The organism is Limosilactobacillus avium, assembly GCF_947381485.1.
In the GTDB taxonomy this organism is placed as follows: domain Bacteria; phylum Bacillota; class Bacilli; order Lactobacillales; family Lactobacillaceae; genus Limosilactobacillus; species Limosilactobacillus avium.
In genome coordinates, this window is sequence record NZ_CANCWN010000008.1 from 1 (window position 1) to 57671 (window position 57671).

Annotated in this window: 49 protein-coding genes, 4 tRNA genes and 2 pseudogenes; 47 read left to right on the forward strand and 8 right to left on the reverse strand. The window is 49.7% G+C overall.

The genetic code is table 11. The features are described 5' to 3' along the window. Nucleotides 1–112: 112 nt before the first annotated feature. Complete coding sequence (locus QOS01_RS10790) at nucleotides 113–874, forward strand: hypothetical protein (protein WP_408612456.1); 762 nt, start codon at nucleotides 113–115, stop codon at nucleotides 872–874. A 99-nt stretch (nucleotides 875–973) separates the two neighbouring features. On the opposite strand, the gene QOS01_RS04050 is transcribed toward QOS01_RS10790, so the two are convergent. Beyond that, nucleotides 974–1906 (reverse strand): LysR family transcriptional regulator, encoded by a 933-nt coding sequence (locus QOS01_RS04050; RefSeq protein ID WP_283621214.1) that lies wholly within the window; start codon nucleotides 1904–1906, stop codon nucleotides 974–976. A 123-nt stretch (nucleotides 1907–2029) separates the two neighbouring features. Here QOS01_RS04050 and metE point away from each other — a divergent pair, with 123 nt between their 5' ends. The 25 genes from metE (at nucleotide 2030) to QOS01_RS04175 (ending at nucleotide 30423) form a co-directional block, all read left to right on the forward strand. After that, nucleotides 2030–4297: a 5-methyltetrahydropteroyltriglutamate--homocysteine S-methyltransferase gene (metE, locus tag QOS01_RS04055; protein ID WP_283621215.1), complete on the forward strand. Its 2268-nt coding sequence runs from the start codon at nucleotides 2030–2032 to the stop codon at nucleotides 4295–4297. Then, nucleotides 4298–5155 (forward strand): methylenetetrahydrofolate reductase [NAD(P)H], encoded by an 858-nt coding sequence (gene metF, locus QOS01_RS04060; RefSeq protein ID WP_047766912.1) that lies wholly within the window; start codon nucleotides 4298–4300, stop codon nucleotides 5153–5155. Beyond that, on the forward strand, nucleotides 5155–6024 hold the full coding sequence (locus QOS01_RS04065) for a bifunctional 5,10-methylenetetrahydrofolate dehydrogenase/5,10-methenyltetrahydrofolate cyclohydrolase (RefSeq protein WP_047766914.1): 870 nt from the start codon (nucleotides 5155–5157) through the stop codon (nucleotides 6022–6024). The genes metF and QOS01_RS04065 overlap by 1 nt, the downstream gene beginning before the upstream one ends. A gap of 95 nt (nucleotides 6025–6119) precedes the next feature. Beyond that, nucleotides 6120–6872 (forward strand): sulfite exporter TauE/SafE family protein, encoded by a 753-nt coding sequence (locus QOS01_RS04070; protein ID WP_056962164.1) that lies wholly within the window; start codon nucleotides 6120–6122, stop codon nucleotides 6870–6872. Between the two features lie 86 nt (nucleotides 6873–6958). Next, nucleotides 6959–7031: transfer RNA gene (locus tag QOS01_RS04075), tRNA-Asn, on the forward strand. A gap of 319 nt (nucleotides 7032–7350) precedes the next feature. Continuing rightward, nucleotides 7351–8850, forward strand: a complete 1500-nt coding sequence (locus QOS01_RS04080; protein ID WP_047766918.1) for a peptide MFS transporter — start codon at nucleotides 7351–7353, stop codon at nucleotides 8848–8850. Between the two features lie 149 nt (nucleotides 8851–8999). Further along, nucleotides 9000–9082, forward strand: a tRNA-Tyr gene (locus tag QOS01_RS04085). 11 nt (nucleotides 9083–9093) lie between these two features. Further along, nucleotides 9094–9165: transfer RNA gene (locus QOS01_RS04090), tRNA-Gln, on the forward strand. A 72-nt stretch (nucleotides 9166–9237) separates the two neighbouring features. Continuing rightward, entirely contained in the window at nucleotides 9238–9885 is a 648-nt protein-coding gene (locus QOS01_RS04095; RefSeq protein WP_283621216.1) for a hypothetical protein, read from the forward strand. 100 nt (nucleotides 9886–9985) lie between these two features. Beyond that, complete coding sequence (locus QOS01_RS04100) at nucleotides 9986–11386, forward strand: MFS transporter (protein WP_283621217.1); 1401 nt, start codon at nucleotides 9986–9988, stop codon at nucleotides 11384–11386. Nucleotides 11387–11431: 45 nt separating this feature from the next. After that, nucleotides 11432–12676, forward strand: coding sequence for a carboxylate--amine ligase (locus QOS01_RS04105; protein ID WP_047766924.1), 1245 nt, complete (start codon nucleotides 11432–11434; stop codon nucleotides 12674–12676). Nucleotides 12677–12884: 208 nt separating this feature from the next. Continuing rightward, the gene (locus QOS01_RS04110; RefSeq protein WP_047766942.1) at nucleotides 12885–14048 is read left to right on the forward strand and encodes an RNA-guided endonuclease TnpB family protein; all 1164 of its coding nucleotides are present in this window, start codon (nucleotides 12885–12887) and stop codon (nucleotides 14046–14048) included. A 236-nt stretch (nucleotides 14049–14284) separates the two neighbouring features. Continuing rightward, nucleotides 14285–15934, forward strand: coding sequence for an aspartate-alanine antiporter-like transporter (locus tag QOS01_RS04115; protein ID WP_283621218.1), 1650 nt, complete (start codon nucleotides 14285–14287; stop codon nucleotides 15932–15934). A gap of 26 nt (nucleotides 15935–15960) precedes the next feature. After that, nucleotides 15961–16674 carry an aspartate/glutamate racemase family protein gene (locus QOS01_RS04120; RefSeq protein WP_283621219.1) on the forward strand — a complete coding sequence of 238 codons (714 nt, stop codon included), beginning with the start codon at nucleotides 15961–15963 and terminating at the stop codon, nucleotides 16672–16674. A gap of 146 nt (nucleotides 16675–16820) precedes the next feature. Beyond that, complete coding sequence (locus QOS01_RS04125) at nucleotides 16821–17522, forward strand: GntR family transcriptional regulator (RefSeq protein ID WP_283621220.1); 702 nt, start codon at nucleotides 16821–16823, stop codon at nucleotides 17520–17522. Between the two features lie 96 nt (nucleotides 17523–17618). Further along, nucleotides 17619–19091, forward strand: coding sequence for a nicotinate phosphoribosyltransferase (locus tag QOS01_RS04130; RefSeq protein ID WP_283621221.1), 1473 nt, complete (start codon nucleotides 17619–17621; stop codon nucleotides 19089–19091). Between the two features lie 5 nt (nucleotides 19092–19096). Beyond that, a complete protein-coding gene (nadE, locus tag QOS01_RS04135; protein ID WP_283621222.1) occupies nucleotides 19097–19924 on the forward strand; it encodes an ammonia-dependent NAD(+) synthetase in 828 nt (275 codons plus the stop codon). Between the two features lie 18 nt (nucleotides 19925–19942). Continuing rightward, complete coding sequence (locus QOS01_RS04140; RefSeq protein ID WP_283621223.1) at nucleotides 19943–22120, forward strand: Tex family protein; 2178 nt, start codon at nucleotides 19943–19945, stop codon at nucleotides 22118–22120. Beyond that, nucleotides 22113–22571, forward strand: a complete 459-nt coding sequence (locus QOS01_RS04145; RefSeq protein ID WP_047766936.1) for a SprT family protein — start codon at nucleotides 22113–22115, stop codon at nucleotides 22569–22571. The genes QOS01_RS04140 and QOS01_RS04145 overlap by 8 nt, the downstream gene beginning before the upstream one ends. 22 nt (nucleotides 22572–22593) lie before the next feature. Further along, entirely contained in the window at nucleotides 22594–23934 is a 1341-nt protein-coding gene (locus QOS01_RS04150; RefSeq protein WP_283621224.1) for a TrkH family potassium uptake protein, read from the forward strand. Between the two features lie 13 nt (nucleotides 23935–23947). Continuing rightward, nucleotides 23948–24610: a potassium channel family protein gene (locus QOS01_RS04155; protein ID WP_283621225.1), complete on the forward strand. Its 663-nt coding sequence runs from the start codon at nucleotides 23948–23950 to the stop codon at nucleotides 24608–24610. 57 nt (nucleotides 24611–24667) lie between these two features. Then, nucleotides 24668–24753, forward strand: a tRNA-Leu gene (locus tag QOS01_RS04160). Nucleotides 24754–24884: 131 nt separating this feature from the next. Next, on the forward strand, nucleotides 24885–26834 hold the full coding sequence (locus QOS01_RS04165) for a glycoside hydrolase family 2 TIM barrel-domain containing protein (protein WP_283621226.1): 1950 nt from the start codon (nucleotides 24885–24887) through the stop codon (nucleotides 26832–26834). Further along, nucleotides 26818–27771 carry a beta-galactosidase small subunit gene (locus QOS01_RS04170; protein ID WP_283621227.1) on the forward strand — a complete coding sequence of 318 codons (954 nt, stop codon included), beginning with the start codon at nucleotides 26818–26820 and terminating at the stop codon, nucleotides 27769–27771. The genes QOS01_RS04165 and QOS01_RS04170 overlap by 17 nt, the downstream gene beginning before the upstream one ends. Before the next feature lie 201 nt (nucleotides 27772–27972). After that, nucleotides 27973–30423: an MMPL family transporter gene (locus tag QOS01_RS04175; protein ID WP_283621228.1), complete on the forward strand. Its 2451-nt coding sequence runs from the start codon at nucleotides 27973–27975 to the stop codon at nucleotides 30421–30423. A gap of 116 nt (nucleotides 30424–30539) precedes the next feature. Here the strand turns inward: QOS01_RS04175 and QOS01_RS04180 are convergent, their stop codons facing one another. Continuing rightward, the gene (locus QOS01_RS04180) at nucleotides 30540–32300 is read right to left on the reverse strand and encodes a glycosyltransferase family protein (protein WP_283621229.1); all 1761 of its coding nucleotides are present in this window, start codon (nucleotides 32298–32300) and stop codon (nucleotides 30540–30542) included. Between the two features lie 166 nt (nucleotides 32301–32466). Between QOS01_RS04180 and QOS01_RS04185 the strand changes: the two genes are divergently transcribed. The 3 genes from QOS01_RS04185 (at nucleotide 32467) to QOS01_RS04195 (ending at nucleotide 35040) form a co-directional block, all read left to right on the forward strand. After that, a complete protein-coding gene (locus QOS01_RS04185; RefSeq protein WP_283621230.1) occupies nucleotides 32467–33417 on the forward strand; it encodes an AEC family transporter in 951 nt (316 codons plus the stop codon). A 68-nt stretch (nucleotides 33418–33485) separates the two neighbouring features. Continuing rightward, nucleotides 33486–34169, forward strand: coding sequence for a 2,3-bisphosphoglycerate-dependent phosphoglycerate mutase (locus QOS01_RS04190; protein ID WP_283621231.1), 684 nt, complete (start codon nucleotides 33486–33488; stop codon nucleotides 34167–34169). A 1-nt stretch (nucleotide 34170) separates the two neighbouring features. Next, nucleotides 34171–35040 (forward strand): alpha/beta hydrolase, encoded by an 870-nt coding sequence (locus QOS01_RS04195; RefSeq protein ID WP_283621232.1) that lies wholly within the window; start codon nucleotides 34171–34173, stop codon nucleotides 35038–35040. Between the two features lie 53 nt (nucleotides 35041–35093). On the opposite strand, the gene QOS01_RS04200 is transcribed toward QOS01_RS04195, so the two are convergent. The 5 genes from QOS01_RS04200 to QOS01_RS04220 all read right to left on the reverse strand — a co-directional run bounded on the left by QOS01_RS04200 (nucleotide 35094) and on the right by QOS01_RS04220 (nucleotide 38428). After that, nucleotides 35094–35300, reverse strand: a complete 207-nt coding sequence (locus tag QOS01_RS04200; protein ID WP_283621233.1) for a helix-turn-helix domain-containing protein — start codon at nucleotides 35298–35300, stop codon at nucleotides 35094–35096. Nucleotides 35301–35311: 11 nt separating this feature from the next. Further along, nucleotides 35312–35818 (reverse strand): DUF2975 domain-containing protein, encoded by a 507-nt coding sequence (locus tag QOS01_RS04205; protein ID WP_283621234.1) that lies wholly within the window; start codon nucleotides 35816–35818, stop codon nucleotides 35312–35314. A gap of 140 nt (nucleotides 35819–35958) precedes the next feature. Further along, nucleotides 35959–37299, reverse strand: coding sequence for a C1 family peptidase (locus QOS01_RS04210; RefSeq protein ID WP_283621235.1), 1341 nt, complete (start codon nucleotides 37297–37299; stop codon nucleotides 35959–35961). A 140-nt stretch (nucleotides 37300–37439) separates the two neighbouring features. After that, on the reverse strand, nucleotides 37440–38123 hold the full coding sequence (gene rpiA, locus QOS01_RS04215; protein ID WP_283621236.1) for a ribose-5-phosphate isomerase RpiA: 684 nt from the start codon (nucleotides 38121–38123) through the stop codon (nucleotides 37440–37442). Nucleotides 38124–38137: 14 nt separating this feature from the next. Next, complete coding sequence (locus QOS01_RS04220; protein ID WP_222258961.1) at nucleotides 38138–38428, reverse strand: GNAT family N-acetyltransferase; 291 nt, start codon at nucleotides 38426–38428, stop codon at nucleotides 38138–38140. A gap of 127 nt (nucleotides 38429–38555) precedes the next feature. On the opposite strand from QOS01_RS04220, the gene QOS01_RS04225 reads away from it, so the two are divergent. From QOS01_RS04225 to wecB, 16 genes and pseudogenes are all read left to right on the forward strand, one after another. Further along, the gene (locus QOS01_RS04225; protein ID WP_283621237.1) at nucleotides 38556–39092 is read left to right on the forward strand and encodes a dCTP deaminase/dUTPase family protein; all 537 of its coding nucleotides are present in this window, start codon (nucleotides 38556–38558) and stop codon (nucleotides 39090–39092) included. A gap of 12 nt (nucleotides 39093–39104) precedes the next feature. Further along, a complete protein-coding gene (gene radA / locus QOS01_RS04230) occupies nucleotides 39105–40481 on the forward strand; it encodes a DNA repair protein RadA (protein WP_283621238.1) in 1377 nt (458 codons plus the stop codon). A gap of 22 nt (nucleotides 40482–40503) precedes the next feature. Continuing rightward, the gene (locus QOS01_RS04235) at nucleotides 40504–41673 is read left to right on the forward strand and encodes a PIN/TRAM domain-containing protein (protein ID WP_283621239.1); all 1170 of its coding nucleotides are present in this window, start codon (nucleotides 40504–40506) and stop codon (nucleotides 41671–41673) included. A gap of 391 nt (nucleotides 41674–42064) precedes the next feature. Beyond that, nucleotides 42065–43477 carry a cysteine--tRNA ligase gene (cysS, locus tag QOS01_RS04240; protein WP_283621240.1) on the forward strand — a complete coding sequence of 471 codons (1413 nt, stop codon included), beginning with the start codon at nucleotides 42065–42067 and terminating at the stop codon, nucleotides 43475–43477. 11 nt (nucleotides 43478–43488) lie between these two features. Beyond that, entirely contained in the window at nucleotides 43489–43902 is a 414-nt protein-coding gene (locus QOS01_RS04245; protein WP_283621241.1) for a Mini-ribonuclease 3, read from the forward strand. Then, nucleotides 43892–44641: a 23S rRNA (guanosine(2251)-2'-O)-methyltransferase RlmB gene (gene rlmB, locus QOS01_RS04250; RefSeq protein ID WP_283621242.1), complete on the forward strand. Its 750-nt coding sequence runs from the start codon at nucleotides 43892–43894 to the stop codon at nucleotides 44639–44641. Before QOS01_RS04245 ends, rlmB begins: the two co-directional genes overlap by 11 nt. A 375-nt stretch (nucleotides 44642–45016) precedes the next feature. Beyond that, a complete protein-coding gene (locus QOS01_RS04255) occupies nucleotides 45017–45580 on the forward strand; it encodes an RNA polymerase sigma factor (RefSeq protein ID WP_283621243.1) in 564 nt (187 codons plus the stop codon). Between the two features lie 68 nt (nucleotides 45581–45648). Beyond that, nucleotides 45649–45798 (forward strand): annotated as a pseudogene (rpmG, locus tag QOS01_RS04260) (50S ribosomal protein L33). Nucleotides 45799–45810: 12 nt separating this feature from the next. After that, nucleotides 45811–45987, forward strand: coding sequence for a preprotein translocase subunit SecE (gene secE, locus QOS01_RS04265; protein ID WP_283621244.1), 177 nt, complete (start codon nucleotides 45811–45813; stop codon nucleotides 45985–45987). Nucleotides 45988–46097: 110 nt separating this feature from the next. Continuing rightward, nucleotides 46098–46643 carry a transcription termination/antitermination protein NusG gene (gene nusG, locus QOS01_RS04270; protein ID WP_283621245.1) on the forward strand — a complete coding sequence of 182 codons (546 nt, stop codon included), beginning with the start codon at nucleotides 46098–46100 and terminating at the stop codon, nucleotides 46641–46643. Between the two features lie 123 nt (nucleotides 46644–46766). Beyond that, the gene (rplK, locus tag QOS01_RS04275) at nucleotides 46767–47192 is read left to right on the forward strand and encodes a 50S ribosomal protein L11 (protein ID WP_047769192.1); all 426 of its coding nucleotides are present in this window, start codon (nucleotides 46767–46769) and stop codon (nucleotides 47190–47192) included. Between the two features lie 94 nt (nucleotides 47193–47286). After that, complete coding sequence (gene rplA / locus QOS01_RS04280) at nucleotides 47287–47979, forward strand: 50S ribosomal protein L1 (protein ID WP_283621246.1); 693 nt, start codon at nucleotides 47287–47289, stop codon at nucleotides 47977–47979. A 275-nt stretch (nucleotides 47980–48254) separates the two neighbouring features. After that, nucleotides 48255–49448 (forward strand): aminotransferase-like domain-containing protein, encoded by a 1194-nt coding sequence (locus QOS01_RS04285; protein ID WP_283621247.1) that lies wholly within the window; start codon nucleotides 48255–48257, stop codon nucleotides 49446–49448. Between the two features lie 266 nt (nucleotides 49449–49714). Next, the gene (locus QOS01_RS04290; RefSeq protein ID WP_156410631.1) at nucleotides 49715–49852 is read left to right on the forward strand and encodes a hypothetical protein; all 138 of its coding nucleotides are present in this window, start codon (nucleotides 49715–49717) and stop codon (nucleotides 49850–49852) included. Between the two features lie 3 nt (nucleotides 49853–49855). After that, complete coding sequence (locus QOS01_RS04295; RefSeq protein ID WP_283621248.1) at nucleotides 49856–51151, forward strand: glycosyltransferase family 2 protein; 1296 nt, start codon at nucleotides 49856–49858, stop codon at nucleotides 51149–51151. A gap of 24 nt (nucleotides 51152–51175) precedes the next feature. Further along, complete coding sequence (gene wecB, locus QOS01_RS04300) at nucleotides 51176–52282, forward strand: non-hydrolyzing UDP-N-acetylglucosamine 2-epimerase (RefSeq protein ID WP_283621249.1); 1107 nt, start codon at nucleotides 51176–51178, stop codon at nucleotides 52280–52282. Between the two features lie 240 nt (nucleotides 52283–52522). On the opposite strand, the pseudogene QOS01_RS04305 reads toward wecB, so the two are convergent. Then, nucleotides 52523–53967: pseudogene (locus tag QOS01_RS04305) on the reverse strand (amino acid permease). A gap of 198 nt (nucleotides 53968–54165) precedes the next feature. Here QOS01_RS04305 and QOS01_RS04310 point away from each other — a divergent pair. Together QOS01_RS04310 and QOS01_RS04315 are read left to right on the forward strand one after the other, a co-directional pair. Next, nucleotides 54166–55914 carry an ABC transporter ATP-binding protein gene (locus tag QOS01_RS04310; protein ID WP_283621250.1) on the forward strand — a complete coding sequence of 583 codons (1749 nt, stop codon included), beginning with the start codon at nucleotides 54166–54168 and terminating at the stop codon, nucleotides 55912–55914. Then, the gene (locus QOS01_RS04315) at nucleotides 55907–57670 is read left to right on the forward strand and encodes an ABC transporter ATP-binding protein (RefSeq protein WP_283621251.1); all 1764 of its coding nucleotides are present in this window, start codon (nucleotides 55907–55909) and stop codon (nucleotides 57668–57670) included. Before QOS01_RS04310 ends, QOS01_RS04315 begins: the two co-directional genes overlap by 8 nt. Nucleotide 57671: the final 1 nt, after the last annotated feature.

The window sequence follows — 57671 nt, forward strand, 5'->3', positions numbered from 1 at the left end:
TTGAAAATTTTGAAGCTACAATGTCATGCTTTTCTTCCATAAAGAAGACCTCCTTACTGATGATTTCAGTATAGGAGCTCCTGCTGACAATTTATAGACGTGTCGTTATGGTGTGCTTACCAAGGACTTTGCTTCTGGAGAAGGTAATTATGCTACCTGGGCACCAAGTTTCTTGGTTCAAATTAATCCAGATGACACAACAACGGTTCTGGCACGGGCTACTAATCAAGGTGATTGGATCTGGGATGATTCCAGTCGTAATGACAGCATGTTAGGTGTCCTTGACCAGAATGCTGCAAATAGCGCTGCGCTACCTGGTGAATGGGGTAAGCCGGTCGACTGGACAAATATTAACCGGAGTAGTGGCTTAAACCTGAAGCCACACCAGGCAGCTGATGAACCGGGTACTAATAACCCAACGGATAACCCGAGTGATAAGCCAGGCACCAACAACCCAACGGATAACCCGAGCGACAAGCCAGGTACTAATAACCCAACGGATAACCCAAGTGATAAGCCAGGTACTAATAACCCAACGGATAACCCAAGTGATAAGCCAGGTACCAACAATCCAACGGATAACCCAAGTGATAAGCCAGGTACCAACAATCCAACGGATAATCCGAGTGACAAGCCAGGTACCAACAATCCAACGGATAATCCGAGTGATAAGCCGGGTACCAACAATCCAACAGATAACCCAAGTGATAAGCCAGGTAATGTTACCCCAACAGCAGATCAAAATCATCGTGCAGACAATAATGATGGCCATTTACCGCAAACTGGTAATAAGAATGCTGTTGTTGGTTTATACCTTGGTTCATTATTGACAATGTTCGGGCTTGCTGCTTTAGATAAGCGTTACAACAAGTAAATTCAAAGTGACCCCAATTAATAAATAAATTAGTATTAAATATAGCCTTAGAACTAAGAGGCGCGGACCACCAGGATACAGTGGTCCGCGCCTTTTGTATTATTCATCTTCACCAATAATTTTAAAGCCATAGTCGCGAATGTGGTTTTTCAGCAGTTGGATATATTCTTGCCCAAGCTGGCTGATAACGGTGTGCTGGTGGTGGACAATTCCGATGGTAATGGGATCGTCAAGCTTCAAGGGGATGGCAACAATTTTATCGTCATTGAGCTTGCTGCTGATGATTCCGGAACTGATGGTGTAGCCGTTCAGGCCGACCATCAGGTTGAAAATAGTGGCCCGGTCACTAACCTTGATTTCCTTCTTGTGACTCAGGGTTGATTGGATCTCTTCTGAAAAGTAAAAGGAGTTATTATCGCCCTGTTCAAAGGAGAGGTAGGGGAGGTCCGTCAAATCATCAAGCTTAATTGAATGACGCTTGGCGAGGGGGGTATAGCGGCTCAAAAAGACGTGCGGTTGGGCCACAAAGAGCGGGGTGAATATCAAGCCATTTTCCGTGAGTAGTTTATCAATGATGCGGCGGTTGAAATTATTAATATAAAGTACCCCCAGTTCGCTCTTAAAGGTGCGGAGGTCATTAAAAATGTTTTCCGTTTCGGTCTCACGCAGGGTGAACTTGTAGGTTGGTGCGTTGATTTTCTTGAGCAACTCTACGAAGGCATTAACGACAAATGCGTAGTGCTGTGCCGAAACGGCAAAAGACTGGTGAAGGGGTTGCTGCTTTTTAAAGCGGTCATCGAGCAAGTGGACCTGGTCCAGAATCTGCTTGGCATAGTTCATGAATTCGCGCCCGTCAGCAGTCAGCCGGACACCAGCGTTACTCCTTTGCAGAATCGTGATTCCCATCTCTTTTTCAAGATCCTTGATGGCACTGGAGAGGCTCGGCTGGGTAAGGTAAAGCCGTTTGGCGGCCTCATTAATGGACCCCGTCTCAATTACCGCTTCTAAGTATTCTAGTTGCTTAATTCGCATCGGCTCATCTCCTTTTCTAGCATTATAAGTATTTCCTATATCCAGTTCAAATATTTAACAGTTATTCAATAACGATGATCCATGTTAGATTATTAGACAAATAAAAACGAAAGAGATGGATGAATGATGACAGCAACCACAATTATTGGCTTCCCCCGGATTGGCGAGAAGCGCGAACTGAAATTTGCCACTGAAAAGTACTTCAAAAATAAAATCAGCCAAGCCGAACTGCAAGAAACGTCCCGAAAGCTTCGTAAGCACAACTGGGAGCTTCTCGTTCGGGCGGGAATTGACGAAATCCCGAGCAACGACTTTTCTTACTATGACCAGACGCTCGATGCCGCCTTCTTGTTCAATTTGGTTCCCCAAAATGTTCAGGCCCTGCCTTTCTCCCCGTTAGATAAGTACTTCGCCCTCGCCCGGGGTTACCAGGGCAAGGAGGGGAACGTGCTGGCCTGGCCGATGAAGAAGTGGTTCAACACGAACTACCACTACTTGGTTCCACAACTTAACCAGGATACTCAATTTAAGCTAAGCGGTGACAAGATTTTCAAGGAATTTGCAGAGGCTAAAGACCTTGGTATCATTACCCGCCCAGTGCTGGTGGGGCCCTTCACCCTACTAAAATTGAGTGAGTACCAGAACGTTACCGCCGCGGACTTTGTTAACGATGCGGTGGCGGCCTACCAGGCAGTCTTTGAAAGGCTTGCCGCCGCTGGGGCCCAGTGGATTCAACTTGATGAACCATCCCTGGTTAAGGACCTCACCGCGGCAGACCAACAATTATTCAACGACATTTACCGGCCACTGCTGGCTGCTAAGGGTAAATTAAAGGTCCTTTGCCAAACCTACTTTGGAGACGTCCGTGACGTTTATAACGACCTAATAAGCTTACCGTTTGATGGGCTTGGCCTTGATTTCGTAGAGGGAAAGCAAACACGCCAGCTTGTCAGTGGCAACTTCCCAGATGACAAGGTTTTGTTTGCTGGAGTTGTAAACGGGAAAAACATTTGGCGGAATAACTACGCTAAGAGCCTGGCCCGGCTGCAAGAGACCCAGGCCAAGAATATTGTGGTCAACACGTCCTGCTCCCTTCTTCACGTGCCAATCACCGTTGCAAACGAAAACTTTGCACCAGCGGTTAAGGAGCACTTTGCATTTGCCGTGGAGAAACTGGGTGAGCTCAAGGACATTGCCGCAATTTATGGGGGCCAGGCCAAGGAGCAACTCACCGCTAACCAAGCGTTGTTTGCTAAACCGCGGGTTCAAGAAGATGCTGAGCTACACGCTAAAATTGCCAGCTTAAAGGAAGAAGATTTTATTCGCCAGCCTGCCCGTAAGGTTCGGGAGAAAATCCAGAAGAAGGAATTCAACTTGCCACTTTTGCCGACCACCACGATTGGTTCCTTCCCCCAGACCAAGGAAGTCCGGAGTGTTCGACGTCAGTTCCGCCGTCACGAAATCGACCAGGAACAATATGATGACTTTATCAAGGGCAAGATTGATGACTGGTTGAAATGGCAGGAAGAGGTTGGCCTGGACGTCCTGGTTCACGGGGAATTCGAACGTAACGACATGGTGGAGTACTTTGGCCAGCACCTTTCGGGATACCTCTTCTCGAAAAACGCTTGGGTTCAGTCATACGGAACCCGCTGCGTAAAGCCGCCAATTATTTGGGGAGACGTTAAACGTCGTCACCCAATCACCATCAAGTGGTCCAAGTACGCCCAAAGTCAAACCAAGAAACTGGTGAAGGGGATGCTGACGGGACCAGTTACCATTCTTAACTGGTCATTCCCTCGGGAGGATATTAGTCTAAAAGAATCTACCCTTCAGCTGGCATTGGCCATCCAGGGGGAGGTTCTCCACCTCGAAGCCAACGGTATCAAGATTATCCAGATTGACGAGGCGGCCCTCCGTGAGAAGCTACCGTTGCGGAAGTCCGACTGGTATTCAGAATACCTGAATTGGGCAATCCCCGCTTTCCGCCTAGTTCACAGCAAGGTGAAGCCGGAGACCCAGATTCACACCCACATGTGTTACAGCGAGTTTTCCGATATTATCCCGGCAATTGATGCTATGGATGCCGACGTGATTTCTTTTGAGGCTTCGCGCTCAAACTTGGAGATCCTCGACGCACTCAAGAAGCAACACTTTGAAACCGAAGTGGGGCCGGGAGTCTATGATATTCACTCTCCGCGGATTCCGTCCGTTGACGAAGTGGAAGCAACCATCAACCGCATTCTGGCTAAGATTGCCGCGCCCAAAGTATGGATTAACCCCGACTGTGGCCTTAAAACCAGGGGCGTAAAAGAAACTAAGGCCAGCCTGACCAATGTAATTGCGGCCACGCGCGCAGTCCGTCGGCACTTGAAAGAGGAGGGGGATTAGATGACAACTTTATCGTATGAAGTCTTTCCACCGAACTCACAGGTGGGAATTGACCACCTTAGCCAGGTCCTGGCGGAACTGCAGGACCTCGACCCCGCCTTCATTAGCGTCACTTGCAGCAGTAAAACAAGCCAGCTTGCCAAGGAGACGGTCAAGGTCGCGGACTATGTGCAAAATCAGTGCCAGGTGCCCGCAATGGCCCACCTACCGGCCTGGTACCTTAGCAAAGCGGATGTGGACCGGATCCTGGAGCAACTGCGGGCTTACCACGTTAACCGGGTGCTGGTTTTACGGGGGGATGAACGTCCTAACCTACAGAAAAAGAACGATTTTACCCATGCCAGTGACCTAATTGCCTATATCCGCCAAAATTACCCGGACTTTCAAATTACGGGAGCCTGCTACCCTGAAAAACACCCCGAATCGTTAAACATGGTTGATGAAATTCAGCATTTGCGATTAAAGGTGGCCGCAGGGTGTGACCAGATAATTACCCAACTTTTTCTGGATAATCAGTGCTTTTATCGCTTTCGTGAACTATGTGCTGTCGCAGGGATTGAGGTGCCCATCATTGCTGGAGTTATGCCGATTGTAAACGAGCGGCAAGCCAACCGCATCTTACGAACCAGCGCGGTGGCGGTACCGGAAAAGTTTAAAAACATTCTGGCAAAATACCGGGACCACCCTCAGGCCTTAAAGCAAGCGGGAATTACTTACGCAATTGATCAGATTGTCGACCTGGTGACCAATGACGTTGCCGGGGTTCACCTCTACACGATGAATCAGGCGGACACCGCCCGGCAGATTAAGCAAAATATTGGTTCCCTTTTCCAAGTACAGTGTGAGGGGGCGAAGTGATGATCATTGATGGTCGAAAAATTGCCCGGGAAATAAATGCAAAGAGCAAGCAACGGGTAGCGACGTTAAAAGCACGCCAGGTCACACCGGGAATTGCGGTTATCCTTGTTGGCAATGACCCCGCCAGCAGGATTTACACTCGCACCAAGCACCGTCTTGCCCAAAAGCTCGGCATTGCCTCAACCCTGTACCATTTCCCAGCGGACGTTGACCAGGCAACGGTTCTCCGGCAGGTCCGTCGGTTAAACCAGGATGACCAGGTTGATGCAATCCTGGTCCAGGAACCCTTACCAGGGCAGTTAAATAATGAAGAGATTGTCAACGCAATTGACCCCGCCAAGGACGTGGATGGATTGCACCCACTTAATCTGGGACGCCTGTTCGCTAAGCAAGGGGGACATTACCCGGTGGCCTGCACCCCACGAGGAATCATGGACTTGCTTGACCGCTACCAGGTTCCTTTAGAAGGCGCGAACGTGGTGATCGTGGGGAGGAGCCTCCTGGTGGGAAAACCCATGCTGGCACTGTTAAATAACCGGAATGCCACCGTCACTTTTGTTGGCCGCCACACTAAGAACCGGTCAGAACTGACGAGACAAGCCGATATACTGATTGTCGCAGCTGGTGTGCCCAGTTTGATTAAAGCTTCTGATATCAAGGTGGGGTCGACGGTGATTGACGTGGGCATCAATCGCTTGTCATCCGGAAAGTTGGTGGGGGATGTTGATTATATTAGTGTCCTTCCTAAGGCCCGGCTTATTACGCCCGTACCTGGTGGCGTGGGCCCGATGACGGTGGCCGCTTTGATGAGCCAGGCGATTGACCTTGCCGAGTGGCGGCGAGCAGCAGGGCAGTATTTAGTGGGATAAAATTGTAATAAGTAGAGACTGGGAGAAAGTGCTTTCTCGCCAGCCTCTTTTTTGATAGGGGAGTATAATCAAGTGGGAAGGGGGAAGTCGCAACAATGACGGGACTGGCATTCATAATCGTATTAATTGTAATTGGCTTCTTTTCCGGGGTCGTAGCGTCTGCGGCTGGACTAGCCTCATTGGTCTGCTATCCGGGACTAATTGCCGTGGGCCTATCCCCAGTAGCAGCTAACGTGACCGGGACTTTTGCGATGGTTTTCTCCGGAATCGGCGCGGTAGCCTCATCGCGCGGTGAGCTGCGGGACCACTGGGGTGAGGTCCTCAAGGTAACGCCGCTAACCTTAGCTGGCTGCATTGTTGGGGCCCTTATGCTCTTCACTTTTCCGGAAAAGGACTTTGCCCTGATTGCCCCCTTCTTTATCCTCCTGTCGGCGGTACTCGTTCTTTTGCCACGGCGGACAAACCACCTGAGCGGTGACCACCGTTCGTGGCAAACCGTGGTTGCCTGGTGCGCAATCTTTTTTGTTGGCTTGTATTCGGGATACTTTGGTGCCGCATCGGGGGTCCTGATGTTGGCCATCCTTAACGTGATCTCCGGGGCACCGTTTAAGGAGTACAACGCGATTAAGAACCTGGTAATGGCCTTTGCCAACCTGGTTTCAATGGTGGTTTACGCCCTCAAGACGACTATTTTGTGGGCGGATATTGTTCCTTTAGCCGTCGGTTTCTTGATGGGGGGCTACCTGGGACCCAAGATTGTCCGCCGGGTTCAGCAAGGGGTAATGAAGTCGGTCGTGGCCCTTGGCGCCATTGTCTTATCCGGCTGGCTATTTTACCGGGCCGTTTAGGCGAGAAAATTTTTATTCAGCCATCCCTTGACGGTGGGAAAGGGTTGCGATATAATTTAAGCATTGGTTGTTTTTAACAACGTTATTCCGGCATAGCTCAGTTGGTAGAGCACCTGACTGTTAATCAGGTTGTCGTCAGTTCGAGTCTGACTGCCGGAGCTATATTAAGAACCTGCTTTTTGGCGGGTTCTTTTTCTTTTCTAAAGAAAATTATTTTAAAATCATAAGAACTGCTTCCTTATTCTTAATAATATTAAGCAAACGGTGGAAAGTAGTTTATATTTTAAATGATTTATTAAAAAAGTTCCGTCGAATTCCCACAAACAAGGCCTTTTTCTCATTAAAAACTCAGATTTTGATTGACGACTTCCAGGGACACGTATATAATTAATATATTCTGAATTTTTAAAAATAAATTTTAATCTTTTGGAATGAGTATGTAATTTGATCTTATTTATATTGATTTTGGAGGAATAGTATGAGTAAAGAGAGAAATGTGGATACCGCCTTCTTTGGGCAACCACGGGGGCTATCCACGCTGTTCTTCACCGAAATGTGGGAACGGTTTAGTTACTACGGGATGCGGGCCATCCTGCTGTTCTACATGTACTATGCGGTAACTAAGGGTGGTCTGGGCATGGACCAGGCCACGGCCGCTTCAATCATGTCAATCTACGGATCACTGGTTTACCTTTCCGGGGTTGTCGGTGGCTGGTTATCAGACCGTGTTTGGGGACCACGGCGGACAGTTTTCATCGGTGGTGTCCTGATTATGTTCGGGCACATCGCCCTGTCACTGCCGTTTGGGATCTCAGCACTGTACGTTTCAATCGCCTTGATCGTGATTGGGACCGGTTTACTGAAGCCTAACGTTTCCGAAATGGTCGGGGGCCTGTACAGTGCTGAAGACCGGCGTCGTGACTCTGGTTTCAGTATGTTCGTCTTCGGGATTAACCTGGGGGCTGCGGTTGCTCCATGGGCTGTTCCGTGGGCCGCAAACGGCTTTGGCATGAACCTCTTCCATGGCGAAATGAACTTCCATGCCGGGTTCTCACTGGCTGCAATTGGGATGTTCTTTGGCCTGATTCAATACGTCATCGGTGGTCGGAAGTACTTATCTAAGGATAGTCTTTACCCCGACGACCCAATCGAAAAGGACGACCTGCGTCCGGTCCTGATCTGGACGTTGGTTGGGGTGGTAGCCTTGGTAATTATCCTGGGTCTCTTGGCCGCCCTTGGTCAACTGAACATCACTAACATCATCACGTTGATCACGATTATCGCCATTGCACTGCCAATCTACTACTTCGTAATGATGCTGAACTCCAAGAAGGTAACGAAAGAAGAGCACTCCCGGGTATTAGCCTACATCCCGCTGTTCATCGCTGCCGTTATCTTCTGGGCAATTGAAGAATCTGGTTCAGTTGTTTTGGCCCTCTTTGCCGAACAACGGACCATCTTACACATTGGTGGCTGGCATTTTGCCGCTGCTAACTTCCAGACGCTGAACCCCCTGTTCATCATGATCCTGACGCCGGTCTTTGTTACCCTTTGGGACCACTGGAAGAACCAACCAAGTGCTCCTGGTAAGTTTGCTGCCGGGTTGGTATTCGCTGGTTTGTCTTACGCCTTCATGGCCCTGCCAGCCCTGATCCACGGTACGACTGCCGGACGGGTTTCCCCATTCTGGCTGGTCGGCTCCTGGTTTATTGTTGAAATTGGTGAAATGCTGATCTCGCCAATTGGCCTGGCCGTTACGACCCGGTTAGCACCAAAGGCCTTTAAGTCCCAGATGATGAGTATGTGGTTCCTGGCCGATGCTGCTGCCCAAGCGGTTAACGCCCAGATTGTTAAGTTCTACTCATCCTCAACGGAAGTTCCATACTTCCTGACCATTGGTTTGGTAAGTATCGTCTTCGGGATTATCCTGATGTTCTTCGTTAAGAAGATCCACCGTCTGATGGGCGGGGTTGACTAAGTTAAATAGAAATCAAAATGAGAACTAATGCCGGAGAGTGTTGGTTCTCATTTTCTTTTCCAGAGAAATTTAAAAAAGGTCTTGCATTTGATAGCAAGATTAGGTATTATAATAAACGTTGATTGATTACCAATCAGTTTAACGTTGATGGAGGAGTAGCGAAGTCTGGTTAAACGCGACGGTCTGTAAAACCGTTCCTTCGGGTTCGGTGGTTCGAATCCACTCTCCTCCACTTTTTATTATTGGGCTATAGCCAAGCGGTAAGGCAACGGTTTTTGGTACCGTCATGCGCTGGTTCGAATCCAGCTAGCCCAACTGTTTATGAGGACTGGAGAAAAGCTTCTGTTTTTCTTCGGTCCTTTTAGTTTGCAAAGGAGAGATCTTAAGATGCCAAAACAGGGGCACTTTGCCAAATCAACACGGGTTAAGCAGCTAAATAACTTTAAGGCTAAACGCCACGCGAGCGGGGCAACCATCGCTGATGACCAGCTGACGGACTTTCTAGTGGTGCGCTTTGCATTAACGGCCAAGAAGCGGGTTCCCAAGGTTGCTCAGGAAAGCACCCAGCGCTTCCTGATTGAAATTGGTGGGGCCCTGATTGGTGAAAACGGAGACCTTAGTAAAATTGTCCCTGCCCGGCTTAAGAAAGTAAATGCCCAGGTTCCCTGGCAATTCTTTAAGCAAATCGTGGATAATTGGGCCTTGTTACAGAAGTTCCTGGTAAAGGAGGTCCCCGCGGTACCACTGACCAAGCAGTTATTGGTCAAAAATCAGCTTACAACGGCCGAGCTAGGAAGGGCGGTTGCTCAACTCCTGGCTCAAAAAGTTGCTGCCATAAGTCTGGTGAACCAACACCAGTCAGCTGGTGCTAAGCAAAAACAACTGGCCCAGATGCTAATGACGACCATTTGCCCCGCTGGCCACTTAGACTGGGCGAAAGTCAAAGCACTCCTCGGACCACTGCCGTACACACCGGACCCGGCTTTAGACCAGCCGACCCGGGAATGGCTGACCCAACTGAGCCAGCAAAAATGATATTGACGGCAGGAAAGAAAATCTGGTATAACTAACAATGTTATTTAGTGGCTGTGGCGGAGCAATCGCCATGGCCTTTTTATTTTTAGGGGGCGAAAACTTGAATCAGAATAAACATAACCACATCTATTTAGCAATTATTTCTCTGGCACTCTTAACGTTTATCGGCATTTTAAACGAAACTTCAATGAACGTTACCTACCCAAAGCTGTCCCGGCAGTTTGCGGTCTCTTTGGATACCATCCAGTGGATCACAACCGGCTACCTTTTGATGGTGACGGTGACGATGGGGACGACGGCCTACCTGCTTCGGCAGTTTAAGGCCAAGCACCTCCAGCTGGCGGCTGTCTTGGCCTTCACTTTTGGTGACTTGCTGTGCGCCATGGCCCTGAATTTCCCAATGCTGCTGGTGGGGCGGCTCATCCAGGCAATGGCCACGGGGTTATCCACCCCAATCTTGTTCCACCTTATCTTTACGGAAATTCCCCGTGCCCGTCTCGGTGCGACGACGGGCTTTGCCGGGATGGTGATCTCGTTTGCTCCGGCACTAGGCCCAACGTACGGTGGGTGGATCTCAGAAGTCACTTCCTGGCGGCTGATCTTCTGGCTCTTGCTACCTTTTGTCCTGGTAAGTCTGGTCCTTGTTCAGTGCTTTATTCGCAATACACCGTTAGGAAACACGAAGCGCTTTAGCTACGGTAGCTTGATCAGTTTAGCCGTGGCCCTCTTCTCATTTGTTTATGCCTTTTCGACGATTGGCCGGGCCGGGATTGGCTGGCCGCTGGCGGCCTGGTTAGTGGTTGCAGTCATCGCTTTAGCCGTCTTTATCTACATCAATAACCATGGGGAATCACAGCTCTTTGATTTACGGGTCTTTCGGGTAAAGCCGCTCCGCCTGTCGACTTTGACCTACTTTAGTCTGCAGTTCATCAATATCGGGATTTCATTGGTAATTCCCCTGTATGCCCAGTATGTCCTGGGAGCATCATCCACGATTGCTGGCCTGGTCCTGCTACCAGGGTCGGTATGTGGGGCCTTCATTGCACCCTTTGCCGGTCGTCTGGCAGATAACCAGGGCTTTGCCAAACCGGTAACCTTTGGGGGCGCCCTCCTCGTGATTGGGGCCGCTTGCTTCGCATTCCTCCAGGCCCAGCTAACACCATTTTTGATCATGGCCTTCTTCCTGGTTTTGCGGATTGGCTTTAACTTTGCCTTCGGGAATACGATTTCCAACGCCACGGTCTTAGTGGATGCCCGCAACAGTGCTGACGTTAATTCGATCTTCAACATGGTCCAGCAGTTTGCCGGTTCCCTGGGGACGGTCTTCTTGGCCGCCGTCTTGGCCGTTTTCCAGAACAACGGGACGGGAAGCTTGGCCAGTCGGACCTATGCCGGGGGCCGGGTGGACTACATCTTCCTGACGGTTCTGGCGGCGGTTGTCCTTTGTGCAATCATTGTTAACTACCGCCTGCAAAAGCAGGGAAAAAGTATGGTAAAATAGGAGCTTGGATAATAAGACTAGTTTATGAAGAGGGAGTGAGATAAAGTGAGCGAACAACCATTTGTTCCGCTGATTTTAGGAAGCGACTTTAACGCTTACGGGATGGCCCGGTCAATGTATGAAAAGTATGGGGTGAAGTCACACCTGTATGCCCGAGCAGAGCTGGCACCGACCCGGTTCTCAAAGATCGTTGACCTGCACTTTAACCCGGATCTGCAGAAGCCGGAAGTATTTACTAAGACCCTGATCGGGGCCGCAAAGCAGTACATTGCCCAGGGGAAGAAGGTTGTCCTGATCAGCTGTGGGGATGACTACACCGAGTTAGTCAGCAAGAACCGCAGTGAACTTTCTAAGTACATGGCCTGCCCATACGCCGACTACGAGTCCGTTGCCAAGCTGACTAATAAGGAAGAATTCTACAATGTCTGTGAGCAATACGGCCTGCCATACCCGAAGACCGATATCCTGACTCCCGAGACGGACTACAAGAACTACCAGTCGCCGTTTGAGTTCCCGGTTGCCCTCAAGGCTGCTGATGCAGTGCAGTGGCATAAGGGGAACTTTGCCGGTTACGAAAAGGCCTACATCATTAACGACGCCGCCCGCCTGGCGGAGGTTTTAGAAACAATCTACGAACACAGCCCATACAAGGGGGACCTGATTTTACAGGAGTTTATTCCTGGTGACGACAGCAACATGCGGACAATCAACTGCTACGTGGGTAAGGACCACCAAGTGAAGTTGATGAGCCTGGGGCACCCCCTGCTGGAGGAATGTGAACCCTCTAATGTTGGTAATTATGTCGCCATCATGCCGGCCTATGACGAAAAAATCTACCAAAACATCAAGCACTTCTTGGAGCAAGTGGGCTTCACTGGCTTCGTAAACTTCGACTTGAAGTATGACCGCCGCGATGGTCAGTTTAAGGTTTTTGATCTAAACCCACGGCAGGGACGGAGTAGCTTCTTCGTTTCCCTAAATGACCACCAGCTGGCAACGTTCCCGGTTGAAGATTACGTATTTGATACACTGAAGGATGCCAAGACAATTTACGCCAACCAGGATCCAAAGAAGTACAAGCTGTGGCTTGGTGTTTCCAAGAAGACCTTCCTGCAATACGCCAAGAATAATGAGATTAAAAAGCAGGCAGAAAAGCTGATTAAAGAAGGCCGTTATGGGACCACTTACCACTACGCCAAGGATATGAACCTGATGCGGTGGATTCTCGAAAAGCGGATCAACGCCGTTTCACAAAAGAACTTTGCCAAGTACTTTGTTGAAAAGAAATAGGTAGTATTAAAGGAAGCTGAGAAGTTATTTCGCCCGGCTTCCTTTTTATAAACGGGCAAGGAAACACGTTCTTTTAAGGACGTGATGAATTGCCTATTTTTTAATCGAACATACGTTTCAGAGTATGATATAATGTCTTTAACAGAGAATGGTGTTCAGATATTAATTAGCTTTGTTGACTGGCCAATGATGAAAGATTGTGGTGAAAATGGCACAAGTTATAAAGGGGATCAAACTTCGCCTATATCCCAATGCCCAGCAAAGGGAACAATTGTGGCAGATGTTTGGCAACGATCGCTTTGTTTGGAACCAAATGTTGGCAATGGCCAAAGAGCGGTATCGAAATAATCCCGGTAGTCACTTCGTCAATGAATACGGAATGAATTATCTACTGAAGAGACTTAAGCAGGAATACCCATTCCTTAGGGCTAGTGACTCAACTAGTTTTCTAGTGGTTAATCACAACCTCGCCCAAGCTTTTAAGATGTTATTTAAACATCGGGGCGGTTACCCACGTTTTAAATCGCGTCGTGCTATTCGCCAAGCTTATACGGGGCGGTCAGTTTGTCGAGTGCTTGCTAGGCGACGGGTTAAGCTGCCTAAGCTGGGCAGTATCCGCACCAGCAAAACAACATTGTTAGCTAGTAGCAAGATTAAGTGCTATACGGTTTGCCTCGAGCCCACTGGCCGCTACTATCTGTCATTACAAGTGGCAGTTGAAGCTCCCAAACACCTGAGAAAAACAGGAAAAGCAGTCGGAATTGATGTTGGCATTGCTAATCTAGCCATTAGTTCTGATGGGATTAAGTACGAAACCTTTAATGCTAAATGGGCGGAAAAGCAAGCAACTAAGTGGCAAAGTAAGTATGCCAAGCGGAAACATCAGGCGACGGTTGTCGTCTGCCAATGGAACCATAACCACAAGACCATTAAGAAAGAACTAAGTGATTACCAAAACTGGCAACGAGCCCAACAACAAAAGGCCTGTTACCAAGTCAAGGTAGCGAACCAGCGCAAAGACTATTTGCATAAACTAACAACGACCTTGGTTAAGCAGTACGACGTAATCGTCATTGAAGATTTGAAAGCCAAAAACCTTCAGAAAAATCATTGCCTAGCTAAAGCGATTGCGAATGCCAGTTGGTATCAGTTCCGGACCATGTTGGCATATAAATGTGCCTGGTATGGTAAGAAATTAGTAACTGTTAAACCGAACTATACCAGTCAAATTTGTAGCCACTGTGGTTACCATAGCGGACCAAAGCCGTTACAAATTCGTGAATGGACTTGCCAAAACTGTGGTGCCCATCACGACCGCGATATTAATGCGGCAGTTAATATCTTGCATCAAGGATTAAAAGCTATTGGCTAGGGACTAGCCATGGTAAAAGAGTGGAGTTCTGTAAGTTAGGTATCCTGAATACAGGCATAACATCCTAAATACTACTCCGTGTTCCCAGAAGCTCGGTCATTAATGGCCGAGTAGTTCACTCGTTGACCTATATTAATATTCGATAACAAGTAATGACCAGCTGTTGAATTGGCCCATAAGCAATGTAATAATGTTGCTGATCAAATATTTAATAAGGAGAAAATCAAGGGATACAGATGATAGATACAATCATTCACTTCATGGTGAATAATCAAACCTTTACCCTATTTGTGTGCGTGGCCCTCGGTTTTGCAATTGGTAACTACAAGATTGCTGGCCGCTTTAACGTTGGTGCCACCGTGGCGACCCTGGTCGTTACCCTGATTGTTGGCCAGGTAGGGGCGTTTCCCCGTAACGAAATGCTGGGTACCATTTTCTTTGGTGCCTTCATGTTCTCAGTTGGTTACCGCATTGGGCCCCAGCTACTGGTGAGCCTTAAGATTTTTGGTGTTCGCATTATTATTGCCAGCCTTTTCTGGATGCTGATTGCCTTTCTGGTTTCGTGGGGGCTGTTTATTGCCTTCCACATCGGTCCGGGGATTGCTGCCGGAATCATTTCTGGCTCCCTGACCCAGTCCGCAACGGTGGCCAGTTCCTTACAGACGATTGGGGCCCTCCCGGTAAGCAAGGCGGTGCGGGCAACGTATGAGGCCCAACTGCCGGTTGCCTACGCGTTGACCTACGTTTTTGGAACCTTGGGTGTCATCATCCTGCTGCGCGACATTGCCCCCAAGATGATGGGAATCAAGATCGAAGAACAGGGACCATTGATGGCCAGGAAGTACCACTTCCATGCTAAGAACCCTAACCCAACCTGGCGGCGGACCTACCTGGTTTCTGTTGACTCACCATTTGTGGGGAAGACAATCGCCCAGCTAAATGACTGGTCTAACTACCACTTGATCGCCCTGGCGGTTTTTCGTGACCACCGGATGACTGACCACCTGGAATATAAAATCCAGGCGGGGGACCTGGTGACCATCATCGGTTACGCGGTTCACTTTGACCGCCTGCACGGAATTAAGGGGATCAAGGAAGTTCTGACGCCAACCAACGCCCCGAAAGAGCGGAAGTTTGTCTTAGGGAAGGGCTTCAAACCAGTGCAACTGGCAATCCTTCGCCAGCATGGGGTCTTTATCAACATTCAGGACCCCATCACGGGAAATGAACAGCTGGTTAACCAGCTTCGTCCGGGGAACGTAATTTCGTTAACTGGTAACACCTCCCGGACGGCCAACATTCTTCATAAGATGGGACGCTGGCACACTGATGAGGACGCCATCAACTACACCCTGTTTTCACTGGGAATTGGTGGTGCTTCCCTTTTAGGAATTCTTGGATTAAAATTAAATGGTATCCCGCTGCAACTCGGGAACGGGACGGCGGCCTTGATCATGGGACTGGTTTTGAGCTCCTGGATCAACCGGCACCGTGACTACAAGTCCATCCCCGAGACCGTAACGACCTTCGCCCAGAGCGTTGGCCTGACGATCTTCGTCGGTACGGTGGGGCTGCAATCTGCTCAGGCGTTCACCTCAGCGATCCAGTCACTAGGCTGGGGCGTTCTGGTTGTGGGCGCAATTATCACGGTGGCGCCTCACCTCTTGACCCTCCTGTTCGGCCGCTACGTTTTACGAATGGAGCCCCTCGCGTTGATTGGGGGCCTTGCCGGTTCGGGAACCAGTGCTGCTTCGATGAGTGAGGTCGTTCAAAAGGCTGGCCTGGAAGGCGGGGCCTACTTTGCGGCCGCCTTTACACCGGCGTTTGTTGTTGGAAACATTGGGATTACTTTATTAGGACCGATCTTTGTGGCCTTATTGGCCTAGAGATAGGAAGAAAGGCGTAATTAAAAATGAAAAAATTCTTTACGGTGTTAGGTGGTATGGGAACCCTGGCCACGGAAAGCTACGTACGGTTATTGGACCAGCGGACCCCAATCCACTGCGACCAGGACTACTTGGATTACATCGTGGTTAACCATGCCAGTGTTCCTGACCGGACCGCCTGGATTTTGGACCACCAGAAACCAGACTATAACTTAGATTTAATTGAAGACATTAAGCAGCAGAGTCTGCTTAAACCGGCCTTCTTTGTGCTGATTTGTAACACCGCCCACTACGCTTTTGACAAGCTCCAGGCGGCAACCGACATCCCCATTCTGAACATGCTGGATGAGACAGTTAAGGAAATTAGAAACGTTAAGCCCGGTGCTAAGAAGGTTGGCTTGTTGGCCACCCGGGGGACCGTAGAAGCGGGCCTGTATGATCAATACATCACCGGTGCCGGTTACGAAGAAATCAAGCCGACTCCGGAGATCTTAGATATGACCGAGGACTTGATTTACCACGATATCAAGGAAGCTGGTCATTCTGACGGGCAGAAATTCCACGAACTGGTCCGGAAAATGGTCGAAGAAGAGGGCGCCGATGCGGTGATCCTCGGTTGTACGGAACTGTCGTATGCCCAAGAAATGAACCCAGAGAAGGAGTTCACCGTGGTGGATTCCCAGTCGACAATCGTTGACCGTTCCCTTGAACTAGGGATGAAGCTAGAAGGGCGGAAGTAAGTTATTTAAACTAGTCCAAAGCGATTGATGTCGCCTTGGACTTTTTATTTTCGCTAAGCCCTTAAATGGTCTAGACTGCAAGAAACGTGGTAAAATAAGGGAACATGTGTAAAGAGAAGTACCTTTGGCATAAGGAGGAATGTATTATGGGTTCACCGGTCTATATCCAGATTCATAATCAGTTACGAGAGAATATTGAGAATGGTAAGTGGCACGTTGGCCAAAAAATTCCTGCAGAACGGGAATTGGCCAGCCACTTCAATGTTAGCCGGATGACCTTGCGGCAGGCAATCCAGGCATTAGTCGATGAGGGAATCCTTGAACGCCGGGTGGGCTCGGGAACCTTTGTTGCCAACCGTAAAGTCCAGGAGAAGATGGCCGGGGTAACGAGTTTCACCGACTTAATGCTGGCAGCGGGGAAAACGCCGTCGAGTAAAACCATCTCCTACCACCTGACGGTTCCCTCGCAGACGGAAATTGAAAAGTTACAGTTACCTGCGGGCGAACAGGTCCTACGGATGGAACGGATTCGTTCCGGTAACAATATCCCCATCTGTTATGAGATTGCCACCGTTCCGGCAAAGCTGGTGGAGAAGTTCAGCCGGGAAGAAATTACGACTTCCTTTTATCGCACGCTAGAACAAAAGGCCCATCTTTACCCAGGCCACGCCACCCAGCACATCTCAGCAACCAAGGCGACTGAACGGATTGCCACTTATCTCCAAGTTAAGCGGGGGGACCCGTTACTACGAATGACACAATTATCATATTTACAGGACGGGCGGCCGTTCGAGTACGTCCATACGCAATACGTTGGCTCCCGCTTTGAATTTGTCCTGGAAAAATAGCCTTTATTCTGGATTTGATTGTTGTTATATTAATAGCATAAATTATTGCTGGATTATTGATACTATTAGATTTAACCGAAGGGAATATACGAAACAATGAAGTTTAATTATCCTGATGATAGCCTGGCTCTTCATACCGACGCCTACGAACTCAGTATGATGCAAACGTACTGGAAAGAGGGGATGGGCAACCGCCGTGCGGTCTTTGAGGCTTTCTTCCGGAAAATGCCGTTTGATAATGGTTACGCCGTTTACGTGGGCCTGGACCACATTATTCGCTACATCAAGAACCTTAAGTTTACCGATAGTGATATTGAATATTTAAAGTCAACGGATCAATTTGATAATGACTTTTTGGAATATCTCCGTAATTTTAAATTTACAGGGACCATTCGGAGCTTCGAGGAAGGGGACTTTGTCTTCAACCACGAACCAGTCATCCAGGTTGACGCACCGATGATTGAGGCCCAATTGATTGAAACGGCAATCTTAAACATCCTGAACTACCAAATCATGGTGGCTACCAAGGCATCGCGGATCCGCTCCATTGTTGGTGACCAAAGCGTCATGGAATTTGGGACCCGGCGTGCCCAGGAGCTGGACGCATCCATTTGGGGAACCCGGGCCGCCTACATTGGGGGCTTCAACGCCACCAGTAATGTCCGGGCCGGCAAGCTCTTCGGAATTCCAATTTCCGGGACCCACGCCCACGCCTTGGTTCAGGCATACATGAGTGATTACGACGCCTTTAAGGCATACGCGGAGACCCACCATGACTGTGTGTTCCTGGTTGACACTTTCGATACCCTGAAGAGTGGGGTGCCGAACGCAATCAAGGTAGCTAAGGAGTTCGGTGACAAGATTAACTTCTTGGGTGTCCGGATTGACAGTGGCGACATGGCCTACCTCTCCAAGCGGGTGCGGGCAATGTTGGATGAAGCCGGCTTCCCGGATGCCAAGATTTTTGCCTCTAACGGCCTAGATGAGAAGACTATCCAGAACCTGAAGATGCAGGGCGCTAAGATCGATGTTTGGGGGATCGGTACCAAGCTGATTACGGCCTATGACCAACCGACCTTAGGAGCAGTGTACAAGCTTGTGGCCTTTGAAGATGAACACGGGAAGATGGTCGACACTATCAAGATTTCAAACAACGTTGCAAAGATGTCGACTCCCGGCAAAAAGCAGGTATGGCGGATCAATGACCGGATTGACGGGAAGAGTGAGGGGGACTACATTACTCTGGCCGATGAGGACCCACGTAAGTTAAGCACGATCAACATGTTTAACCCCCGCTTCCCACTCCAGCAAAAGGATGTCAGTGATTTCACCGCCCGGCCAATGCTGAAGGACATTTGGAAGGATGGCCAGTTTGTCTACGATGAACCAACACTGGATGAAATCCGCGACCATCGGATTGCCAGTCTGGCAGCCCTCTGGGATGAGTACAAGCGGGACCTCAATCCCGAAGTTTACCCGGTCGACCTTTCCCAACGTTGCTATGACAATAAGATGAAGTTGATTCATAAGGTTAACCGTTACGTCAAGGGACTCAGTAATAAGGGGTAATTAGAATGCGTAAACTACAAGAAAAAATCATTAAAGAACTCAAGGTTAGCCCGGAGGTTGATCCTAAAGAAGAGGTCCACAAGCGGGTTAAGTTTATCCATGACTACCTTCAAAAGACGGGGATGAAGACCCTGGTCCTGGGGATTTCCGGTGGTCAGGACTCGAGCTTAGCAGGGCGCCTGGCCCAGCTGGCAGTTGAGAAGCGCCGGCAGGAAACCAATGACGATGGTTACCAGTTCATCGCGGTCCGTCTGCCCTATGGCGAACAAGCGGATGAGTCTGAGGCAATGGCGGCAATCAACGACTTCATTAAGCCGGACCAAACGCTGCGGGTAAACATTAAACCCGCAACGGACGCCATGGTTTCCTCATTGGAAGCAGCCGGCGCAACAATTTCGGACTTCAACAAGGGGAATATCAAGGCCCGTGAACGGATGATTGTCCAGTACGGGATTGCGGGTGCCCATGGCGGAGTAGTTGTCGGTACTGATCATGCGGCCGAGGCCGTTACCGGTTTTTACACCAAGTTTGGTGATGGTGGTGCCGATATCACCCCATTGTCAGGCCTCGATAAGCGGCAGGGCAAGGCCCTTTTAAAGTACCTGGGTGCGCCTGCATCGCTGTACGAGAAGGTGCCAACTGCTGACCTAGAAGACGACCAACCCATGCGGCCGGATGAAGAGGCCCTTGGGGTTCGCTACCAGGACATTGATAATTATCTTGAAGGGCACCAGGTTGCCGATGAAACGGCAGAAAAGATTGAAAACTGGTACCTTAAGACGCAACACAAGCGTCACCAGCCAATTACCCCTTTGGATACTTGGTGGAAGTAGTTTTGATGTGGAGGATGTATGGATCAACAAACAATTCAGCTTGTCAATAAGCAGTTACCGGACTTAAAGCGTCATCAAATTGAAGCGGCGTTAAAACTAATGGATGAGGGGAACACCATCCCCTTCATTGCCCGTTACCGGAAAGAGATGACCGGGACGCTAGATGAAGTCCAACTGCAGTCAATTCGTGACGAATACCGGCACGTGACTAACCTGCACGAACGGCAGGAAACGGTCATTAACAAGATCAAGGAACAGGGGAAGTTAACGCCGGCCCTTGAAAAGCAGATCAGGGCCGCAACCGAACTCCAAATGGTGGAGGACCTGTACCTTCCTTATAAGCAGAAGCGGCAGACCAAGGCCCAGAAGGCTAAAGCCAACGGTCTGGCACCGCTGGCCAACTGGCTACTCACTTATCCGGATGGTGACTTGGCAACGGAAGCGGCCAAGTACGTTAATGACAACGTTGTCGATGCACAGGCTGCTCTTGATGGGGCCCATGAAATTCTTGCAGAAGCAATTAGTGAAATGGTAACGGTTCGGGCGTGGTTGCGGAACTACACGAGCAACCATGGTGAGTTAGTCACCGGCCTGAAACGCAACGGTAAGGAAAAGGACGAACTAAAGACCTACCAGCAGTACTATGACTTTTCCAGTGCCGTGAAGGATCTGAGCTCCTACCAGGTCCTAGCAATCAACCGGGGTGAAAAGGAGGGCGTTTTGAGTGTTAAGGTTGCCGTTGACGAGGCGGTTGTCCTAAACTACCTGTCCTTCCGGCTGATCCGGACCAGGGCAGAGAACGCGGCGACGGCCTTTATCAAGGCGGCGGCTGAGGATGCCTACAAGCGCTTCTTGGGCCCGGCCATTGAGCGGGAGATCCGTCACCAACTGACCGAAGACGCTGATGAGCAGGCGATTCGCGTGTTTGGCGAGAACCTGTACCACCTGTTGATGCAGGCACCAATCAAGGGGAAGGTTGTTCTCGGTTTTGACCCGGCTTACCGGACTGGTTGTAAGCTGGCCGTCCTTGATGAAAATGGGAAATTTCTCACGAAGGCGGTTATCTACCCCCACAAGCCCGCTCCAGAAAAGCAGCGGGCCGCTGCGGAAGGCGAGTTCATTGACCTGCTTGAAAAATACCACGTTGAGATGGTGGCAATCGGGAATGGGACCGCTAGCCGGGAGTCCGAGCAGTTTGTCGCTAAGGCACTGAAGAAAATTGACCGCCCAATTTACTACGTCATCGTCAATGAGGCGGGGGCGTCAGTCTATTCGGCTAGTCAAGAGGCCCGGGACGAATTTCCTGACCTCCATGTTGAACAGCGGAGTGCCATCAGCATTGGCCGCCGTCTCCAGGACCCATTGGCTGAACTGGTAAAGATCGATCCCCAGTCAATTGGGGTCGGCCAGTACCAGCACGATTTGCCTAAGAAAGAACTGTCCAGCGAGCTGGATGCCGTCGTTGAACGGGCGGTGAACCGGGTTGGGGTCAACCTCAACACGGCCAGTTACCAGCTGCTCAGTCAGATTTCTGGTTTAAACAAGACGATTGCTAAAAACATCGTCAAGTACCGTGACGACCACGGTCGCTACACTAACCGGAAGCAGCTTAAGGATGTTCCGCGCTTGGGTCCGAAGGCATTCCAGCAGTCAGTCGGCTTCCTTAGAATCGTTAATGGTGAAAATCCCCTGGATAATACCGACGTCCACCCGGAAAGCTACCCAGTTGCTGCTAAGATGATGAAGGCAGCAGACGTGGCGGTTGCCGACCTTGGAACGCCAGCGGCGACGAAGCGGCTTGAGAAGCTGAACATCGCAGACTTTACGACTGAGAAGGCAGGAGCCGCCACGGTTAGTGATATCGTTGACTCCCTACAAAAGCCGGGACGGGACCTCCGGGATTCCATGCCGGCACCATTACTGCGCCATGATGTGATGACGATTGAGGACTTGAAGCCGGGGATGCAATTACAGGGGACGGTCCGCAACGTTGTTGACTTTGGGGCCTTTGTGGATATTGGTGTTAAGCACGATGGCCTGGTCCACATCTCGAAGATGACGAAGAAGTTTACCAAGGATTCCCGGTCGGTGGTTTCGGTTGGTGACATTGTGGATGTTTGGATCGACAGTGTCGACTTAAAGCGGCAACGTATCCAGCTGACCATGCTGAATCCGGCAGGAGACGATAATGAATAACCAAGAACTGCAGCGGCTAACTGAAAAGTGGTCGCTGCAGTATTTTAACCGTCCCTTTACCCACCGGATCTTTTTCAATCCCCGCTTGCGGACCACCGGTGGGCGCTACCACTTAAATGATGGTCATATTGATATCAATCCCTTGATGTACACCGAGTTTGATATCAGTAACCTGAAGCGGGTTGTCCTCCACGAGCTGTGTCACTACCACCTCCACCAAACCGGGCGTGACTACCACCACCGGAGCAAGGACTTCCGGACCCTGTTGGCCCAGGTCGGTGGCTCACGGTACGCTCCGGTGACAAGTAAGGCCCGGCCGCCCAAACGGCACCTGTTTTACCAGTGCCAGGGCTGTGGCGTTGTTATCGCCCGCCAGCGGCATTTCAATACCCACCGGTACGTTTGCCGGCGGTGTGGGCACCACTTCAAACTAATAAAGGATGTTTCCTGATTGAATTGGGGGCAGTTACAAGATGCATTTTTTAAGAAAAACAGCGGTCCGGGGGACGAGCCCCTTCCTAATCATTGCGGTTGCTTTTGGTGGCTTGATCCTTCTGGGCACCATTTTACTGATGCTACCGGTCGCAACGAGGAATGGTCAGGGAGCCCCATTTGCCGACGCCCTGTTTACGGCGACCTCTGCTGCCTGTGTGACGGGGCTGGTCGTCCACAACACAGCAACTTACTGGTCGCTCTTTGGTCAGGCCGTTATTTTAGTCCTAATTCAAGTTGGCGGCCTGGGCGTGGTAACCGTTGTCGTTGGCGTCCGGGCGCTACGGCGGCAGCGGATTAGTCTGCGTGAGCGAACAATTATGCAGGAGTCGCTGTCTGCGTCTAAGATTGGTGGTGTCATTCGGTCGACCCGCTTTATCATTGTGACCACCATTGGAATTGAACTCATTGGGGCCCTCCTTTTGCTGCCGGTGTTCGTCCCCCGTTTTGGCTGGGAAGGCGGCAGTGGTGAAGCCATCTTTCATGCTGTCTCGGCTTTCTGTAATGCGGGCTTCGACCTCCTCAGTACCAAGCAACCTTACCAGTCACTGATGGCATACTCAACAAATGTTGCGATGAATCTTGTGATCGGCCTCCTGATTTTGATTGGGGGAATTGGCTTTATTACCTGGATTGATGTGCGAAAGCATGGCTGGCACATTCGTCGCTATCGTCTGCAGAGCAAGATTGTCCTGGTGGCAACGGTCATCCTTTTGTTAGTACCGATGGCCTACTTCTTTTGCTGCGAGTTTCAAAATTTCCCGATGAAGAAACGGCTTTTGGCGTCCTTTTTCCAGACGGTGAGTCCCCGGACCGCCGGCTTTAACACGGTTCCTTTAACGCAACTGTCTGATAACGGTCAGTTTATGACCATCCTGCTGATGTTTATCGGTGGAGGAACTGGTTCGACGGCGGGGGGAATTAAGATGACGACGGCGGGGGTCCTGTTCTGTGCCTGCCTAGCGGTGATCTTTCGTCGGCGGGAGGTAACGGCGTTTGGCCGGCGAATTGCTCCCCGGACCATTTTTCGGGCCGCGGCCATTTTTACCCTGTACCTAAGTCTGTTAATCGTGGCGGCAATGGTGATGAGCGGTGTGGAGCACCTTGCGCTGTTAACCAGCCTGTTCGAATGTGCTTCGGCGTTGGATACGGTCGGTCTGACCCTGGGGGTAACCCCCTTATTGCACTTGAGTTCACGCCTACTTTTGATACTATTGATGTTCATTGGGCGGGTCGGCAGCTTGACAGTTGTCTTCGCGGTGGGCAGCCACTCGACAAAGTTCCAGGCCCGCTACCCAGAGGAGCCCGTAAACGTTGGTTAGGAGGAAGTTAACGATGGCAAAGGATAACATTGACTCGGCACTGGTGATCGGCTTAGGGCGGTTCGGCTTTCACGTCGCTAAGAAGTTTAATGAGCTCGGCATCGACGTGATGGGGATCGATATCAAGGAGGACCGGGTGACCGCTGCCACCGATGTCCTTACCCGGGGACTGATTGGCAACACCACGAACGCTGATTTTTTAAAAAGCTGCGGGGTGGGAAATTTTGACCTGTGTGTCGTAACGATTGGTGGGGACTTTGAGGCCTCGCTGGAGACGACCTGGCAGCTTAAACAGCTGGGCGCCAAGAAGGTCATTGCCCGGGCTAGCTCGGCGATTCATGAGCAGTTCCTGTTGCGCAACGGCGCAGACGAAAGCATCTATCCGGAACGTCAGGATGCCCAGTGGCTAGCTTACCGGTACAGCTTACCCCATATTTTGGACTACACCCGTTTAGACCAGGAAAATGCCATCTTTGAGATTGAGGTCCCAACATCGTGGGTCGGCAAGTCACTGGTGGAGATTGATGCCCGGAAGAAGTACGACCTGAACATCATTGGCAGTAAGCACCCGGATGGTCGTGTGTCGACCCATGTTGATCCCGAGCAGCTTCTCGAAAAGGGGATGACCCTGGTTGTCAGTGGGGATGCCCAGACAATCCTCAAATTATTTCGCTAAAAATAAAAAAAGTACTTGCCAATGAATTGTCTGCTTGCTATAATACTATTTGTTGATGCGGCCATGGCGGAATTGGCAGACGCGTAAGATTAAGGATCTTATGGTCATTTATGACCGTGGAGGTTCAAGTCCTCTTGGCCGCACTACTAAAAACACCCAACTGGTTTTACCGGTTGGGTGTTTTTTTACGTTTAATTAACTAAAGTTTACTATCTTCCACTAAATGAAAGCGCTATACTAAAAGTGGACACTTTTATGAGGAGGTATTTCTTTAATGGATGCAGATATCAAATGGTTAGATGACCCCGAAACATTTCGGGTTAACCAACTACCCGCCCATAGTGACCACCACTACTATGGTAACTATGCTGAGTGGGGACAGGGGCAAAGTCGTTTTGCCCAGTCGTTAAATGGCCAGTGGCAATTTAAGTTTGTCCAAAATCCACACGAACGGCAAAAGAACTTTTACCAAGTGGACTTAGACTGCGCTGACTTTGACCAGATCGAAGTACCGAGCGAAATTGAATTAAGTGATTATGCCCAGAATAACTACATTAACACCTTGATTCCGTGGGAAGGTAAAATTTACCGGCGGCCGGCCTACGCGGTTGATGGTAAGAATAAGGAAGAGGGTTCCTTCAGCACGGGTGAAGACAACACTGTCGGTATGTACCGGAAGGAATTCGACCTTGACCCTGAATTGCGTGGGAAGGAAGTTCGGGTCCGTTTCGAAGGGGTCGAACGTTCAATGTACTTGTGGTTGAACGGCCACTTTGTTGGCTACGCGGAAGATAGCTTTACCCCGTCCGAGTTTAACCTGACACCGTACATCCAGGACGAGGGGAACGTCATGGCGGTTGAGGTCTTCAAGCACAGTACCGCTTCCTGGATTGAGGACCAGGATATGTTCCGCTTCTCCGGAATTTTCCGGTCCGTGGAACTGCTGGCCCAGCCAGTGACCCACCTGGAAGATATGACCATCCGGCCAACCGTTGATGACGGTTACCAAAATGGCCATTTAAACCTGGACCTGCAACTCACCGGTGAACAGGAGGGGACCGTCCACGTTCTGGTTAAGGATGAAAACGGTAACGTCGTCGTTGACCAGACAAAGCCGGTTGCCGAGCAGGTGGCAATTGATGAGGTTGCCCTGAAGAATGTTCACCTTTGGGATAACCACCACCCCTACCTTTACCAACTGTTCGTTGAGATCCATAACGAAGCCGGGCAACTAGTTGAACTGGTTCCCTACCGGTTCGGTTTCCGGCGGATTGAGATCAGTGCTAACCACGTTGTCTTACTGAACGGCCAGCGCCTGATCATCAACGGGGTCAACCGTCACGAATGGGATGACCAGCGTGGCCGCTCCGTCACGTTGGCTGACATGGAAAAGGATATCCAAACTTTTAAGGAAAACAACATCAACGCCGTCCGGACTTGCCACTACCCGGACCAGTTACCGTGGTACCAGCTGTGTGACGAGCACGGGATCTACATGATGGCCGAAAACAACCTGGAATCCCACGCTACCTGGCAGAAGATGGGGAAGGTTGACCCGTCCTACAACGTTCCCGGCTCCGTCCCGCAATGGAAGGAAGTCGTTGTTGACCGGGCCCGGACCAACTACGAGACCTTCAAGAACCACCCGGCAATTTTGTTCTGGTCCCTGGGGAACGAATCCTTTGCGGGTGACAACATTGCCGCAATGGGCCGCTTCTACAAGGAACATGACGACAGCCGCCTGGTTCACTACGAGGGTGTTTGCCACACCCATGATTACAGGAAGCAGATTCCGAGTCTCAAGAAGGAATCTTACCTGCCAGCTGGTGGAACGAAGGACTACCGTGACCAGATTTCGGATGTTGAAAGCTGGATGTACCTGCCACCAAAGCAGGTTGAAGAATACCTGCAAAATAACCCCGACAAGCCGTTTATGGAGTGTGAATACATGCATGACATGGGGAACTCCGATGGGGGAATGGGCTCCTACATTAAGTTGTTGGACAAGTACCCACAATACTTCGGTGGCTTCATCTGGGACTTCATTGACCAGGCCCTGCAAGTTAAGGACCCCATCAGTGGCAAGATGGTAATGCGTTACGGTGGCGACTTTGATGACCGTCACTCAGACTATGAATTTTCAGGCGATGGCTTGATGTTCGCTGACCGGACACCAAAGCCGGCAATGCAGGAGGTACGGTACTACTATGGCTTACACAAATAAATTACACGTTATTTACGGTGATGGTTCACTTGGTGTCGGTGGTGAAGGCTTCCACTACATCTTCTCTTATGAACGTGGGGGACTGGAATCACTGAAGGTTAATGGCAAGGAATGGCTCTACCGGACCCCAACACCGACCTTCTGGCGGGCCACGACGGACAATGACCGGGGAAGTGGCTTTAACATCAAGTCCGCCCAGTGGTTGAGTGCCGACTACTTCCAAAAGTGCACGAATATTGATGTGACGGTCGATGACCACCACTTCGCAGGCCTGCCGCTTGACAATGACCACTACAGCAATGACGAAACTGCTGAGCAGGTGGCGCTGACTTACACTTTTGAAACACTGACGGTCCCATCAACGACGGTAACGATGACCTATACTGTAACCAGCGATGGTCAAATTAAGGTTGCTGTCCACTATACTGGTAAGAAGGGCTTGCCAGAGTTGCCAGTGTTTGGTGTCCGGATGGTGATGCCGACTGCGGCGACCGGCTTTGAATACGCGGGCCTCTCTGGTGAAACTTACCCTGACCGGATGGCGGGTGGCCAGCACGGCACCTTCAAGGTTAAGGGTCTTCCGGTAGCCAAGTACCTGGTTCCCCAGGAAAACGGGATGCACATGGCTAGTGACTGGGTTAAGATCACCCGGCAGACGACCCAGAACAATGCGGACCATTCTGACCAGCCGTTCAGCTTGAAGGTGGCTAAGGATCGGGATAGCTTTGCCTTCAGCTGCCTGCCGTACACGGCAGAGGAGCTCGAAAACGCGACCCACATTGAAGAACTGCCCCAAAAGCGGCGGACCGTCCTGGTTATCGCTGGTGCTGTCCGTGGGGTTGGTGGCATCGATAGCTGGGGTGCCGATGTTGAAAAGCAGTATCACATTCCAGCCGACCAGGATATTGACTTTAGCTTCATTTTGAACGCCAAGTAATTCGGCAAACTAAAAGAGGATGGTGAGAAAAAAGTTTTCTCCCATCCTTTACTTTTTTGCAAAAAAAGCGGGCTACTAAACCGTTTTCTGTTTATTTTTGGGACAAAAAGCAATAAATGTTGCTTGAAACAACACCTTTTCAAGTTTTAGAATTTACTCGTTTCGTTGTTTCAACTACTAAGAGAGAAAGGTGCAGAAAGCTTGAAGAAATTATTCCATAATCATTTTTTTGCTTTGCTTGCCTGGATCCTTATCCTGGTTATTTCGGTAGTTGCCCTGCCGGATGTTAACCAGTTGACGCGGTCGCACTCACAAATTACGCTGCCCAAGAGCACGCAGAGTCAGATTGCGCAGACCATCCAGCAGAAGCACTGGGGCCACCACGTTAATAATACCTACCAGGTCGTGGCGGTCTTTAACAATGGCAACAAGAAAATGTCTGCCAAGGATAAGCAAAACGTCCAAAAGACGGTTAACCGCCTGCAAAAGCACGAGGATAAGTACGGTATTAAGGCTATCCTGGGGCCCAACGATAATGCCGCAACCCGTAAGCAGCTGATTTCCAAGGACCAAACCACCCAGCTGGTCCAGCTGAACGTCAGCAAAAAGCACGGGACTCTGCAAAAAATTAATAAGCAGCTGTCCAGTGCGGTAAAGACGGACGGGGTTAAAACCTACGTCACCGGGGCGGACATTTTAAATGATGACTTCTCCGGGGCCGTGCAAAAGGGGATTAAGAAGACCGAGGTCATCTCCGTTATCTTTATCTTCGTGGTTCTCCTGTTAGTTTTCCGGTCACCAATTACCCCGTTGATTTCCCTACTGATGGTGGGGGTTGCCTTCCTTACCTCCTTTAGTATCGTTACCAACCTGGTCGATAAGTTTAACTTCCCGTTCTCTAACTTCACCCAGGTCTTCATGGTGATCGTTCTGTTCGGGATTGGGACCGACTATAACATCCTGCTGTATAACCGCTTCAAGGAAAACCTTGGCCAGGGGATGGAAAAGTGGGAAGCCACCCGGAACGCCCAGAAAAATGCGGGGCGGACCATCCTCTACTCCGGTTCCTCACTTCTGATTGGTTTTACTTCCCTGGGTCTGGCCCGCTTCTCGGTTTACCAGTCCGCCGTTGGGGTCGCTGTCGGGGTTGCCGTTTTGCTGGTTACCCTCTTAACTTTGAACCCCTTCTTCATGGCCGTCTTAGGCAAGAAGATGTTTTGGCCGGACAAGCGGTTTACTGGTGAATCCAGCAGTAAAATTTGGCACAAGATGGCCAACACTTCGGTTCACCACCCGATTGTCAGCCTCATCTTGGTATTTATTATTTTGTTACCAATCGGTTTTTCTTATAAGAACCACCTGAACTACAATGACGCCGATGAAATCAGCAACACGACGCCCTCAAAGAAAGGGTTCAACGTTGTTGAGGACCACTTCTCGAAGGGGACGGCCGAACCGGTTACGGTTTATATCAAGGCCAACCACAAGTTAGATAATGAAGAGAACCTACTGCTGATTGACCGGCTGACTAACCAGCTGAAGGACAGTAAGGATGTTAAGACCGTTACTTCCGTGACCCAACCGGCCGGGAGCAAGGTCAACCAACTGTACGTTAACAACCAACTGAAGCAGATTACGGGCCAACTTGGCAAGGCCCAGGGGAGTCTGTCACAACTCTCCTCTGGGATGGCTAGCCAGGCCGCAATGCAGTCTGCTTCCATGGGGGCAGCGGGTGCTTCAGCCATGGCACAACAACAGGCAATGATGTCTGGAATGGGTCAGATGACTTCCGGCCTTCAGCAGGGTGGCGACTACCTGACTGGCCTGCAAAATTCGGCTGCCGGTAAGACCTTCTACCTGCCACAAAACCAGCTGAGTAACCCTGAAATTCAGCAGTCGATGCGGAACTACTTGTCACAGAACAAGAAGACCGCGCAAATTACGGTTATCCTGAATTCCAACCCTAGTGGTGGACGGGCTACCAACGCGGTTAATGACTTGACCAATGTTGCCAAGTACTCCCTGAAGGGGACTAAGTTAGGCAACGCCACCGTGGTTGTCGGTGGTCAGAGTTCGAAGATCAATGACACGAAGACGGTTGCCGGTGGCGACTTTATTCGAACGGCGATCATCATGATTGTCGGGATTGGCCTGGCCCTGATCTACGTTACCCGGTCACTACTGCAGCCGGTTTACGTTCTCGGAACGCTGGTTACAGCTTACCTGGCTGCTTTGTCAATCACCCATGTCTTGACCCGCCTTATCCTGGGACGGCCAATGTTGACGTGGAACACCCCATTCTTCAGCTTTATTATGCTGATTGCCCTGGGGGTTGACTACAGTATCTTCTTAATCATGCGTTACCGGAATACGGATAACGAGCATTACCTGCCAACGGAGCGGATTGTGATGGCCTCATCCGCAATTGGGACGGTCGTAATCTCAGCTGCAATTATCCTGAGCGGGACCTTTGCATCACTGATTCCGTCCGGTATCCCAACCTTGATTGAGGTTGCCATGACCGTGATTATCGGACTGATTATCCTGGTAATTATTATTCCGCTGGTCGTTCCAAGCACGATCCACTTGACATACCCAATGCGTTCTGCAATGCGTGATAACCAAGCAAAGCGGAAGGCCGCTGAAAATTAGAATAATGAAGCTGTATAGTTATATAAAAAGGACTCTGGCATCTGGAAAAAATCCGGGCGCTAGAGTCCTTTTTGTTCCTTCTAACGACTAGCTTAACTGGAGCGTGAAGCCGATTTTTACGCGCGAATACTAGTCTTAAAAAGACTTGAGATAAAAATTAAACCTTGGTAGAGACCGTAAGCAAGTAAGATCGTCAGGCCAATCAAAGAGACTGCCAACAATACAGTGAACCAGGTCGACTGGTGGAAGCTGAGGATTGCCGTGTTATGCCCCCGTTGCTGGTAAACGTAAGGAGCACCAACACGGGAACGTTGGAAGTGTCTAAGCCGGTGGCCGTTGACGGTGAGCCGGGACTCCTGGTAGGTGATGATGGGGAGGCGGACCTTCCCCGAGCGCTTGGCATTCCAGGAAAGACAGAGCCGTCCCTTCGGAAGGACAGTGTGCTTGAAGTCCTTAGCATGGCGGATGACCTGGTCCTGGTAAGCATAAGAGCGGACATAAGTGCGGTTGAGATACTTCTTGGGAATTGGCAGGTAGTCGGGGGCCCGCTTTTCGACTTTCATCAGCAGTTGTCCAGGATAGTCGGTGTGGACAGACCGTCGCAGGCTCTTAGAGTTGTTTGTTACCCAGGCCAAGGCCGTTGAAGTGTTTAGGACCTCATCTGATTCGTAGATGGCAGTTCGCCGAAAGACGCTGGTTGTAGTTGGGATTACAACCTGGAAAAGGGTAAAGAGCAGGAGACCGGAAACCAGCCGCAAGCGAAGCCGGTCATGTGGTGCTGCATCGATAAGCTGCTGGCAGCTCATCGCAATCCCCACTAGCAAGAGGGGGTAGGCAATCACGGTCAACCGGTTAGGAAACTGCAAGGTGGTTTGCAGGATTGGGGCTGCTTTTTGGATGCTTTCCCAAGGGAACCAGGTCGAACTGATAAGGAGGATGATGGCCCCCATGATGGTAACCGTGTCGTTAACGAGTGACCGCTTGAAGGTAAAAATCACGTAAACCAGCTGGAGGGCAAACAAGATCCAACAGAAGTAGATCAGGTATTCGCGGGTGCTGGTAAACTGTGATGGCGTCAGTGCGTTGATTTGCATATTAAATGGTGCCGGCTGGGCGATATGGTTATGGAGGTTGAGCATCAAAAGGGCGCCCCAAACGTTGCCAGTCAGGATGACCGTCCCAATGACTGCCTTGGCCGTTTCCCAAAGCATTTGGCCCCGCTTAGTTGAAAGGATTAAACCAATGATAAAGAAAGGCACAAGCGTCAGGGTGAAGAAAATGGAACTCAACAGGTGGATTTGAATGATGACCGTCATTAGAGTCATCAGGGAAAGCCAGTGAACTGGGCGGTCATGGTCCGTAATCATCGTAATTCCAACCATGATCATGTACGGGGCGAGAGCAGCCCCCCAGGCGTTCATGTTTTGTGCCAGTTCCCACCGGGGAAGCCAGCCAATGCACAGGAAGATTAGGCTAACCAACAGGGCTATCCGGCGACAAGCATGGACCTTAGTAGCCAGCTGGTACATCCCCACCCCGCCGATGAAGTAGACAAGAAAACTTGAAATAACCTGGTAGCGAAACCAGGTCCCCAAAATGCCGAGCAAGATGCCGTTAAGGTAGGCAAAGAGGGGGCCGTAAACGGCGTTAATAATTCGGCCACTCTGCTGGAAGGAGTAGTTACTCTGAAAATAACTCCAGTTTCCCTGCTGGATCTGTTTAGCAGCGTCGTAGAAGCGGTTAAAGTGGAAAATCGAATCCGTCCCGAGAATTACCCCGTGGGAAATAATCTGCGGGTACATGATTATGTAAGCCATCACGGCGATTGCTAGGTAGGGCAGAGCCCAATTGATAACTTTTTTACTCTGTTCTTTCATGATTCATCTCTCAATTTCAAACAATTATTTATATTATAAGACAAACCTACGTTATAAGGGAGCAGAAATCAAAACGGTTTACCAAAATTAATGTGATTATTCCACTGCGGCATTGTGATCCTGTTGTACAATAGACGGTATATTCGAAGAGAAAGTAGATGAGGTAATGCTAGCAATTTTCCTGTCAGCCGTTTCTGGTGTTTTAATTATTTTAGTAATGGTCGTGGTGGGCTTCGTAATGAACGAGCGGGGCTGGTTCAACGAGCAGTCACCCCGCATCATTTCCCGCCTGGTTACCCAGGTTTCCTTACCTTGCTACATGGTTACCACCATCATGCACGATTTTTCTGCCGGACAACTGAAGACCCTTTTACCGGACCTCCGTTACCCGGTAATCTCGATGCTGATTCTGTTTGCCCTTTCCTTCGCGGTCGCCCGGGCGATTGGCATCAAGCGGTCCCACATTGGCCTGTTTTCGTCAATGTTTTTCAACTCCAACACGGTTTTCATCGGTCTGCCAATTAACCTGGCCCTGTTTGGTAATTCTTCAATCCCCTACGTGCTGGTTTACTACATGGCAAACACGACCTTCTTCTGGACCCTGGGGGTATGGTTGATTCAAAAAGACGGCCTGCACGAGGCCAAGATTGATCCCCTGACGGCACTGAAAAAGATCTTTTCACCGCCACTGTTAGGCTTTATCTTGGGGGTCATTTTGGTAATCCTCCACGTCCACCTGCCGAAGTTTATCATGAGTGACCTTTCATACATTGGGGGGCTAACCATCCCAATGTCGATGATCTTTATTGGTATTGCCATCTCTAATGCCGGGTTGAGCCGGGTAAAGATTTCCCGGGATGCCCTGGGAATTCTTTTAGGGCGCTTCCTCTTGGCACCTGCCTTGATGGCACTTTTGGTCTTGCCAAGTTCAATGTCGCCACTGATGAAGCAGGTCTTTATCCTTCAAGCGGCGATGCCGGTAATGACGAACGCCCCAGTTGTTTCCAAGCTGTACCATGCCGACTCTAGTTACGCCGCAATTATGGTCACGGAAACGACCGTCCTGAGCGTGATTGTCATTCCAATCCTGATGGTAATCATCAAGACCTTCTTATAGGAAATATTTGATAATTTCCCGGGAAATACGCTATCATTAAATTGTAAAAGGGAGAGCGAGAAAAAATTATGGTAGACTTAGTAATCGTGCGTCACGGGCAGAGTCAGGCAAACCGTGACAACATCTTCACTGGTTGGACGGATGTCCCGTTAACTGACAAGGGAATTGCCCAGGGGATTGCGGTTGGCAAGGCCTTGAAGGCAACTGGTATTCAGTTTAGCGATGCCAATACCTCCTATATGTCCCGGGCAATTGTCACAACCAACATTATCCTGGATGAAATCGACCAACTTTATATTCCGGTTCACAAGACCTGGCGGTTGAACGAACGACATTACGGCGCCCTTTCAGGCCGTAATAAGGCCGTCGTTAAGGAAGAAGTTGGGGCCGACCAGCTTCACCGTTGGCGGCGGGGATACAGTGAAGTACCGCCGAAGTTGACGACCCGTCAGCACGACCGGCGTTATGACCGGCTCGGAATTAAGATGCCCCTTAGTGAGAGCCTGGCAATGACCCAGAAGCGCTTGTTGCCGTTTTGGGAAGACCAGGTAGCGCCCCGGTTGCTTGACGGTAAGAATCAGCTGATTGTTGCTCACGGTAGCTCGCTTCGGGCCCTGATTAAGTACCTCGATCAAATTCCGGACGACCAGATTGACAAGGTGGAAGTACCAAACGGTAAGCCGATTTGGTATAAGTTCGATAACCACCTCCGCATCGTTAACAAGACATTTATTACTATGGATGGTGAATAAGATGGCAATTCATGAACTCGAAAATAACCCGGATCTTAAGGGCCAAGTGCGGCTGATCGACAACGTTAGCTATGCGGCAATTGACGGGCGGCCACTTAAGATGGCAATTCTGGAACCGTGGACCCAGCGTTTCCAACTGAAGTATAACCCGTTGCCGCGGCCATTAATTGTCTTTGTTCAGGGAAGTTCCTGGCGTGTGGGTAAGATGGGTGAACAGATTCCCCAGTTAATCCAGTTTGTTAAGGCTGGCTATGTGGTTGCCACCGTCCAACACCGCAATACCCTGGATGGCTACCCGTTCCCGGCATTTCTCCAAGACGTCAAGACCGCAATTCGCTATCTCCGGCGGCACGCCATTAAGTATGCAATTGACCCTGAGAAGGTGGCCATTTGGGGGACGTCATCCGGAGCAAATGCGGCGATGCTGGTGGCACTGACCGGGGATGACCCCCGTTATGCCGGCCACCTCTATTTGACCGAGTCCGACCGGGTCAACGCGGTTGTCAGTTGCTTTGCCCCAATGGATATTAAGGATACCTTTGAGTACACGGCGGCGGTACCGGGCAGTGAATTATTGAAGTTCTGCCTGCTTGGAATGGACACGAAGAAGTGGCCAGAAAAAGAAAAGGAGATGAGTCCCCTGTACCAGGTAAAGCCTGGCCAGGACTATCCACCATTTCTCTTACTCCATGGTGACGCTGATAAGGTTGTTCCTTACCACCAGATGGAGGACATGTACCATAAGCTGACCGATGAAGATTATGATGTTGAAGCCTACCGGGTAAAGGGCGCTAACCACGAGAAGGACTTCTGGAGCGCAAAGGTTTACCAGGTCGTCCAGGAATTCCTCGACCAGCAACTTAAGAATTAAAAATGAAGGACCCTTAGCGCCGTCAGTTGACACGGTACTAAGGGTCCTTTTACTTATTTATCTTTTACGTACTGGAGAATGTCACCGGGCTGGCAATCCAGGACCTGGCAAATCTTTTCGAGAGTAGCAAAGCGAATCCCGCGGGCCTTACCGGTCTTAAGAATCGACAGGTTGGCCGGTGTGATACCGATTTGCTTGGCAAGTTCCTTAGAGCTAATTCCCCGTTGGTCCATCACCAGTCCTAATGTTACCTTAATCACAGACTCACCACCTAAATAATACTATCAGCGTCTTGCTGAAGGGCAATTCCGCGCTTGAAGATCAAGTAAATAATTAACAGAAAAACGATGAAGCCAATGCCGTTACCGAAGCTGTCATTTGTCATCACGATAAAGCTGACAAACGGCTTTGCTTGAACCAGGTGTAGCCAGATAGTGGTGAAGCCGCTAATGATTACCCAAGCGATTTCTAGCCACAGAATCAGTTGTAATGCCTGGCAGTTGGCCGCAATAAAGTAGTGGCCCCGGTTAAGGTTGTTCAGTAAACGGTGGGTTGCGAGTAGCTCAGCGAAGGCGAGGGCAGCGATGATTACTGCTACCAGCCCCTGAATGACGAGATTGATGGTCAAGGGGGTGTTAAGGAACGTGTGGGGTGAAACTAGGCAACAAATTCCGGCAATCACGGTTGCAAAGGCGGTAAAGAAGGTAGCAACGATACCGAGGTCAATGCCTACCTGGGCTAATCCCAAAACGAACTTGACTAACTTTTCTTTCATCATCAGTCACTCCTCCAGTGGTTCTTATTTACAAAATTATTGTAAAACAATAATTAAATATCGTCAAACAATAATTAGAATTGGCCAAATAAAAAGAGCCGGCTCTTAATACCGACTCAGTAGGTAATATTTTTCACTTGACCTTAGGCAAGGGTTCCCATTGGATCCCATGGCTTAAGAACGATCGGTTCCTGAGCCTGCTCCTTCAGCAGCTTATCCGACAGGTACTTCTTGTTAATGACGATTTGGAAGCAATATTGGTCCATCCAGTCGTCACTCATAACGAAGTAGCCCTTGTGACCAACCTTGTTTCCCCAAGAGTTTTCAACCCTCCACTTGGTTGGCTGGTCATCAACCAGGTCAACTCCGGTTAAGACCATGGCGTGGTCCATCATGCTCTGACCGTAGTCCAGCATTTGCGCCTTGGTCATGTCCAGGTCAACGTCAAATAGTTCACTGTAAAGGTAAGTGTTGAGGGCCATGATCCCAAGCTTGGTTTCAGAGTACTTGACCACGTCGGATCCAAACCAGACACTTTCGCCGCCCTTCAGTTGGTCAATGGCGAGTTGCTTGAACTCATCCATCGGCAGGTTAAGGTGCTTGATTTGCCGGCCGCCAACGACGTTACCGAGCATGTCGATTGTGTAGGTCTTGTGGTATTCCTTGTCAGCGGTTGGGGCCTGGATAATGGAGACGTAATCTTCCAGGTTCCAGCCAACGTACTTCTTGAAGAATTCCTGAGGGGTCAGGTTGGCGTCCCGGTGGTATTCGTTATCCTTCTTAGTCCGGTATTCAAAGTCAAAGTGGGTAGCGGGTTCCCCAAAGGCGTAGGCGAGGATTCGGTAGACTTCGTTGAGCATCTTTTGCCGGGCGGTGTTCAGTTCGTCATCGCTAGCGTTGTCTTCGTTGACCATCTTACGCAGGATAACGGCGTCGTGCCGGAGCTTGTTGTTCAGCACTTCATTGATGCCCCGGGAGTTGTTGGAGTTGAATGATTCTGGCATGGCTGTTTTCGGAACAACCCCGTACTTTTCAATGAGGGCGCAAAGCATGTCCCATTGGCCACCATCACTTTGTGGAGCAGCCATTAACCAGGCCACCTTCCGGCTGTCAGCATCCTTCTTGGCGGTCTTCAAGACATTTTCGTAGAAGTAGTTGGCCTTTTCAAATTTGTCCCAGAAGAACTGGTAGGACTGCGAAAGCTCGAAGTTATCGGGAAGGTTGAACTTTTGCTGCATGTCGTGCCGCATGGTGTTCAGGGCAGCAAACATCCAGCAGCGACCAGACTGCTTTTGGTCGGCGACGTTTCCCGTCTTGAGGTCGATTGAGAAGTGGGGGTCGTTGTCCTTGATTGAGTGCCAATCAAAGCTGGCATTCCGGACCCCATTCTTGGTAACGGCGCGTTCTAAAACTTGACTGTCACGCCGGTTGTCGTAGTCGGCGCGGAAGTTAGCGATATCATCGTTAGAAATAGCAAAACTCATTTAATGAGCCTCCTTTAAATTGTTACTACCTATTATAAAACAAAAGCCAGCACAACATAATAAAACGGCTGCCCAATTCAAAAAAGCGCCACGCGTTAGGAAAACCTAATCGCAAGGCGCATTTAAACTGGTTAGATTGCTTACCGGGCATGTAAAACCTTGGGCCCGTTCTGGGTGCCGACAATCACGTCGTTGACCCGATTTAAGAAGAGGCCGCTCTCGACGACGCCTACCATGTGGATAAGCTCGTCGGCAAGTTGGGCCGGATGGTCAACCTTGCCCAGGTGGAGGTCAATGATGTAGTTCTTTTCGTCAGTCAAGAACTTGTTGTCGCCATCCATCCGCCAGCTCGGCTTGTAGCCCTTCTTTTCCAAACGGTTGAAGACTAACTGGGCACCGAACGGGATTACTTCAATTGGCAACGGGAATTTCCCCAGCTGGTGGACTAACTTGCTTTCGTCGACGATCCAGATGATCTTGTCGGAAGCATTAGCAACGATCTTTTCCCAGAGGAGGGCACCGCCGCCACCCTTGATTCCTTGGAAGTCGTCGCTAACTTCATCGGCCCCGTCAATGCAGAGGTCGATATGGTCAACTTCGTCAATGTCCTTAATGGTGATTCCCAGCTCCTTGGCCTGCTTGGCGGTCCGACTGGAGGTCGTAACCCCGGTAATGCCGGTTAATTCCCCAGCTTGGACCCGCTTGCCAAGTTCGTCAACCATGTAGCGGACGGTTGACCCGGTCCCCAGGCCGACAATCATCCCTGACTTAATGTAGTTAACCGATTCCTGGCCGGTTTGGGCCTTTAATTCGTCTTGATTCATTTTCGTAAATCCTCCTAAATTGTGCGGTCATCCGGTGATAATAGCTTTTGGTATTCGGGATGACGGCGAAACTCCGCCTTTGCAAAGGGACACATTAGTTTTACCGTTAACTGGTGCTCACTCGCGTAGTCCACGAAATGGCGCACGAGCTCGTTGGCAATCCCCTGTCCACGAAAGTCGGGGTGGACAAAGACCCGTTCGACCACGACCCGGTCGTCAGCAACGGCCGGAAAGCTTAGTTCACCAATTAGGGGGTGAAACTGGTCCTTGGCAATGAGCTTATTTCCATCAACAACAAATTCCATCACTATCACATCCATTCAAATTTAATTTTCGATAAAGTCGGGCGAAAAGTCAAGCTAACCAATACCATTGGTAACCAATCTATCCTATAATATTACAATAGTGATTTATTAATGAGGTGAAATAACTGTGAAACGCGGATTTAAAATCGTGTCAAAAAAGGCCGACGATGGCTTGTCCCTCCCCAAGCGGCAGACAGCTAAGGCGGCTGGTTATGACTTTGCCGCTTCCGAGGACTTTACCCTCCCTTCAATCTGGAAGGGGAACTTTTTAAGGGTCCTCTGGGCGCTTTTTAAGCAGAAGAAAGTCAGCGACGAAGATTTTCAAAGTGCGGACGCTTGTTTAAAACCGTATTTAGTACCTACAGGGGTCAAAGCCTACATGCAGGATAATGAATTCCTCCTGTTGGCCAACCGCTCGAGTGGCCCTTTAAAACGGCGGCTGATTTTGCCCAACGGGATTGGGATTGTCGACGCGGATTACTATGATAACGACAGTAACGAGGGTGAAATTTTCTTTCAGCTGATTAATTTTGGCCTGCGCGACTACCATATCAAGAAGGGTGAACGGATTGGCCAGGGAATCTTTATGCCATTCCTCTTGGCCGATGGTGAGACGGCACCACACGCCCAACGGACCGGCGGATTTGGCTCAACTAAAAAGTAAGGAGGAGAGAAATTGGCAAAGGTAAGGACACAGTATGTTTGTCAAAACTGCGGGTACAGTTCACCCCGCTATCTTGGCCGGTGCCCCAACTGTGGTCAATGGAATTCCTTAGTTGAGGAGCAGGTTCAGACGAAGTCAACGGCAACCAAGGCGCGGCCGACAACCACCCTAACTGGTCTCGTTGCCAAGCCCCAAAAGATTAATGAGATCAACAGCAAGGAAACGCCGCGGGTTAAGACCAAGTTAAACGAACTCAACCGGGTCCTGGGCGGTGGAATTGTCCCCGGCTCGTTGATCTTGATTGGTGGGGACCCGGGGATCGGGAAGTCAACCCTGTTACTGCAGGTGTCTGGCCAGCTCAGTGATGAAGGGCACCGGGTTCTCTATGTTTCCGGAGAAGAAAGTGGTACGCAGATTAAGATGCGGGCGGAACGCCTCGGTGTTGCGGGGGATGAGTTCTATGTTTATCCGGAGACGAACATGGACAGCATTAAGGACACTATCCGTGAGATTAAGCCGTCCTACGTGGTTATCGATTCTGTCCAGACCATGCAGGCAACGGATGTGACGTCAGCCATCGGGAGTGTCTCCCAGATTCGGGAGGTTACCGCCCAGTTGATGCAGATTGCCAAGAGTAATAACATCACAATCTTTGTGGTTGGTCATGTTACCAAGGGGGGCGCCCTGGCTGGTCCAAAGATCCTGGAACACATGGTAGATACGGTCCTCTACTTTGAGGGGGACCTCCACCATACCTACCGGATTTTGCGGTCAGTTAAGAACCGTTTCGGCTCGACGAACGAACTGGGAATCTTTGAAATGCACACCAACGGGTTGACGGAGGTTAAGAACCCTTCCGAGATTTTCCTGGAGGAGCGTTTAGCCGACGCTACGGGTTCGGCCGTAGTGGTTTCCTTAGAGGGGACCCGACCAATCTTGGTCGAAATCCAGGCCCTGGTGACGCCGACAGTCTACGGAAATGCCCAGCGAACCGCTACCGGTTTGAGTAGAAACAGGGTATCATTAATAATGGCCGTTCTGGAAAAGCGGGCCAACCTGATGCTGCAAAACCAGGATGCTTACTTAAAGGCTGCTGGTGGGGTTAAATTGGACGAGCCGGCAATCGACTTGGCAATCGCCATCAGTATCGCCTCAAGTTACCGCGACAAGGGGACCCGGCCGGCAGACGCCTTCGTTGGCGAAGTCGGTTTGACTGGTGAAATCCGGCGGGTCAACCGGATTGAACAACGGGTCGCCGAGGCGCAGAAACTTGGCTTTCAGCGAATTTTTGTTCCGAAGAACAATCTGAAGGGGTGGAACCCGCCTTCAGGAATTGAGGTCATCGGTGTGGGGACCCTCCGTGAGGCCCTACGGATGGCCCTTGGCTAGAAAGAGAAAAGGAGGAATGCTAATGCTTAAACGGATTATTCGTTTACTCTATATTTTAGTAGGGGCCGCAGTAGGCTTTTATTACCTACCGACACTGTGGGACTTGTTTAAGCTGCACATTTATAGCCCACTGTTGGTATTCTTAGATGTTTTAATTGGTGCAATTATTTTTTGGTTATTATCTTTAGCACTTATGAAACCAACGGTCAGCGTTATTCACCGGGTCGAACACGACCTGACAAGTAAGAGTCCCCTGTATATTTTCTTTGGGGCCCTACTAACGATCCTGGGCTTGGTCATTGCGGTCTTGGTATCGATTCCCTTGTGGCGGACCAAGATTCCGGTGGTCAATAATATCTTACCGATCTTGCTAATGGTCGTTTTCAGTTACTACGGCTTTAAGATTGGCACTTCCCGCTTGGATGACTGGAAGAATTTGGCAATGGTCAAGCGGGGCAAAGACAGTAAGAATGAAGTCCTGGAGCGCCAGGATGATAACTACCACCACTACAAGATCCTGGACACTAATATCCTGATTGACGGGCGAATCTACGACCTCGTTAAGACCGGTTTTTTAGAAGGAACCTTACTGGTACCCAATTTTGTGCTCTATGAGTTGCAGTATATTGCGGACTCGGGCGAGAGCATCAAACGGGTTCGGGGCCGGCGGGGCCTGGACATCCTCAACAAGCTACGGAGCGAAAAGATTGTCCCAATCGAGATGTATGACGGTGACTTTGAGGATATTCCCGAGGTTGATAGCAAGCTGATTACCCTTGCCAAGAAGGTTGATGGGGTAATTGTGACGAACGACTACAACCTCAACAAGGTCATCCAGTTTCAAAACGTGGATGTGTTAAACATCAATAACCTGGCCAAGTCTCTGCGGCCACGGGTTATTCCTGGCGAAACCCTGAAGGTGGTTGTTGTCAAGAAGGGGACCGAGCGTCAGCAGGGGGTTGCCTACCTTGATGATGGCACAATGGTGGTTGTTGAAGACGGCCGGTTCTTCATGAACAAGCCGATTGAAGTTGAGGTTACCAGTGCTCTCCAGACCGATGCCGGCCGGATGATTTTCGCTCGGCCCCTCCATTCGCAGCGGGGGATTGATGAGCAACACGACAATGGCTCAGCGGCGAAGAAGAATTCCAAAGACAAGCCTGAGCCTAAGAAAGGTAAGGGTCATAAGTAATATTAATGAAAATGGCCCCGGGTATTTTGGAGATTCAAGATATCCGGGGCCATTATTATGATTTAAAACAAAAAAAGAGATAGCTTGGGAATGCTATCTCGTTAGGGAGTATATGATAACCTTAGGGGAGATTATCATAAGTAATTATTTTTTCGTTACTATTGGGAGGAGTAATTGAAAAATAATAGGTTTCATTGATGTAGAAAGCTATTAACTTTCTACGCTTTATATACTAACAATAGAATGTGAAGAAAGTATGACCAAACAGTTAAATATCTTTTAGCGGGGTTAAAAGCATTCGTTTGGCGATAACGGCCGCGTCATGAAAGCGAATGTGTTAAAATTATTGAGAAGAAATTTTAAATTAATGAACGGATGGGAGTAGGTTAAAATGCTAACAATTTACAATACCTTGACACGGAAGAAAGAAATATTTAAACCCCTGCACCCGGGGATTGTTAACATGTATGTCTGTGGTCCCACCGTTTATAACTACATTCATATTGGCAATGCGCGGAGTGCAATCGCCTTTGATACTGTCCGGCGGTACCTGGAGTTCAAGGGTTACCAGGTCAACTACGTTTCTAACTTTACGGACGTTGACGATAAGATGATTAAGGCGGCCCATGAACAGGGAATCACCGTTCCCCAACTGGCGGATAAGTATATCAAGGCCTTCATGGAAGACACCACGGCAATCAACATTGAACCGGCGACGAGCCATCCCCGGGCAACCGAGCATATCCCGGAAATCATCAACTTTGTTCAGCGCCTAATCGATAAGGGCTACGCATACGCAAAGGATGGGGATGTCTACTACCGGGCCCGTAAGTTTGCCCACTATGGTGAATTATCCGGACAATCGATTGATGACTTGGAAGTTGGCGCGAGTGAACACGTTAGTGCCGACGAGGTCAACAAGAAGGAGGACCCAATGGACTTTGCCCTTTGGAAGGCGGCTAAGCCAGGGGAAATTTCGTGGGATTCACCATGGGGAAAGGGACGGCCCGGCTGGCACATTGAGTGCTCGGTAATGTCCACTAAGTACCTCGGTGACACCCTTGATATCCATGCTGGTGGCCAGGACCTGGAGTTCCCCCACCACGAAAATGAAATTGCCCAAAGTGAAGCCGCCACCGGTCACAAGTTTGTTCGTTACTGGATGCATAACGGCTTTGTGACGATTGGTAAGGACAACGAAAAGATGAGCAAGTCCCTCCACAACTTCATTACGGTCCACGACATCATTAAGACGGTGGATCCGCAAGTGCTGCGCTTCTTCATGGCCACCACCCAGTACCGGCGGCCAATCCAATATAGCGAAGCTAACCTCACGGATGCCAAGAACAACCTTGAGCACATCCAAACCGCCTTTGACAACCTGAAATACCGGGAAAAGGATGCCCAGGATGGTGACGATGCTAATGTTCAAAAGCAAGTAGCCGAGTATACGAATCGCTTCATTGACGCAATGGACGACGACATCAACGTCCAAAACGGGATCGCGGTGGTCTATGAACTAGTGAAGGCGGCCAACACCTATGCCCAAGCGGCAACCGTTTATCGTGGCGGCTTGAAAGAGTTCGAAACGGCAATGGTCAAGCTTATCAGCATCTTCGGCATTAAACTGGTGGCAACGGACAACGAGATCGATGACGAAAAGATCAAGGCCCTGATTGAAGAGCGGAACCAAGCCCGGAAGAACAAGGATTTTGCCCGGAGTGACCAGATTCGTGATGACCTAAAGAAGCAGGGGATTATCCTTGAAGATACCCCCCAGGGAACTCGTTATAAGAAGGAGTAACAAAAGAAGTAATGGAAAAAGCAAACTATCAGCAGTTAAACGGAATTGCCCTGGCCTACCTGGGGGATGCCGTTTATGAAGTATTCATTCGCCAGCACCTATTAAGCAAGGGGCTTAGTAAGCCCACAAAGTTGCAGCACTTGGCGACCCACTATGTCTCTGCCAAGGCCCAGGCGGCTTTGATTGACCTGATGAAGGCCGACCAGCTCCTAAGTGATGAGGAATGGGCCTACTTTAAACGGGGACGGAATGCCAATAGTCACACCCATGCCAAGCACACTTCGGTCCTCACTTACCGGATTTCAACCGGCTTTGAGGCCTTGATGGGCTACCTGCAGCTCTCGGGGCAGCAGGACCGGTTAGCGGAACTTGCCGAATGGTGTATTAAACAAGTTGAGGAGGGACGGACCAAGCATGAAGACTGAGCATACTGATTTTATTATTGGCCGGCACCCGGCAGTAATGGCGTTGAAGTCGGACCAGGAGATCAATAAGGTCTTCGTTCAGTCTGGCCTTAAGGCGGATGCAATCGCTCAGATCATTAAGTTAGCAAAGGAAAAGCGGTTGGTAATTTCTAATGTGCCCAAGACCAAATTGGACCAGATGACCGACCACCAGAACCATCAGGGGGTGGCCCTAGCGGTTGCCGCCTACCACTATGCCAGCATTGATGACCTCTTTGCTAACGCCGAGAAGAAGGGGGAGGACCCCTTCTTCTTGATCCTGGATGAGTTGGAAGACCCCCATAACCTGGGTTCAATTATCCGGACCGCGGATGCAGCAGGGGTTCACGGGATTATTATTCCCCGGCGGCGGGCGGTCGGCCTGACCTCTGTGGTGGCCAAGACGTCCACGGGCGCCATTGAACATGTCCCGGTTGCCCGGGTGACTAACCTGGTGCAGACCGCTAAGGAGCTCCAGTCGCGTGGTGTTTGGCTGTTTGGAACTGACATGCGTGGTAAGGACTACCGGACCTGGGACGCGCATGGTGCGGTGGCCCTCGTGATTGGCAACGAGGGAAAAGGGATCTCGTCTCTTTTGAAGAAGACCTGCGACGAAATGCTGACAATTCCCATGATTGGTCACGTTCAAAGCCTAAACGCCAGTGTGGCGGCCAGCCTGTTGATCTACCAGGGCTTTAACTCCCGGCATCCATTAGCATAAATTGAAAAGACAAACTCTAGTGATCACCGCTAAAGTTTGTCTTTTTAAATCCCAAATTTGTTTATCAATGCCTTATCACCTGTAAGGGCTTTCATATTTTCCATTTAACATCGCAGTGGATTTTTCCCTTACGTGGTGGACAAAGTGGCCGTTAGCGTTCGATCGCGTGTTTTTTAAAGGTGGACCATTTATTGTCTCGTCCCGACTGCTTTGTTAAATTAGCAACAGACACGTGGATTTTAATTTGGAAAGGTTTATTGGGACATTTCTAAACCCAATAATGGGGAAGGTAAATACCATTATTAGGGAACTACCGGCATTATGTCAGGAGTTAAAATCGTGACGGGTTAATTGAATCTTTAGGGAGTTTTATTGATGCGTTTGGATGAAGAAAAAAGGGATCTGATCAAGTTTTGTGCAGATTTGAGCGATGAGGAGTTCATCCTCCTCTTTCGCCAGTACCTCCCCTTAGTTCGGCGGATATGGCAGCATTATTATGTGCCGGGCCTGGAATTAGCCGACTGGGAGCAAGAAGCACAACTAGTGTTGATCAAGGTGATTCGTTCCTATACCGGAACAAATGATAGCCAGTTTGGCGGCTTTTACAAGCAGAGCCTGGTCAACAAAATTTTGGACCTTTACCGGGCGCGGCAAGCACGCAAAAGAATTCCGGCGGGGAAGGTGGCCCCACTAAATGATGACTTCGCAGAAATTCTGAATGACCCCCACCAGGTCCAACCGGAAGACACCATTTATTGTCACTACTGCATTCGTAAATTGATGCAGTCCTGTTCGGCATTCGAACGGACCGTTTTGATCAGTTACCAGAAGGGGTATTCGACAAACGAGCTGGCGGCCGTACTTAATTGCAGTAAGCGGCAAGTACAAAGTGCGATGAGCCGCAGCCGGCAAAAATTGATCGACATCCTAAAACGCTAGTTAACTGCCATTCGCTTGCTTTCTACTGGTAATTCGTGATAATCTATTCCCTGTGTGGAGGTGTTAGTATGGCACAGAAGAAAGTGGCCTTAGAATGTACCAAATGCGGTGCGTGAAACTACACGATTACTGCTAACCCTCAGCGTCAAGAGCGCTTAGAATTACGAAAATTCTGTAAACATTGCGGGGAATATACACTTCACCGCGAGAGTAAATAGGTGGAGGCAAATATGCACTTAATTCGTTTTATTAAAAGCGTTAACCATGAAATGAAACTAGTCGTTTGGCCAACGGCACAGGAGAACCGGCGTGATACAACCATTGTCATCTCGCTGACACTCTTTTTCGTCCTGTTCTTTGCCCTGTTCGACTGGTTGATTCAAATGTTTATGAAACTGTTTGTTTAACAGATAGTGGTAAAACAAGCAGTGGTCTGTTATACTAGCTGTGACGAACTTCGTAGATTTGCGAAGTTTTTTATTTTGGCAAAATTTTGAATTAAAGAGGAGGATTCATCGTGGAATCACATGAAAAACGCTGGTATGTGCTCCATACCTATGCCGGATACGAAAACCGGGTCAAGAGTAACTTGGAATCACGGGCCCAATCAATGGGCATGCAAGACTACATTTTCCGGGTAGTCGTTGCCGAAGAGACCGTTCGTGAAGTCAAGGATGGCAAGGCCAAGGAAGTCGTTGAAAATACCTTCCCAGGTTACGTCCTGGTTGAAATGATCATGACGGATCAGGCATGGTACATTGCGCGGAACACACCTGGTGTTACTGGGTTCCTTGGTTCTCACGGTGGGGGCTCAAAGCCAACCCCACTGCTGCCAGAAGAAGTTGAACGGATTATGAAGCGGATGGGTGCTGACATTACCGTTAATGACATCGACGTCAAGGAAGGCGACACCGTTAAGGTAATCGCCGGACCGTTTGCGGACCTGACGGGGAAGGTAACGGAAGTTGACCACGAAAAGCAAAAGCTGAAGGTTAACGTCAACATGTTTGGCCGGGAAACTTCCGCTGAACTGGGCTTTGACCAAATCGATACGGTCGAATAATTAATAATTGATTACTCATTATAATTGTGGTATTTTATTAAGGTATGCTATTGGACATACTGTGGGAGAGGTAAATTTTCTGCCTCATCATGACCACAACACGGACTAAGGAGGTTTTGTCTCGTGGCAAAGAAAGTAGCTAACGTTGTCAAGTTGCAAATTCCTGCCGGTGCAGCAACACCAGCTCCACCAGTAGGTCCTGCACTTGGACAAGCAGGTATTAACATCATGGGCTTCACTAAGGAATTCAACGCCCGGACTGCAGACCAAAAGGGTATGCTGATCCCAGTTGTAATTACTGTTTATGAAGACCGTTCATTTGACTTCATTACTAAGACGCCACCTGCTGCTGTCTTACTGAAGAAGGCCGCTGGTGTTGAACACGGTTCCGGTGAACCTAACACGAAGAAGGTTGCTAAGGTAACCAAGGATCAAGTTAAGCAAATCGCCGAAACTAAGATGCAAGATCTAAACGCAGCTGACGTTGAAGCAGCTATGCGCATGATTGAAGGTACTGCACGCAGCATGGGCTTCACTGTTGAAGACTAGTTGCTAAGCAGTCCGGACACCCTATTAAAGTAGTGTGTCTCCGTGGGAGGTATTAACTCCGCTAGACCACATTTGCAAGGAGGAAAAACACAAGATGGCTAAGAATCGTGGTAAGAAGTACCAAGATGCGCTTAAAAAGGTTGACAGCAAGAAGGAATACGCAGTTAACGACGCAGTTCAATTAGTAAAAGACATTGACTTTGCTAACTTTGACTCAACTGTTGAAGTTGCATTTAACTTAAACGTAGATACTAAGCAAGCTGACCAACAATTACGTGGTGCCGTTGTTTTACCAAACGGTACTGGTAAGGACCAAACCGTTATTGTATTTGCCGAAGGTGATAATGCCAAGGCTGCTGAAGACGCCGGTGCTGACTTTGTTGGCTCTGACGACTTAGTAGAAAAGATCCAAGACGGCTGGCTTGACTTTGACGTGGCCATTGCTACGCCAAACATGATGCCTAAGGTTGGTCGTTTGGGTCGGATCTTGGGACCTAAGGGCTTAATGCCTAACCCAAAGACTGGTACGGTTACGATGGACGTTGCTAAGGCGGTTTCTGACGCCAAGGCTGGTCAAGTTACCTACCGGACTGACCGTGATGGTAACGTTGCTGTACCATTCGGTAAGGTTTCCTTTGATACCGATAAGTTAGTTGAAAACCTGAAGACTTTGGAAGACATCGTTGTTAAGGCTCGTCCTGCTTCAGTTCGGGGTACTTACATCAAGCATGCTTCCATCGCTTCGACTTTCGGCCCAAGCGTTACGCTTGATTTGACTTCATTCTAAATTTAAGTTGAACCTAATTAAAAGGGGAAGACAGCGTTAATGATGACGTTGTCTTCCTCTTTTTTAATTTTAAAAAAATACTCTAATTATTTTATAATCAAAAGACTGCCAGGGCGGGATTAAACGGTAGAATAATAATAATTTTTATAACGAAAATCTGCTGAAACTAAATTCATTACTTAACAAGCGGGTGGTTTTAGTGTATACTACTTGCCAATGACAGTTTTATTAAAAACAAATTAGAACTGTGAAAACATTTTTAAGGAGTGACGACAATGACAAAGTTTAAGTATTCTAAACGAGTTCCAGCAGACGGCACGGATGCGGTGGGTGCTATCCTGAAAGCAGCGGCGGATCCGAAGATTATTTCCTTTGCTGGTGGATTACCAGCTCCTGAACTGTTCCCCGTAAAGGAAATGCAAGCGGCCGTTGACAAAGTCTTTGAAGAACATGGCCAGGAAGCGATGCAATACGGGGCCGCCAAGGGGGTTACTGCGCTCCGTGAGTTGATCCTCCAACACGTTAAGGAAAAGGAAGGCGTCACCGGCGTCCTCGATAACGTCTTGGTAACAACCGGTTCAGAACAGGTCCTGGACCTGGTGGGGAAGGCATTCGTTAACCCCGGTGACACGGTCTTGGTTGAACAGCCGACCTACCTTTGTGCCCTGGACGTTTTCAAGTCCTATGGTTCTAAGTTCGTGGGCGTGGCCATGGATGAACAGGGGATGAAGATGGATGCCCTTGAGGACGCCCTCAAAGCCCATCCGGAGACTAAGCTGATTTATACCGTACCTAACTTCCAAAACCCAACCGGCCGAACAATGGCCGTTGACCGCCGGAAGAAACTCGCTGAGTTAGCTGCTAAGTATGATGTTTATGTTCTCGAAGACAACCCGTATGGTGAGATTCGCTTTGCCGGGACCCATGTTCCCGCAGTTAAGTCCTTTGACGAAACCGGTCACGTCTTTTACATGAGTACCTTCTCTAAGACCCTGGCACCCGGATTCCGCCTTGGCTGGGTAGTCGCCGATACGGACGTCATCAATAAACTGACGGTGTTGAAGCAGTCTGCGGACCTACATACCGATAACTTGGCCCAGTACGCGGTGGTTGAATTCTTGAATAATAATGACCTTGACGCACACGTAAAGGAGATCAGTGACCTTTACGGTAAGCGTAAGCAATTGATGGCGGATGGACTTAAGAAGTACTTCCCGGCTGGTGTTAAGTACACTAATCCAGAAGGGGGGATGTTCCTGTGGGTTGAAGTGCCAGGGGTTGACGATACCGTTGAGCTCTTCAAGGAATGTCTCAAGCACAACGTTGCTTTTGTACCAGGCGATCCATTCTTTGCGAGTAAGCCACAACCAGGGGCTTTCCGCCTGAACTACTCAAATGCCAAAGAAGACCAGATCAAGGTCGGGATGAAACAACTAGGTGAAGCACTCCAAGAAGCGGTTAATAAGTAGAAAATAGACAAAACTTATCCTTCAGTTTTGGGATGGGGTCGAATTAACAGTTGATTCGACCCCAGCTTTTTTTGTTTGTTCTACTAATCAATTGCTAAGAAAAATGTCCGACATTCATTACTGTTATATCAACAATTTAAAACACTGATAATAATTATATTATTATAAATATACAATAACGATTTGACAATTTCCTAATTAGTCGATAAACTAGTTGCGATAATCAATGTTGCCAAAAGGGTGACTTGTAGCGGGGAGGAAGTAAGATGCTGTCATTACTTGATGCGGTTGATCAGCCGTTAGTCACGGTTGTAATTCTTATTTTGCTAGTGATTATTGGGGTAGCGCTAACAATTAGTTTTGTCTTCTGGCTTCTCTTTCGTCATAATCTGAGGAAGGGGTAGACTATGCTGGTATATTTCTTTACGGGAGTCTGGATGATCAGCCTCCTGATTTTTCTAATTTATACTCTTATTAGTATTTTCTTTCGGTCATTTTCGTATCCCACAGACTACATCGCCTTTGCCGGGAACCAGGTGACGGACAAGGTTGACAAGCAACTGCGCTACTTTATCATTGTGCCCTGTTTCAATGAGGAAGCGGTGATTAAGCAGACTATCCAGCACCTCTTAGGCTTTGGGGAGTTCGAGGTGGTGGTGGTTGATGATGCAAGTACCGATAACTCGGCAGCCGAAATTCGCCAAATTAGGAGTCCACGGCTACACCTGCTCCAGCGCCAACTACCGGATGCACATACGGGAAAGGGGGACGTTTTAAACTTCGCCCTTGATTACATCCGGCAGCAGATTAAGCAGCGGGGAACCACACCGGAAAAGACAATTGTTGGGGTCGTTGATGCCGACGCCGAGCTCGCCCCTAATGCGGCCCAGCGTCTGAATGGCTATTTTTCTTCGCCGGCTGGGAACGTCTGTCAGATGCGGGTGAAGATGTACCCCCACTTTAAAACGGAATTACAGATCCTTCAGGACATTGAGTTCTTCAGTATTAACCACATGACCCAGATAATGCGGATGTACACCAGGACCGTGGGCTTGAGTGGCAATGGGCAGTTCTTCCGCCTGGCCCCAATTCTTGCCAAGAATGGTCCCCATCCCTGGGGGAATGCCTTACTGGATGACTACGAATTGACGATTAAGATGCTTTTAAAGGGCCTGCACGTGGACTACATGACGGAAACCTACGTTTATCAGGAGGCACTGGCTTCCTTGAAGAAGTTTATCCGCCAACGTAGCCGGTGGATTCAAGGAGACCTTAACTGCCTGAAGTACCTCCCCGCGATTGTGAAGAGCCGGCGACTAAAGACGGCCCAGAAGACGGGAATTTACTACTTCCTCTGTCAACCGTGGATTAACGCCCTGGCCGACACTGCCATCATTGTCTTGACGGTCTTCAGTTTCTTTCACCTGGACAAGCTTTTCGGTAACCTGCCGGGACTGGCCCTGATTGCGATGGTAGTCTTAGTGGCGCTCTTTTCCTTATTATGGGGGATTGTGTTCAGCTTCTTCTACCGGCATGACCTTCGCCACTTTGATGAACCCGCAATTACCCGGCGCCAGTATTTACTGTTGCCCTTTGGCGTATCGTACCTTTACGTTGTGCTCTTCTTCAGTATTGTCATGGCCTTTTGGCGGTGGCTCTTTCATGAAAACTCGTGGATTAAGACGGAGCACGGCAAGGGTTGATGGTGAAAGGAAGTTAGGAAAACAATGAAGCAGATAAAAGTAATGGCCGTTTTTGGTACCCGCTCGGAGGGAATCAAGATGGGCCCGGTCGTGCGCATACTAATCGAGGATGATCGCTTTTCACCGGTGGTAGTGTCGACGGGTCAGCACGCCGAAATGCTCCAGCAGGTACTGGATGTTTTTCATATCAGGCCGGACTACGACCTCAAGATCATGAAACCGGGGCAGGGGTTGACACAGATAACGATGACCACCATGCAGCGCTTGGAGCCCATCGTCCAAAAGGAACGGCCAGCAATCATGCTTGTTCACGGGGACACCAGCTCTGCTTATGCAGCCGCACTGACGGCCTTTTATAACCGAATTGCGATTGGCCACGTGGAGGCCGGCTTGCGGACGTGGAATAAGTATTCGCCATACCCGGAAGAGATGAACCGGCAGATGATTGACGACCTGGCCGACCTCTACTTTGCGCCCACCGCGACGAGTGCTGATAACCTCCACCGTAGCAACCACCAACAGGGGATTACCGTTACCGGTAACACGGCGATTGACGCCTTGAAGTACACGGTTAACCAGGATTACCACCATCCGGCCTTAGAAAAGATTGCCCCCAACCACCAGATCATCCTGCTGACCATGCACCGGCGGGAAAACTGGGGACAACCGATGAAAGAAACCTTCCGGGCCATCAAAGATGTCGTTGATGCCCGGGCGAACTTGGACGTCATTTATCCGGTTCACCTAAACCCCATTGTCCGTAACACTGCGGATGAGGTGTTTGCGGGGGACCCGCGGGTGCACCTGGTTGATCCCTTAGATGTTGTTGACTTTCATAACATCATGAGTCGCTCCTTACTGGTGATGAGTGATTCTGGTGGGGTGCAGGAGGAGGCTCCGGCCCTACATAAGCCGGTACTGGTGCTCCGTGACACAACAGAACGGCCTGAAGGTGTGGCGGCCGGGACCCTGAAGCTGGTTGGAACTAGCTATGATAACGTTAAAAAACAGTTGACGAGCTTACTCGATAACCAGGAAGAGTACCAAAAAATGAGCAGTGCACAAAACCCGTATGGTGATGGGCACGCCAGTGAACGGATTCTTTCCGCAATTGACGAGTGGGCGCACTAACTTGAGATCTTTATATATGGGAGTGAGACAGAACTAGCTTGCTAGTTCGTTTTTCGCCGTAAAACTAGTCTTTAGAAAGCACAAAGAGGGCTCTAGTGTTCGGACTTTTTCGAACACTAGAGCCCCTTTGTGTGTTGTGCCGTAGCATTAACTATATAGGAAGCTTATGTTACAGCCCCTTTTTAAATGGAAGAAGGAAGACAGGGGTAATGCAAAACCCTGTCTTCCTCCTTAGAAAACCTATTTTAATTTTATCTTAGCTAAAGGTACCAGGTGGGTATGGTGGCGCAGCTTATAGTAGAGGTAGAAGAAAATGAAGAGTGGCACACTCATGTAGGTGATCAAAATGTTGGACCAATCGAGTTTTAAGAAGGCGTCAACGTTTTGACCAACGATAACGACGATGCAGAGAACAAAGGCAAACAGGGGACCAAAGGGGAAAAGTCCGGCATGGTAGTCAAGCTCGTCTAAGGTATGGCCCTGCCGTAAGAAACCGCGACGGAACCGGTAGTGGGCAATCGCAATTCCTAACCATTCCATGAACCCGCCAAGACTAGTAGCGGCAATCAGGTAGTTGTAAACGTTTGGACCGATGAACTGGAGGGCCCACAGTGCCAACTCAAAATTGCCATTGCGAGGAAGCTGACGATTGGGACACCCCGGTGATTGACGCGGCGGAATCCTTTCCACAAGAAACCATCGACTGACTGGGAGAAGAGAATCCGGGAAATGGCGTAGAGCCACGAGTTAGCTGACGAGAGAACCGCGATTAAGATGACAAAATTCATAATCCCCGCGGCATAGCGGAGCCCGGCGTACTGGAAGATCAGGGTGAAGGGGCTGGTCACAATGTCTTGCACATCAGAGCTGAGAAGGTTCTTATTGGTGTAAGGAAGGACGCAGGCAATCACGAAAATCGTCAGGACGTAGAAGAGTAGGATACGCCAGAAGGTGGCGTGAATTGCCCGGGGAACACTGTGCTTGGGGTCGGCCGATTCACCTGCGGCAATCCCAACCATTTCCGTCCCCTGGAAGGAAAAACCAGAGACAACGAAGGCACTAATGATTCCCGGGACCCCGTTGACGAAGGGGGCCTTCTTATAGGTGAAGTTCTGGAAGCCCAATGCATGGTGGTCGCCAATCAAACCGCAGATAACCGCAATTCCCACGATGACAAAGATTACCACGGCGGCGACCTTTAGCAGGGCCAACCAAAATTCAGTTTCACCATAGGCCCGTACTGAGAAGTAATTGATTGTAAAAATAATAACAAAGGCCAGGAGACTGAAGAGCCAGGACGGGACATGGGGGAACCAGAAGTTCATGACAATCCCGACGGTGGAGAGTTCTACGGCAACGATAATAGCCCCACAGAACCAGTAGTTCCATCCCATGGCAAAACCGAGGGCGGGGTCAACATAGCGGTTGGCGTATTCGGCAAAAGAACCACTGCGGGGGTTATAGGTTGCCATCTCAGCGAGGCTGGTCATTAAGAAAAAGACCATTAATCCCATGACAAAGTATGCGATTAGGCTACCGCCGGGGCCAGCAGTTGTGATTGCGGACCCACTGGCAATGAAAAGGCCGGTACCAATTGTCCCACCCAGGGCAATCATCGACAGGTGACGTGACTGTAAGGTATGGCGGATATGGCCATTATGCTGTTGATTATTCAATATGCACATTCCTCCTATATAATAGTTAGTAAAATTGTAGTGCGAACCGGTGAATATTAAAAATACTTATTTCTAATGGTCAGGCATGCGACTGACGCATGGTAATAAGTATTCACTGAGTACATAGTCAGGCATGAGTAGAAAGCATTTCACATGTCGTTGATCTTCACTTATTATTGAATAGTAAAAAGAAAGGAGGAGTAACCGGTGGCAATTTTAAAGCAACTCCGCTGGTTTTTCCGTCAGCAGTGGCGGCAGTATCTTGGTGGGGTGGTTGCCCTAGTATTGGTTGCAATTTGCAACGTCATCCCGGCCCGGATAATTGGTAACGTTGTCGATGCAATCAGCGCCCACCGGGTTAACGGGGGATGGTTGACTTTGCAGATCAGCATTATGCTGAGTGCGGCGATCATTCAATATTTCCTGCGCTTTGCCTGGCAGAAGCTGCTTTACGGCAGTTCCTATGTCCTGGAACGCCAGCTAAGAAGCAGGTTATTTCACCACTTCATGGCAATGGACCCCAGCTTTTACCAGCGGTGGCGGATTGGCGACCTGATGGCCCACGCCACTAACGATGTTGAAGCTGTCCGGGAGGTTGCTAGCTACGGTATCTTGACCTTAGCGGACTCCATTATCACTGGGGGCTCAATGATTATCGCAATGGGCATCTTCGTGAGCTGGCAGCTGACAATTATCACCCTCCTGCCACTGCCGCTCCTCGTTGTTCTGGCTAACCGGTTGGGTAATAAGGTGCACGTTGCCTATGGCCGGGCTCAGCAGGCGTTTGGTCAGCTCAATAATAAAACCCAAGAGAGTATCACGGGAATCAAAGTTGTCCAGGCACTCGGCGAAGAGGAAGCTGACCTGGCCGACTTTCACCGTTATGTTCAACGGGCCCTCCACACAAATCTCAGGGCCTATTTTTGGGATGCCCTCTTTAATCCAGCAACTACGTTAATTATGGGGTTAGCCTACCTCCTTGCGATCGGCTTTGGGGGCTGGTTTGTCGGTCGTGGGCAATTGACGGTCGGTCAGCTGGTCACGATGATTACCTACCTGGGTGAATTAGTATGGCCGCTCTTTGCAATTGGGACCCTCTTTAATACGCTGGAACGGGGCCGGGCCAGCTACGACCGGATTAATAGCCTGCTTGCCGAAAAACCTGCCTGGCGTCCCGCACGTTTAGGTGCCGTTCACTTATCAGGAACACTAATGGTTGATATTAACCGCTTTCGTTATCCGGATGGGGATCACCCGGTCCTTCACGATATTCATTTCCGGGTGCCCGCAGGTAGCAAGGTGGGAATTGTCGGTCCCACTGGTAGTGGGAAAACGACCCTTCTGCGGCTGCTGGTCCGGGATTTTGACCATTATGATGGTCAAATTACGGTTGCCGACCAGGATATCCGTGACCTTCCTTTAACGGACTATCGGCGACAAATCGGTTATACTCCTCAAACTGACTTTCTCTTTTCAACATCAATTGAGCGTAACTTACGCTTTGGTGATGAGCAGGCTGACGACCGGCGGGTGGTAGAAACGGCCCGGAAGGTGGCAATGGATGAAGAAATTGCGGCAATGGCGGACCAGTATAAGACCAGGGTTGGCCAGGACGGGACCAACCTGTCTGGTGGTCAACGCCAACGGCTTTCTTTGGGGCGGGCCTTAATTGGTTCAGAACAACTACTGGTTTTGGATGACCCCTTATCCGCGGTTGATGCAGAGACCGCTGGTCAAATTGAAGAACGGCTGGTAACGGCTAAGGAAAAGACAGTTATTATGACCACCAGCCGCCTTAGTACGGTTGATCAACTCGACTGGTTAATAGTGATGGAAGCGGGAACGGTAACCGAGCAGGGCCAACCGGCACAATTATTAAAGCGGCCGGGCTGGTACCGAAATAACTTGCAAGAACAGCTGCGGCGTCAACGGTTGGAGGATGATTTAAATGGATGAAAAGAAGCGGTTAACTCACCGGCAGCAGGGGAAAATATTACGCCGGATTTTCCGTGCTGCCCGCCCCTTTTGGTGGCAGTTTGCCTTGGCGATTGTAATGGCAGTGGCCCTTAGCATCGTTAACCTTTTGCTACCACGGTTGATTCAGTATTACATTGACCACTACCTGCGCCACGGGCCGGTATTGCTAAAGTGGATCATCCTGTTTACAGGAATATATGGTGTTTTAACGGTGGTCCGGGCCCTCCTCCAATTTATTCAGGCCTACAGCTTTGCGGTGGGGGCCGAACGAACACTCGAAAGCCTCCGGGACCGGCTAATTCGGCATGTCTACTTTTTGGGGATGAAGTTCTTTGATGAGACCCCCGTTGGTGAGATTGTCTCCCGGGTTACGAACGACACTAAGACCCTGTACAACTTTTGGAACCTGATTTTAAACCTGGTGGTTGCACTAACCGGTCTTGTTGCCGCCTTTGTCGCAATGATGGCAGTCAGTCCGATACTGGCCTGGACCACTTTGGGGTTACTGGCGGTCATCATCATCCTGGTTTACTGTTACCAGCGCTTGAGTGTTCCAGTATACCAACGGGTCCGCGCATCATTGAGTAGGCTTAATACCCGCCTTAACGACGCGCTGACGGGAATTGAAGTTATCCAACAGTTTGGCCAGCAAGGGCGACTGGCTAAGGCCTTTGACCGTGAGAACAAACGCTACTTTAGTTTCCGGAACCGCTTGATTAACTTTGACTCCTTCCTGCTGTACCCAGTGGTTAGCCTAATGTTCATCCTGGCAGAAACCGCAACACTGGGCTATTTCGGCTGGCGTAGTGAGCGGGCAATGGTAGCTGCGGGGGTAGTGTACGCATTCATCGCCTACCAGCAGAACTTCTTCAACCCCCTGACTAGTGTGATGGAGAACTTAGCGACCTTCCAAGAGGGAATTGTTGCCGGGAGCCGGATCTTTAACCTCCTGGACCGGCCCTCCAGTCAACCGCGCCAGGATGCCCGCCCGTTTAAAATCACGGACGGCAAGATTGAGTTTCGTCATGTTACCTTTGGCTATGACCCTGCTAAACCGGTACTGAAGGATATTTCCTTTACCGTCTTACCGGGACAAACGGTGGCCCTGGTTGGCCATACCGGAAGCGGCAAGAGTTCGATTATTAACCTACTGATGCGCTTTTATGAGTTTCAGAAGGGACAAATCCTGGTTGATGGGGTGGATATTCGTCACTACCCGTTGAAAGAACTACGCCACCGGCTGGGCCTGGTCGTTCAGGACCCGGTCATCTTTTACGGGACGGTTGCCCATAATATTGGGATGTATAGTGACGAGCAGGAACAGGCTAATATTGAGGACGCGGCCCAGGTTGTCAATGCGGATAGTTTTATAAAACGACTGCCCAGAAAGTACGAAACCCTCCTGAGTGAAGGGGGAAGTAACCTGTCGGCTGGCCAGCGGCAATTAATTGCCTTTGCCCGGGTAATGGCCCGTCACCCGCTAGTTTTAATTCTTGATGAGGCCACTGCCCATATTGATTCCCACACCGAAAAGATGATTACCACCAGCATCAACAAAATGAGCAGTCAGCAAACCACAATTGCCATTGCTCACCGCCTGTCAACCATTCGGGACGCCGATAAAATCTTGGTGCTTCGGGACGGAAAAATTGTTGAGCGCGGCCGGCACAGTGAGTTGATGGCCCAGAATGGCTACTATGCCAAGTTAGTTCGCCTCCAGGAGGAAGAAAATTGAG

Coding starts and splice junctions, on each gene's coding strand:
- QOS01_RS04050 (WP_283621214.1), bottom strand. CDS start 1,906: ATGCGAATTAAGCAACTAGAATACTTAGAAGCGGTAATTGAGACGGGG.
- metE (WP_283621215.1), top strand. CDS start 2,030: ATGATGACAGCAACCACAATTATTGGCTTCCCCCGGATTGGCGAGAAG.
- metF (WP_047766912.1), top strand. CDS start 4,298: ATGACAACTTTATCGTATGAAGTCTTTCCACCGAACTCACAGGTGGGA.
- QOS01_RS04065 (WP_047766914.1), top strand. CDS start 5,155: ATGATCATTGATGGTCGAAAAATTGCCCGGGAAATAAATGCAAAGAGC.
- QOS01_RS04070 (WP_056962164.1), top strand. CDS start 6,120: ATGACGGGACTGGCATTCATAATCGTATTAATTGTAATTGGCTTCTTT.
- QOS01_RS04080 (WP_047766918.1), top strand. CDS start 7,351: ATGAGTAAAGAGAGAAATGTGGATACCGCCTTCTTTGGGCAACCACGG.
- QOS01_RS04095 (WP_283621216.1), top strand. CDS start 9,238: ATGCCAAAACAGGGGCACTTTGCCAAATCAACACGGGTTAAGCAGCTA.
- QOS01_RS04110 (WP_047766942.1), top strand. CDS start 12,885: ATGGCACAAGTTATAAAGGGGATCAAACTTCGCCTATATCCCAATGCC.
- QOS01_RS04115 (WP_283621218.1), top strand. CDS start 14,285: ATGATAGATACAATCATTCACTTCATGGTGAATAATCAAACCTTTACC.
- QOS01_RS04120 (WP_283621219.1), top strand. CDS start 15,961: ATGAAAAAATTCTTTACGGTGTTAGGTGGTATGGGAACCCTGGCCACG.
- QOS01_RS04125 (WP_283621220.1), top strand. CDS start 16,821: ATGGGTTCACCGGTCTATATCCAGATTCATAATCAGTTACGAGAGAAT.
- QOS01_RS04130 (WP_283621221.1), top strand. CDS start 17,619: ATGAAGTTTAATTATCCTGATGATAGCCTGGCTCTTCATACCGACGCC.
- nadE (WP_283621222.1), top strand. CDS start 19,097: ATGCGTAAACTACAAGAAAAAATCATTAAAGAACTCAAGGTTAGCCCG.
- QOS01_RS04140 (WP_283621223.1), top strand. CDS start 19,943: ATGGATCAACAAACAATTCAGCTTGTCAATAAGCAGTTACCGGACTTA.
- QOS01_RS04145 (WP_047766936.1), top strand. CDS start 22,113: ATGAATAACCAAGAACTGCAGCGGCTAACTGAAAAGTGGTCGCTGCAG.
- QOS01_RS04150 (WP_283621224.1), top strand. CDS start 22,594: ATGCATTTTTTAAGAAAAACAGCGGTCCGGGGGACGAGCCCCTTCCTA.
- QOS01_RS04155 (WP_283621225.1), top strand. CDS start 23,948: ATGGCAAAGGATAACATTGACTCGGCACTGGTGATCGGCTTAGGGCGG.
- QOS01_RS04165 (WP_283621226.1), top strand. CDS start 24,885: ATGGATGCAGATATCAAATGGTTAGATGACCCCGAAACATTTCGGGTT.
- QOS01_RS04170 (WP_283621227.1), top strand. CDS start 26,818: ATGGCTTACACAAATAAATTACACGTTATTTACGGTGATGGTTCACTT.
- QOS01_RS04180 (WP_283621229.1), bottom strand. CDS start 32,300: ATGAAAGAACAGAGTAAAAAAGTTATCAATTGGGCTCTGCCCTACCTA.
- QOS01_RS04185 (WP_283621230.1), top strand. CDS start 32,467: ATGCTAGCAATTTTCCTGTCAGCCGTTTCTGGTGTTTTAATTATTTTA.
- QOS01_RS04190 (WP_283621231.1), top strand. CDS start 33,486: ATGGTAGACTTAGTAATCGTGCGTCACGGGCAGAGTCAGGCAAACCGT.
- QOS01_RS04195 (WP_283621232.1), top strand. CDS start 34,171: ATGGCAATTCATGAACTCGAAAATAACCCGGATCTTAAGGGCCAAGTG.
- QOS01_RS04205 (WP_283621234.1), bottom strand. CDS start 35,818: ATGATGAAAGAAAAGTTAGTCAAGTTCGTTTTGGGATTAGCCCAGGTA.
- QOS01_RS04210 (WP_283621235.1), bottom strand. CDS start 37,299: ATGAGTTTTGCTATTTCTAACGATGATATCGCTAACTTCCGCGCCGAC.
- rpiA (WP_283621236.1), bottom strand. CDS start 38,123: ATGAATCAAGACGAATTAAAGGCCCAAACCGGCCAGGAATCGGTTAAC.
- QOS01_RS04220 (WP_222258961.1), bottom strand. CDS start 38,428: ATGGAATTTGTTGTTGATGGAAATAAGCTCATTGCCAAGGACCAGTTT.
- QOS01_RS04235 (WP_283621239.1), top strand. CDS start 40,504: ATGCTTAAACGGATTATTCGTTTACTCTATATTTTAGTAGGGGCCGCA.
- cysS (WP_283621240.1), top strand. CDS start 42,065: ATGCTAACAATTTACAATACCTTGACACGGAAGAAAGAAATATTTAAA.
- QOS01_RS04245 (WP_283621241.1), top strand. CDS start 43,489: ATGGAAAAAGCAAACTATCAGCAGTTAAACGGAATTGCCCTGGCCTAC.
- rlmB (WP_283621242.1), top strand. CDS start 43,892: ATGAAGACTGAGCATACTGATTTTATTATTGGCCGGCACCCGGCAGTA.
- QOS01_RS04255 (WP_283621243.1), top strand. CDS start 45,017: ATGCGTTTGGATGAAGAAAAAAGGGATCTGATCAAGTTTTGTGCAGAT.
- secE (WP_283621244.1), top strand. CDS start 45,811: ATGCACTTAATTCGTTTTATTAAAAGCGTTAACCATGAAATGAAACTA.
- rplA (WP_283621246.1), top strand. CDS start 47,287: ATGGCTAAGAATCGTGGTAAGAAGTACCAAGATGCGCTTAAAAAGGTT.
- QOS01_RS04285 (WP_283621247.1), top strand. CDS start 48,255: ATGACAAAGTTTAAGTATTCTAAACGAGTTCCAGCAGACGGCACGGAT.
- QOS01_RS04290 (WP_156410631.1), top strand. CDS start 49,715: ATGCTGTCATTACTTGATGCGGTTGATCAGCCGTTAGTCACGGTTGTA.
- QOS01_RS04295 (WP_283621248.1), top strand. CDS start 49,856: ATGCTGGTATATTTCTTTACGGGAGTCTGGATGATCAGCCTCCTGATT.
- wecB (WP_283621249.1), top strand. CDS start 51,176: ATGAAGCAGATAAAAGTAATGGCCGTTTTTGGTACCCGCTCGGAGGGA.
- QOS01_RS04315 (WP_283621251.1), top strand. CDS start 55,907: ATGGATGAAAAGAAGCGGTTAACTCACCGGCAGCAGGGGAAAATATTA.